Raw genomic sequence first — 57,671 nt, forward strand, 5'->3', positions numbered from 1 at the left:
ACTCGGCGTCGGCGAAGGTCATCTGCTTCATCGGGAAACTCGGTGGGTGGGGGCGCGGTATTTTGCCAAATCAGAAAGTCTTTTTCAGAGTTTCCCTAGTGTGCGCTCTCTTGCTTGGATGGCATTACGTTCTGGCCCAACGTTACTGTAGCGAATCCGCAGCAGTATCAATCAAAGCCTCCTGTATCCCGCGTGAAGAAAGACGCTACGTTGCGCCCGTTCTTCCACGGCTTCGCTTGCCGCCCCGCTACGGCAGATTCGAAGTATTCATCGAAATGTCATCCTTTAGAAACAGTGCGTTAACAAGGAATTTCTATCCTTTGCATCGCGAACCGCAATTGTGCGGCCAGCAATATTGCAAAAGGTGATCAAATGATGCCCCATCCAATACAGGACGCCGTGCTGCGGGTCGACCGGTTGAGCGTCGTCTATCCAGGCGGCGTGACAGCCCTACGCGATACCTCGATTGCATTTCGGCGTGGTGAGTTCACCGTGCTGCTTGGTCTCTCGGGCGCAGGCAAGTCGACCTTGCTCCGTAGTCTCAATCGACTCGTCACGCCCACTGGCGGCAGTGTCACCAGCGAACTCGGTGAGCTCGGCAGCGGCTCGGCCTTGCGTCAGCATCGTCGGCGTACCGCCATGATCTTTCAGCACCACCAGCTAATCGAACGTCAAAGCGCACTGGCTAATGTGCTTACCGGTCGGCTGGCCTTTCACAACACGCTCCGCTCGCTGTTTCCTCTGCCGCGTGCCGATCAGGAGATTGCGCTCAGTTGCCTCGCTCGGGTCGGTCTGGCAGACAAGGCGCTAAGCCGGGTGGACAAACTGTCCGGTGGCCAGCAGCAGCGGGTAGGCATCGCGCGTGCGCTAGCGCAACAGCCGGCGATCATTCTGGCCGATGAGCCGGTAGCCAGTCTCGACCCGGCCACTTCGGTCCGTGTTCTCGGATTGCTGCGCGACATCTGCAAGGAAGACGGCATCACCGCCATCGTTTCGCTGCATCAACTCGAATATGCCCGCCGCTTCGCCGATCGCGTCGTCGGGCTGGCCGATTCTCAGATCGTTTTCGATGCCGCGCCCTCGGAACTCACCGATGCGCAGCTTGAGCGCATCTATGCAGGCCGCTCTACGACTCAGCCAGCGAATGCTCCGGCTGAACCACCTGTCATGCTCGAACCTTCACTGGAGATGTCCCGATGAAACGCTTATCCGCGCTCTTATTGACTTGCTTGCTGTCCGCTGTTTCAAGTTTGTCCGCCCTAGCGGCCGATGCCGATCCGGATGTGCTAAAGGTTGCCCTGCTGCCGGACGAAAACGCCTCCGAGCTGATCAAGCGTAACCAGCCGCTGAAGGATTATCTGGAAGAGCATCTGGACAAGAAGGTGCAGCTGATCGTAACCACCGACTATTCCTCGATGATTGAGGCGATGCGCTTTGGCCGTATCGACCTGGCGTATTTCGGTCCGCTGTCCTACGTCATGGCCAAAAGCAAAAGCGACATCGAGCCCTTCGCTGTCACGGTCATCGACGGCAAGCCGACCTATCGCTCGGTGATTATCGCCAATGTGGCGTCAGGCGTGAATGAGTATGCCGACCTTAAGGGCAAGAAGATGGCCTATGGTGACCGGGCATCGACGTCCAGCCATTTGATTCCCAAAACCGTGCTTCTTGAGACGGCCGGTTTGACGGGTGGGCGGGACTACGAAGAATATTTTGTGGGCACGCATGACGCCGTTGCCGTCAACGTGGCGAACGGCAACGCCGATGCGGGTGGGCTGTCGGAGGTAATTTTCAATCACGTAGTCGAACGTGGCCTAATCGATCCGAGCAAGGTGAAAGTACTTGGTTACAGCGGCGAATACCCCCAGTACCCCTGGGCGATGCGCTCGAACCTGAGCCCCGAGCTGAAAACCAAGGTGCGGGATGTATTCGTCGGTATCGACGATCCCGAAGTGCTGCGCAACTTCAAGGCCGAGGCCTTCGCGCCAATCACCGACGCCGACTACGATGTGATCCGCAAAATGGGATCGCTGCTCGGCCTCGACTTCGCCACGATGTGAGCACCGATATGTCTACTCATTACGACGTGCAGGCGCTGCCTGCAGAGCAACGCGAGCACATCCTTCGAGGCTTCGGCCTCGGTTGGTGGCGCCAGCTGGGGCAGGTGGCGATTGTATTCGGAGTGGTGCTGTTGGCCTGCTGGTACGTGGGGCTGCTCGATGCCACCACGCTGCTGAACGGGCTGCCCTCCATCGCGACCCTGGCAGGCGAGGCCATGCCGCCAGACTTTTCGGGCTATCGAAGCTGGATTCGCCCCTTGATCGACACCTTGGCGATGAGCATCGCCGGTACGGCCATCGCAGTGGTGTTCTCGCTGGTGGTGGCCTTCGTTGCAGCGCGCAATACGGCGCCGCACCCCCTTGTGTTCGGTGTTGCCCGGGTGCTGCTCAATGCCCTGCGGTCGGTGCCGGAGCTGATCATGGGCATCATCTTCGTTGCAGCCGTAGGGTTCGGCGCCTTGCCGGGCGTGCTTGCCCTGGGTCTGCATTCGGTCGGCATGGTCAGCAAGTTCTTCGCCGAGGCCATCGAGCACGTCGACGAAGCGCCGGTGGAAGCCGCTCGGGCGGCGGGGGCTACGCCGATGCAAGTGCTGCTGCACGCGGTTTTGCCACAGGTGACGCCGCAGTTCGCCGACGTGGCGATCTACCGCTGGGAATACAACTTTCGCGCCTCCACCGTGATGGGCATGGTTGGCGCCGGCGGTATCGGCTTCGAACTCATGGGCTCGCTGCGCATCATGCAGTACCAGGAGGTTGCAGCAATCCTGCTGGTCATCCTGGCCATGGTCACGCTAGTAGACGCCTTCAGTGGCGTGCTGCGCAAACGTTTCAAATAGGACAAAACATGCTGCCGAAACTCGTTATAACTCACCGAGTACACGATGAGATCCTGCAACTGCTGGCGCCACATTGCGAGCTGGTGACCAACCAGACCGACAGCACGCTGACGCGCGAGGAAATTCTGCGCCGCTGTCGCGATGCTCAGGCGATGATGGCGTTCATGCCCGATCGGGTCGATGCAGACTTTCTTCAAGCCTGCCCTGAGCTGCGTGTAGTCGGCTGCGCGCTCAAGGGCTTCGACAATTTCGATGTGGACGCCTGTACTGCCCGCGGGGTCTGGCTGACCTTCGTGCCTGATCTGTTGACGGTCCCGACTGCCGAGCTGGCGATCGGACTGGCGGTGGGGCTGGGGCGGCATCTGCGGGCAGCAGATGCGTTCGTCCGCTCTGGCGAGTTCCAGGGCTGGCAACCACAGTTCTACGGCACGGGGCTGGATAACGCTACGGTCGGCATCCTTGGCATGGGCGCCATCGGACTGGCCATGGCTGAGCGCTTGCAGGGATGGGGCGCGACCCTGCAGTACCACGAGGCGAAGGCTCTGGATACACAAACCGAGCAACGGCTCGGCCTGCGCCAGGTGGCGTGCAGCGAACTCTTCGCCAGCTCGGACTTCATCCTGCTGGCGCTTCCCTTGAATGCCGATACCCAGCATCTGGTCAACGCCGAGCTGCTTGCCCTCGTACGGCCGGGCGCTCTGCTTGTAAACCCCTGTCGTGGTTCGGTAGTGGATGAAGCCGCCGTGCTCGCGGCGCTTGAGCGAGGCCAGCTCGGCGGGTATGCGGCGGATGTATTCGAAATGGAAGACTGGGCTCGCGCGGACCGGCCGCGGCTGATCGATCCTGCGCTGCTCGCGCATCCGAATACGCTGTTCACTCCGCACATAGGGTCGGCAGTGCGCGCGGTGCGCCTGGAGATTGAACGTTGTGCAGCGCAGAACATCATCCAGGTATTGGCAGGTGCGCGCCCAATCAACGCTGCGAACCGTCTGCCCAAGGCCGAGCCTGCCGCATGTTGAATCCGGTCTGGCTGAAGAGCCTGGTAGCGATCGTTCAAACAGGCAGTTTTCAGAGCGCGGCGAGGGCGTTGGGGCTGGCCCAGCCGACGGTGTCGCAGCACTTGCAGAAGCTTGAAGAGCAGGTCGGCGTAACGCTGGTGCAGCGCAGTCGTAGCGGCTGCCAGCCTACCACACGGGCGCTGGCCTTCATGCCGCATGCGACCGCCTTGCTCGACATGCACGCCCGGGCGCTAGAAGCCCTGCATGGCAATCGTGAGCGCGTCGGGGCCAGCACCAACATCGGCACCTACCTTCTCCAGCCATTCGTGCGCAACTATCTGACGACCGCAAATGAGAGGGGCGAGGTGGATCTGCGCATCGCCGCCAACCCGGATGTGGCCGACCAGCTACTGGCGGGCCAGCTCGACGCCGCGATCATGGAATGGTGGCTACCTCACCCCGACTTCGAACACCGCCTCTGGCGGGTCGAGCCGCTGGTGCTTATCGTCAGCCCCGACCATGCGCTGGCTGAAGCAGGGTGCATAGAACGTGATCGTCTGGTGGACCTGCCGATGCTGGGAGGTGAACCGGGTAGCGGTACCGGACGGCTTCTGACCGAATACTTTGGCGAACTGGGCGTGCCTCGCAGCGGTATGCAGCTAGGCAGCACCGAGGCAGTCAAACAAGCAGTGAGGGCGGGACTCGGCGTGTCGTTGGTGATGGCTTCCGCAGTACAAGACGAAGTTCGCAGTGGCGCGCTGGTAGCTCTTCCCATCCCGGGGCTTGAAAAGCGTCTCCAACTGATCTGGCGCAAACCTCCCGGAAATCTGCACCCGCCGGGATTTGTGCGGCACTTATTGGAGGAGGCAGATCTAGCTGGATAAGGTGATGGATGGTTGCGATCCAGCGCTTGGCTTGTCAGCCTAGGGAAACTCTGAAAAAGACTTTCTGATTTGGCAAAATACCGCGCCCCCACCCACCGAGTTTCCCGATGAAGCAGATGACCTTCGCCGACGCCGAGTNCTAGGGAAACTCTGAAAAAGACTTTCTGATTTGGCAAAATACCGCGCCCCCACCCACCGAGTTTCCCGATGAAGCAGATGACCTTCGCCGACGCCGAGTACGCTGGCAAGCGCAAGCAAACCCGCAAGGAGTTGTTCCTGATCGAGATGGATCGGGTGGTGCCGTGGAAGGGCTTGATTGCTTTGATCGAGCCACATTATCCGAAGGGTGAAGGTGGCCGTCCGGCCTACCCGTTGATGGCGATGCTGCGTGTGCATCTGCTGCAGAACTGGTTCGGCTACAGCGATCCAGCGATGGAGGAAGCGCTGTACGAAACCACGATCCTGCGCCAGTTTGCCGGGCTGNCTGCGTGTGCATCTGCTGCAGAACTGGTTCGGCTACAGCGATCCAGCGATGGAGGAAGCGCTGTACGAAACCACGATCCTGCGCCAGTTTGCCGGGCTGCACCTGGAGCGCATCCCCGACGAAACCACCATTCTCAACTTCCGCCGCTTGCTGGAGAAACACGAGCTGGCGGCCGGCATCCTCGCTGTCATCAATGGCTCTGGGCGACCGCGGCCTGTCGCTGCGCCAGGGCACCATCGTCGATGCAACGCTGATCAATGCGCCCAGTTCGACCAAGAACAAGGACGGCAAGCGCGACCCGGAAATGCACCAGACCAAGAAGGGAAACCAGTATTATTTCGGCAGTGCGACCTGAAAGTCGCATGGGTTTCTGTTCCGCAGGTTAACGCCCGACGGAACCGACTGTTCCACCACTCGTTCCCTACCCAGACAGGCGTGGCCGGTAACAGCCGGGTCTGAAGCTCTGGGGACAATGTAACCGCCGATATTTCGGTAGGTCGAACCGCGAGGCCAGACTGAATCTGCCAGCATCAAGGCGGAGAGGCGCCAGGGATGAACAGGTACCCGCCAACTGCACGGGGGTGATGGTGCTCGCTTGGCGACTGGCTTCTTGCTGGAGGTTAGAGATTGCTTCGGCAATTGCCTTGGTCTGAGCCACATAGCTGCCGGATAGGTTGGCAATCACAATGCAGCAACGCGGTAACTCCAGAGCGGCGCTCATCAGGCAGCTGAGTGTGTAGGTGCTCACGGTAGCCAGCGTACCGCCGCCGATGACAGGGAAGGTGCGAATAAGCAGGTCATTTCTTCCCAAGCTGACTCGCTGATTAAAATTTCGCGGATCTGGGCCGATTTTTTTCCCGCAAACACATCGAATCAGCCTATTTAGGCTATTTTTTCCACCATTTCTGGCGTTATTTCCGGTTTTTACTGAGATCTCTCCCACTGACGTATCATTTGGTCCACCCGAAACAGGTTGGCCAGGGTGAATAACATCGCCAGTTGGTTATCGTTTTTCAGCAGCCCTTTGTATCTGGCTTTCACGAAGCCGAACTGCCGCTTGATGATGCGAAACGGGTGCTCCACCCTGGCACGGATGCTGGCTTTCATGTATTCGATGTTGATGGCCGTTTTGTTCTTGCGCGGATGCTGCTTCAAGGTTTTTACCTTGCCGGGACGCTCGGCGATCAGCCAGTCCACATCCACCTCGGCCAGCTCCTCGCGCTGTGGCGCTCCTTGGTAGCCGGCATCGGCTGAGACAAATTGCTCCTCTCCATGAAGCAGATTACCCAGCTGATTGAGGTCATGCTCGTTGGCCGCGGTGGTGACTAGGCTGTGGGTCAGGCCACTCTTGGCATCGACACCAATGTGGGCCTTCATGCCAAAGTGCCACTGATTGCCTTTCTTGGTCTGATGCATCTCCGGATCGCGTTGCTGCTCTTTGTTCTTGGTAGAGCTGGGTGCCTCAATGATGGTGGCATCCACCAAAGTGCCTTGGGTCATCATGACGCCTGCTTCGGCCAGCCAGCGATTGATGGTCTTGAACAATTGACGGGCCAGTTGATGCTGCTCGAGCAGGTGGCGGAAATTCATGATGGTGGTGCGATCCGGCAGGGCGCTATCCAGGGATAATCGGGCAAACAGGCGCATGGAGGCGATTTCGTACAGGGCATCTTCCATGGCACCGTCGCTCAGGTTGTACCAATGCTGCATGCAGTGAATACGCAGCATGGTCTCCAGCGGATAGGGCCGTCGGCCATTGCCCGCCTTGGGATAAAACGGCTCGATGACTTCCACCATGTTTTGCCATGGCAGAATCTGCTCCATGCGGGAGAGGAAAATCTCTTTTCGGGTCTGACGGCGCTTAGTGCTGAATTCACTATCGGCGAAGGTGAGTTGATGGCTCATGATGTCCCTCTGGGATGCGCTCCGGATGAATATGATGATCTCATATCAGGAACTTGTTCGCACCTTCCCTTACTCAACACGGCCTTGTTTTTGAAAGATGCCGAATCTTGGCAAGAGGCGTATTACAGCCTATAGTCTGTTAATGAGTATTACAGCTTATCTGCTGTAAATCCATTCGTTGTGCTTGTTAACCCGTCGATACGGAAGATCACTTATGAACACTCAATACGCTTTGAAGACCTTGAATCAGTTGCGTCCTGTTTTAATCGGCTTTCGCAAAGCCAATGGACTGACGCAAAGAGATGTTTCTGAACGTTTGGGTGTAACACAGCAAACTTATGCCCGACTGGAGGCCAACCCTGCAAGTGTGGGTTTTGAGCGTTTGTTTAGAGTGTTCAGCGTCCTTGGAGTGGAGATCGTACTTTCATCCAGGGAACCATTGTCAGATGCAAAGCCCGAATACGGAGCTTTGCACAATGATTCTTCACTTCCAGCCAGGCGGGAGAAATGGTGACGCCATGCGCTTCCCGGTCTAATTGTCTGCAGCAATATTAACCCCTTAGCGGCCTGAAGTATCAGGTTGCTATGAAGCCTTTCGTTTCTTCTGTTATGTTAAATACACCAGTTTGAGCTGTTTCGGACAACCATAAATTATCTCTTCACTCTTAAATGAAAATTTTATGTCGATCACATTATCGATGAATTTAGGAAATAATCCGTAAATGAAAATCTATCTACCTTTAAATTTATCAATGTCCGTACGACATAATTAATATCAAAGAATGTGTATTATTATCATTTAAGTCATAAAAGCCATGAGTCAGTTCCAAAAAATATAATGAGCATTGAAATTATTACCCATCATTCTGGAGTTTTAACTTAGCCATGTATCGAACCACAAGTTGGCTTCCGGTGTTTTGAGGAGCAGTAAAGTTCAGAAAGCGCGACCAGATCATAATCCAGAAATGTCGTTAAGATATTCTCAATAACGGTTATCCCTGCATGCTGGCAGGCATTTGAAAATATATTTTGTATTCAGGTTGCAGCAAAACGCTTTCTTACACACAGGACTTCATATGCGGCTCAAAAAATTAAAACTGAAAAACTTCAGAGGCTACAGAAACTCTACTGAAATCATTATTGATGAAGGCATGACGGGCATTGTTGGTCGTAATGACTTTGGGAAATCAACGCTTCTGGAAGCGCTGGCTATTTTTTTTGAAACAGAAGGAATGAAGGCTGACAAGAATGACATGAACTGTTTCAGCCTGAGAGAAGGGGAGGGCCGTTTTGAAATAGCCTGTGAATTCGATGATCTGCCCGATTTTATCATGATCGACGACAGGGTGCAGACCACGCTCGCCTCAGAACATCTGCTGAATGAAGACGGCAATTTTGAAATCGTCAAAACGTTTAAAGCAACGACCTCAGGAAAACCGGAGCAGACCTGCATCCGCTGCATCCACCCGGATGAGGAGCCCCTGAGAAATTTACTGGGCATGAAAATTTCCGAACTCAAGGCGGTGGGAAAAGAAGTTGAAAAAAATGTGGCGGATAAACGCACCGCATCGTTATGGCGTCAGGCCATCAGGGAAGCCGCCGCTCCCTATACCTGTTCGGAAATGTTGCTGGATGTCGATAAAGAGTTTGGAACCGACACAAAATCATTATGGGGTAAGATCCTCGATTTGCTGCCCACGTATGCGATTTTCAAAGCCGACAGGGAAAGCAGCGACGGGGATTCAGAAGCTAAAAACCCCTTACAGCAGGCCGTAAAAGACGCTCAGGCGGCGCTGCAGGACAAAATTACAGCGCTGGAAAATGAGATCCAGGACAGCGTACTGGATGTCGCACAGAGAACGCTGGATAAATTACGTGAAATGGCCCCCGAACTCGCCAGTGAACTGACTCCACGATTTAAGGAAAAACCCAAGTGGACCTTCAATTTCACCCTGGACGGGGAAAATGGCATCCCCATCAATAAGCGCGGCAGCGGGATAAGGAGGCTTATCCTGTTGAATTTTTTCCGGGCTGAGGCTGAAAAGAATGTCGCGGGGACGCCCAGAAACATGATTTATGCCATCGAAGAGCCTGAAACGTCACAGCATCCAAACTATCAGATGATGCTGATGAAAGCGTTGCTGGCACTGGCAGGCCAGCCGCACCGTCAGATTATCGTCACCACCCATGTCCCGGCGCTGGCCGGATTGATCCCTGTCGAAGGTGTACGTTATGTCACCCGAAATGAGGCGGGTGAACCCGTAGTAAAAATGCCGGATGACGCTGTGCTGAAGGAAGCCACTGAAAGCCTGGGGGTGCTACCAGAGACCGGTATGGAAAGGGCGAAGGGGATTGTTCTGGTAGAGGGAAAGTCGGATGTCACTTTCCTGAGGCATGCGGCCAGTTCATTAAAACAGTCAGGTGTGCTGCCAGCCTCTCTGGAGGACGTGAAAATAGTGCCAGTCCTCATAGGAGGGTGTGGCAGCGTCAAACACTGGGTTACATTGAATCTGGCCAACGATCTGGGGCTTCCCTGGTGCGTTTTTCTGGACTCCGATATTGGGGGAGACCCTGCACAGGTTATGTCCATTCAGAAACGTAAAAGAGAAGTGGAGGATGCCGGTAAGGTATTCTTCGCCACGCGTAAACGTGAAATAGAGAACTATCTCTGCCCGGATCTGATCGAAGAAATGACCGGTGTAGCCGTCACGTTTACGGACACCTGTGATGCTAAAAAAATAATTGGCCGGGCGGTGGGAATGAAGCCCGATAATGTGCTTGATAAATTCTGGCCCCGGATGACAGCGGAAAGAATCATCTCAAGATCAACCTATCATGACGGAATGCAGGAAAGGATTGAGCTGGTTGAGATCCTGAGCGATATTGTTGCCATGACGAGATAATGTGTAAAAATTATCGCTGCTGCATATATTCCGGTCCACAGCAAAGGACCGGAGTATAGTATATAAAAAACCCGAAATTAATCGGGTTTTAATTATTTAACGTTTAACAGGCTCCCGTGCCCGGGAGTGAATTAAAATTACGCTTATTATGGCGTTTTTGCAATCTTTATTTTTGACTGCCAAGCCATTTATTCATCTGCTCGATTTCACCTTTCTGAGCTTTAATGATGTCCTGCGCAAGCTTTCTCATTTCGGGATCTTTTCCGTATTTAAGTTCGGTCTCAGCCATTGCTATTGCTCCTTCATGGTGTGCGATCATACCTTTTGCAAAGGCCTTATCGGGATCGGGCTCATTAACGGCGGCCATCATTTTGTCATGCATGTCTTTCATGCCAGCCATATATTCCTGTGACGATGCCGATGAGTGCATATCTGACATTTTCATTTCCGAATGTTCAGCAGAAATGGCTGGCAGGGATAACATTAATATTACAAAAAGGGTGTTTTTGATTTTCATTTAATAAATCCTTTTCAGGTAGGTACCGGTTAATTGTAGCTGAGTCAGATAAAAAAGCCCCCTGACGGGGGCAAAAATCTCACAACATATCCGGTTAAGGAATAATCTATCAAGGAAAGGGTAAAAGCACGGATACTACAGTCGCATTCAGCCTGCATTGATCATGCGGCGGTGCGCTTCGGCCATGGCCTGATGTGGGCCGGATTGCCCGTTATTCATGAATTCATGGGCAACCGCTGCTCTTTCATGCTCATTCATCGCCGTGTAAGATGTTGACGGGACGGTCGTGGATACTGTGTTATTTCCCATCATCTTCTGATGACTTTCCACCATTTTCTGGTGCGCATCCGCCGAGCCGTTCGTCATGGTTTCATGAGCAATAATGGCCTGTTCATGCTGGTCCATACCGGTCATACGAGGAGCAGTCCCCTGGATCCCGACAGGAGCCGCAGCAGACTGCATCTGGTGAGCAGGAGCCTGTGCATTGTTGACGCGATCATGGATATTCACGGTTTCAGTGGCCCAGGACGATGTAATTAAACCAAAGCCCAGCAAAGATGCTAATACGATATTTTTCATGATAACTCTCCATTTCTGAATTAGTGATGTCCGGGGAAGTACAACCGGTGTTTTCAGTTCCATAACTGAAACAGGTTCGGCAGCGTTTATTTCTCCGGGAGAAGGCTGGATATTCATTTCCTGGCGTACTCTGACGCCGGGTATTGATGAAGCAATCCAGCCTTCCTGATAAGTTGCACTAATTATATCGAATGGCTTCTGTTTGCTGCATGACAGGCTAATGACATCTTTGTCATTTAAATCTTTATTCTCAGCATTGGATTTCCGGGATCATTTTCTCCAGTCTGGGCACGGATAAGATAAAACGCGTGGAGCGTACGTCCGATTCCACCCGCACTCTTCCGTGATGTGCTTCCACGATTGACTTTACAATCGCAAGGCCGATGCCGCTGCCTTCTCCTTTTCGTTGTCTGGACGGATCCACCCGATAAAAACGGTCAAAAAGCCTTAATAAATGTTCTTCAGGGATTGGTTTCCCCGGATTTTCAATCACAAGGTCAAAAAAACTCTCCTGCTCTCTTATTGAGACGGTGATGGCCTGTCCCTCCGGGGTATAACGCAGGGCATTGGATAACAGATTATTGATCGCTCTTCTGAACATTTGTGGATCTCCCTCAACCAGGCAGGGCATTCCGTTAAATTTGAGCGTGATATTGCGTTCTTCGGCCCAGGCTTCGAAAAACTCGAAGACTTTCATGACTTCTGCTCTGAGGTCAAACCGGACCCTGTCAGGTATCAGCTGATTATTGTCCGCCTGCGCCAGAAACAGCATGTCGCTGACCATTTTGGTCATCCGGTTATACTCTTCAAGACTGGAGTAGAGGACATCCTCAAGTTCCTTCTGGGTTCGATCCTGACTCAGTGCGATTTCAGTCTGCGTCACCAGATTGGTGATGGGCGTTCTGATCTCGTGCGCGATATCGGCAGAGAAATTGGCCTGGCGGGTAAAGACATCCTCAATCTTTCCAATCATATGATTGAACGAGATAACCAGCTGCTCCAGCTCAATGGGAACGCGTGTCGGTTCCAGCCGCGCATCAAGATTCTCGGAGGTGATGTTTTTAATGGCATTGCTGACATTACGAAGGGGCAGGTGCCCCTGACGGACAGCGATGCGAATGATCAGAACAATCAGCAGGCTTATCACGACGGCGATCGCAATCAGATTTTTTTTCAGCGCATCGAGGTAATGGAGATGGAAATTAATGGAGAGGCCAGTCAGCATGACATAGTTCTGCTGTTTGCCCTGAAATATCGCCTGGCCAGAGGAGGCGATAATCCGGTATGTTTCCATCTTCATTTCAGACCCGGTATCCATCGGTCTCGCAGGATCCTCCACCGTCCAGAGAAAGACATCCCGTGCGCGGCTGTGCTCGCTAAAATCTGCGGAATTCACGGCCGGGCGTAGTGCCGCCCCCTGCGCTGAACTAAAGAGCACTTCCCCCCTGGGATTGAGGAGCAAAAGGGCAACGTTGCGGTAGCTGGCAATCGACTCCTTTATTTTGCTTACTTTTTTTTCATCCGGATCCACCGGGGACTGCAGTATACGGTTCAGGGTAGTGCTGATTTGTTGAAGATCGCTGACATCCTGCTCGGCAAAATGATTTTCAACAGAATGCAGCATAAACCAGGTGAAGGCGATAAAAGCCAGTATCGTGGACAGGCTGATAAAAAAGGTCAGCCGCAGGGCGAGTGAGAAAGGGCGCCTGGAAGGTTTGCTATGCATCCGGGGCCTCCAGCATATAGCCCACGCCCCGGACAGTCTGGATCAGCTTTGTCCCGTAATCGTTGTCTATTTTAGCGCGGAGTCGCTTTACGGCGACATCAATCGCGTTAGTGTCGCTGTCAAAATTCATGTCCCAGACCTGAGAGGCAATCAGGGAGCGGGGAAGAACCTCGCCCTGATGCCGAATGAAAAATTCCAGCAGGCTGAACTCTTTACTGGTGAGCACAATGCGGTTTCCGGCGCGACTGACTTTTCTGGATACGAGATCCATCGAGAGATCAGCCACCTTCAACTGGCTTTCCGTGATCATCGTGTTTCCCCGCCTCAGAAGGGTTCTCACCCGGGCCAGCAGTTCGGCAAACGCAAAGGGTTTAACCAGATAATCGTCCGCACCCAGTTCCAGTCCTTTGACCCTGTGTTCGATCGTGCCGAGGGCCGTCAGCAGTAAGACCGGCATACCCTTTCCGGCAGTGCGCAGCATGCGGATGATATCCCAGCCGTTCACATCAGGCAGCATGATGTCCAGAATGACTAAATCATACTCGGCTGTCATGGCGAGATGATATCCGGTAAGACCATTATCAGCGTGATCCACTACGAACCCTGCCTCTGTAAGCCCTTTGCTGAGATATTCACCTGTTTTAATTTCGTCTTCGACGATCAATATTTTCATCTTGCTCCCCGGCTGGCTGCTAAGGTCATTCTATTGCGCCCACGATCGTTATCAACGGATTACAGCAAAAATGACAACATTGTCATTATCCTGTCACCCGCCAAACAGAGAGCGTTCGGTAAAGTACCCCTATCAATACTCTGGACTTCATTTGAACCATTTACCAGGTCTGCCTGGACGAGAAGCGTTATGTTCAAATTAAAATTACTCAGCATTAGCACGATATTCATCCTGGCCGGTTGTGTCTCTCTGGCTCCTGAATATCAGCGCCCGGCAGCACCGGTACCCCAGCAGTTTTCACTGTCCCGAAACAGCCTGACGCCAGCAGTGAATGGTTATCAGGATACGGGCTGGCGTAACTTTTTTGTCGATCCCCAGGTTACACGGCTGATTACTGAAGCCCTGAATAATAACCGTGATTTGAGAATGGCTGCCCTGAAGGTTGAAGAGGCCCGGGCCCAGTTCAACGTCACGGATGCAGATCGTTATCCCCAGTTGAATGCCTCATCCGGGATCACATACAGCGGTGGCCTGAAAGGCGACAAGCCGACCACACAGGAGTACGACGCGGGTCTGGAACTCAGCTATGAGCTCGATTTTTTCGGCAAACTTAAGAACATGAGTGACGCTGATCGCCAGAACTACTTTGCCAGCGAAGAAGCCCGTCGGGCCGTACACATCCTGCTGGTATCCAACGTTTCACAAAGCTATTTCAGCCAGCAACTGGCGTACGAACAACTCCGTATTGCGCGGGAAACGCTGAAAAATTATCAACAGTCCTATGCTTTCGTTGAGCAGCAGCTCGTGACCGGGAGTACGAACGTTCTGGCGCTTGAACAGGCGAGAGGACAAATCGAAAGTACCCGCGCCGAAATAGCCAAACGAGAAGGCGATCTGGCTCAGGCAAACAATGCCCTGCAACTGGTGCTGGGAACGTACCGCGCACTTCCGTCAGAAAAAGGGATGAAAGGCGGGGAGATAGCACCAGTAAAATTGCCACCAAATCTGTCTTCACAAATTTTGCTGCAGCGACCGGATATTATGGAAGCGGAATATCAGCTGAAAGCGGCTGATGCCAATATTGGCGCAGCGCGAGCGGCCTTTTTCCCCTCCATTACCCTGACCAGTGGTCTTTCCGCAAGCAGTACGGAGCTGTCCAGCCTGTTTACGTCAGGAAGTGGAATGTGGAATTTTATCCCTAAAATTGAAATTCCTATATTTAATGCTGGCAGGAATAAAGCCAATCTGAAGCTGGCTGAAATTCGCCAGCAACAGTCGGTGGTTAATTACGAACAAAAAATTCAGTCAGCCTTTAAGGATGTTTCCGACACGCTTGCGCTGCGCGACAGCCTTAGCCAGCAACTTGAGTCACAGCAGCGTTATCTTGATTCACTTCAGATAACTCTCCAGCGTGCCAGAGGATTGTATGCAAGTGGTGCTGTCAGTTACATCGAAGTGCTGGATGCAGAACGTTCCCTCTTCGCTACGCAGCAAACCATTCTCGATCTTACCTATTCCCGACAGGTTAACGAAATTAATCTGTTTACCGCGCTGGGTGGCGGTTGGGTAGAGTAAATTTATTTAATTAATCAGGAAATTAAAAATGCGTAATTCACTTAAAGCCGTTTTATTTGGTGCCTTCTCTGTCATGTTCTCTGCCGGTCTTCATGCTGAAACACATCAGCATGGCGATATGAATGCTGCCAGTGATGCTTCGGTACAGCAGGTTATCAAGGGCACCGGTGTCGTTAAAGACATTGATATGAATAGTAAAAAAATCACCATTTCGCACGAAGCAATCCCTGCGGTGGGCTGGCCTGCAATGACCATGCGCTTCACTTTTGTTAATGCAGACGACGCTATCAATGCCCTGAAAACCGGCAACCATGTCGATTTCTCGTTTATTCAGCAGGGCAATATCTCCTTACTCAAAAGCATTAACGTGACGCAATCCTGATTAACAGTCCGGAGCGAATACATCCAGTGCGCCTGAACATTCATTAAGGGATTACTGTGAATGAATGATCGGGCGCATATGCCAGGTGTTTTGATTTTTCAGCGAGAAATTGTATGGCTTCTTTAAAGATAAAATATGCTGCAATAATTATCAGCAGCCTCATAGCAGGAGGGCTGATATCGGTTACTGCCTGGCAGTATGTAAACTCATCACAAAAAACAGTACAAACAGAACAAAAGGCACCGGAGAAAAAGGTACTTTTCTGGTATGACCCGATGAAACCGGATACCAAATTTGATAAACCCGGAAAATCGCCCTTTATGGATATGGACCTGGTGCCAAAATATGCTGATGAAAGTGGCGATAAAAGCAGTGGCGGGATCCGTATCGACCCAACCCAGGTTCAGAATCTGGGATTAAAAACGCAAAAAGTCACGCGAGGAATGCTGAATTATTCTCAGACAATCCCGGCTAATGTCAGTTACAACGAGTATCAGTTTGTCATTGTGCAGGCGCGTTCTGACGGTTTCGTCGAAAAAGTGTATCCCCTGACGATTGGCGATCATGTGAAGAAAGGCACGCCGCTTATCGATATCACCATTCCTGAATGGGTTGAGGCACAAAGTGAGTTCCTGCTGTTATCCGGTACAGGCGGTACGCCAACCCAGATAAAAGGGGTTCTGGAGCGACTTCGTCTGGCTGGTATGCCGGAAGAGGATATTCAAAGGCTGCGTACAACCCGCACCATCCAGACCCGTTTTACCATTAAAGCACCTATTGATGGCGTCATTACTGCATTTGACCTGCGCACCGGCATGAATATTTCGAAAGATAAGGTGGTGGCTCAGATTCAGGGAATGGACCCGGTCTGGATCAGCGCTGCAGTGCCAGAATCTATCGCCTATCTGCTGAAAGATACGTCGCAGTTTGAAATTTCGGTACCGGCTTATCCGGATAAAACATTCCATGTCGAAAAATGGAACATTCTTCCCAGCGTGGATCAGACAACCCGTACGCTTCAGGTCCGTCTCCAGGTTTCTAATAAGGATGAGTTTCTCAAGCCGGGCATGAATGCCTATCTGAAACTGAATACCAGGAGCCAGGAGATGCTGCTGATACCAAGCCAGGCCGTTATCGATACCGGCAAAGAACAGCGCGTGATTACTGTTGATGATGAAGGCAAGTTTGTGCCGAAACAGATCCACGTTCTGCATGAGTCACAGCAACAGTCCGGCATCGGCTCCGGCCTGAATGAAGGCGATACCGTGGTGGTCAGTGGCCTGTTCCTCATTGACTCTGAAGCCAATATTACGGGCGCACTGGAACGTATGCGCCACCCTGAAAAAACAGAAAGCAGTATGCCAGCAATGTCTGACCAGCCTGTAAATATGCATTCAGGGCACTGAGGAGACGACGATGATTGAATGGATTATCCGGCGCTCTGTCGCCAACCGTTTCCTGGTCATGATGGGGGCCCTGTTTCTCAGCATCTGGGGCACATGGACGATTATTAACACGCCTGTCGATGCCTTGCCTGACCTGTCAGATGTGCAGGTCATTATCAAAACCAGCTATCCCGGCCAGGCCCCGCAGATTGTAGAAAACCAGGTCACCTATCCACTTACCACCACCATGCTGTCCGTGCCTGGCGCAAAAACCGTGCGTGGTTTTTCACAGTTCGGTGATTCGTATGTGTATGTCATTTTTGAAGACGGCACCGATCTGTACTGGGCCCGTTCCCGCGTGCTGGAGTACCTGAACCAGGTACAGGGAAAACTGCCCGCCGGTGTGAGTTCTGAAATCGGTCCGGACGCCACGGGGGTGGGCTGGATATTTGAATATGCCCTTGTCGATCGCAGCGGAAAACACGACCTTTCAGAACTGCGTTCTCTGCAGGACTGGTTCCTGAAATTTGAGCTGAAAACCATCCCGAACGTGGCTGAGGTCGCTTCGGTTGGCGGCGTGGTGAAACAGTACCAGATTCAGGTCAATCCGGTAAAACTGTCTCAGTATGGTATCAGCCTGCCCGAAGTGAAACAGGCCCTTGAATCGTCTAACCAGGAGGCCGGTGGCTCATCCGTTGAAATGGCCGAAGCTGAGTATATGGTCCGTGCCAGCGGTTATCTTCAGAGCATTGATGATTTTAATAACATCGTCCTGAAAACAGGCGAGAACGGCGTGCCGGTTTATCTGCGGGATGTTGCCCGCGTGCAGACCGGGCCTGAAATGCGGCGTGGTATTGCCGAGCTGAACGGCCAGGGCGAAGTCGCTGGCGGCGTGGTGATCCTGCGGTCGGGTAAAAATGCACGCGACGTTATCACGGCAGTGAGGGATAAACTTGAGACGCTGAAGGCCAGCCTGCCGGAAGGCGTTGAAATCGTGACCACCTACGATCGCAGCCAGCTCATCGACCGGGCGATTGATAACCTCAGTTCCAAACTTCTGGAAGAGTTTATCGTGGTGGCCATCGTCTGTGCCCTGTTCCTGTGGCACGTACGTTCTGCCCTGGTGGCGATTATCTCTCTGCCGCTTGGTCTGTGTATCGCCTTTATCGTCATGCACTTCCAGGGACTGAACGCCAATATCATGTCGCTGGGAGGGATAGCGATTGCCGTCGGTGCGATGGTGGATGCCGCCATTGTGATGATTGAGAATGCGCATAAGCGGCTTGAGGAGTGGGATCATCAGCATCCGGGTGAGCAGATTGACAACGCCACCCGCTGGAAGGTGATTACCGATGCCTCCGTTGAAGTGGGACCCGCACTGTTTATCAGCCTGCTGATCATCACCCTGTCCTTTATTCCTATCTTTACCCTGGAAGGTCAGGAAGGACGTCTGTTTGGCCCGCTGGCATTCACGAAAACGTACTCCATGGCGGGCGCGGCCGCGCTGGCCATCATCGTCATTCCGATTCTGATGGGATTCTGGATCCGGGGGAAAATTCCTGCAGAGACCAGTAACCCCCTGAACCGGGTACTGATCAAAGCGTATCATCCATTGCTGTTGCGGGTTCTCCACTGGCCAAAAACAACCCTGCTGGTTGCGGCCTTGTCCATTTTCACCGTTATCTGGCCGCTGAGCCAGGTGGGCGGTGAGTTTCTGCCGAAGATTAACGAGGGCGACCTGTTGTATATGCCGTCGACCCTGCCGGGTGTCTCTCCGGCTGAAGCTGCAGCGCTCCTGCAGACGACGGACAAGTTAATCAAAAGCGTTCCTGAAGTGGCCTCTGTATTTGGCAAGACCGGTAAAGCAGAGACCGCCACGGATTCCGCACCGCTCGAAATGGTTGAAACCACGATCCAGCTCAAACCTGAGGATCAGTGGCGTCCAGGCATGACGATTGACAAGATTATTGAAGAACTCGACAGGACCGTCCGTTTACCGGGGCTGGCAAACCTCTGGGTGCCGCCAATCCGTAACCGTATTGATATGCTCTCAACCGGGATCAAAAGCCCGATAGGTATCAAAGTGTCCGGGACTGTTCTGTCGGATATCGACGCGACGGCGCAGAGTATCGAGGCGGTAACCAAAACGGTACCGGGTGTGGTGTCTGTCCTGGCTGAGCGACTGGAAGGTGGACGTTACATTGATGTGGACATTAACCGGGAAAAAGCTTCCCGGTACGGGATGACAGTAGGTGATGTCCAGCTGTTCGTCTCATCAGCCATCGGCGGTGCGACGGTAGGGGAAACGGTGGAAGGCGTGGCCCGGTACCCTATTAACATTCGTTACCCACAGGATTACCGCAACAGTCCGCAGGCGCTGAAACAGATGCCGATCCTGACCCCGATGAAGCAGCAGATCACACTGGGCGATGTTGCCGATATTAAAGTCGTTTCCGGACCAACCATGCTGAAAACCGAAAATGCCCGGCCAGCCAGCTGGATTTATGTTGATGCCCGCGGCAGGGACATGGTGTCAGTGGTTAACGATATTAAGACGGTCATCAGCGAGAAAGTGAAACTGAGACCGGGGACCAGTGTGGCATTCTCAGGACAGTTTGAATTACTCGAGCACGCCAACAAGAAATTAAAACTGATGGTACCGATGACGGTGATGATCATTTTCATCCTGTTATATCTGGCATTTCGCCGTGTTGACGAAGCCCTGCTGATTCTGATGAGTCTGCCGTTTGCGTTGATTGGCGGGATATGGTTCCTGTACTGGCAGGGCTTCCATATGTCTGTGGCGACCGGAACCGGATTTATCGCCCTGGCCGGGGTGGCAGCAGAGTTTGGCGTGGTCATGCTGATGTATCTGCGTCATGCCATTGAAGCGCACCCGGAATTGTCCCGTAAAGAGACGTTCACACCGGAAGGCCTTGATGAAGCCCTCTATCATGGTGCCGTACTGCGTGTCCGGCCGAAAGCCATGACCGTGGCGGTGATCATTGCGGGTCTGCTGCCAATACTCTGGGGAACCGGTGCAGGTTCAGAAGTCATGAGCCGTATCGCGGCACCCATGATTGGTGGGATGATCACGGCTCCGCTGCTGTCCCTGTTCATTATTCCTGCCGCCTACAAATTAATCTGGCTGCGCAGACATAAAAAAAGCGTGTCCTGAACCTGAAAGGGCACCCCCTGTGGGTGTCCTTCTTTACTGATTCACCCTGACGTCAGGGTTTAAATCGATAATATACAGAGGTGAGTATGAAAAAAGTGGTTCTGATGGCGCTGGCTCTCGGCCTTTCACTGCCCGCGATGGCGAGTGAAAAAGTGATTGATATGTACAAATCTGAAAACTGTGGCTGTTGTTCCCTGTGGGGCAAAGCGATGGAAAAAGACGGGTTTGAAGTACGAACTCACGTCATGAATGATCAGGCGCTGTCAGCCCTGAAAGAAAAGCATGCTATTCCTGCAGGACTGCGAAGTTGTCATACCGCGGTTGCCGGTAATTTGATCATTGAAGGCCATGTGCCTGCGACAACGATACATAAGGCAATGCAGTCTGGTTCAGGTATATACGGTCTCGCCACCCCCGGTATGCCAGCAGGAAGTCCTGGAATGGAGATGGGAGCCCGAAAAGAGGCTTACGATGTTATCGCATTCTCACCGGATGGAAGTAAAAAAGTCTTCCAGCGAATCGAATAGTCAGCGGAACGGCTGATAACGGGACGCCGGCAGCAGGCACTCTTATGCCGGCGGCATTCGTGGTAATCGCATCCATGACATACCCTGAAGACAGAAGATGCTTCGGTATGCATAAGGAGAGTTACTGTGAAAAATGACAATGCAGTGCAACACAACAACCAGACTGCTTCTGAGCAGACATTATCCCCGGACGAGAGCCACGTATTGCATAAGGTGAGAGATCCCGTGTGCGGGATGGCCATCCTGCCCGACAGGGCGCACAGCAGCATTCGATACCAGGACCATCAACTTTATTTCTGCTCCGCCAGCTGTGAGAGTAAATTTAAAGCCCATCCCGATCGTTATCTTACCGAAGATGCCAGTGAACATTCCCATCACCATCACCACGATCATCACGAAGTCAGCCCTGATCAGATAAAACAGCCTCACCACCAGGCGGAGAAAGAGAATTCTGAAGGTGTGTGGACATGTCCGATGCACCCGGAGATACGCCGCAGTGGTCCCGGAAGCTGTCCTGTCTGTGGAATGGCACTGGAGCCGCTCGTAGCTACGGCATCCACGGGGCCAAGTGATGAACTTCGCGACATGACAAGACGCTTCTGGCTGGGGTTGTTGCTGGCGTTTCCGGTTCTGGTACTCGAAATGGGATCTCATCTGTTTCCCGCCTTGAGGAATACAGTACCGCCACAGTACAACACATGGCTGCAGCTGCTTCTGGCCTCTCCTGTCGTGTTGTGGTGTGGCTGGCCATTCTTCGCCCGGGCCGGAATGTCGTTACGTAACCGCTCCCTGAATATGTTTACCCTTGTTGCAATGGGCACCGGCGTAGCCTGGGTGTACAGCGTCATTGCAACCGTCTTCCCCTCCTGGTTTCCTGCATCGTTCAGAAACATGGATGGCCTGGTGGCCGTTTATTTTGAAGCCGCAGCAGTTATTACGGTGCTTGTTCTGCTGGGACAGGTTCTTGAGCTGCGGGCACGGGAACAAACCTCAGGTGCCATTACTGCACTACTGAATCTTGCCCCCAAAACCGCCAGGCGGCTGGATCATGACGGTCATGAAACGGATATTAATGCGGAAGATGTTCTGCCTGGCGATAAGCTCCGCATCAGACCTGGAGAGAGTATTCCGGTCGACGGTATTGTGATCGAAGGCAAAACAACCGTTGATGAATCGATGGTGACCGGGGAATCTATGCCGGTTACCAAAACGGAGGGTGACCCTGTCATCGGGGGGACCATTAATCAGACAGGGAGTCTCATCATCCGTGCAGAGAAAGTCGGTGATGAAACAATGCTCTCACGAATTGTTCAGATGGTCGCTGATGCACAGCGTTCGCGTGCCCCCATCCAGAGAATGGCTGACAGCGTTTCAGGCTGGTTTGTTCCTCTGGTGATACTTATCGCGGTTGTTGCTTTCGTGATCTGGTCTGTCTGGGGGCCCGAGCCCAGGATGGCGCACGGTCTCATTGCGGCTGTGTCGGTCCTGATTATTGCCTGTCCCTGCGCGCTGGGGCTGGCCACGCCGATGTCGATAATGGTGGGGGTGGGCAAAGGAGCCCAGGCCGGGGTGTTAATCAGGAATGCCGAAGCCCTTGAGCGTCTTGAAAAAGTGGACACGCTGGTTGTCGACAAAACAGGCACGCTCACGGAAGGTTCGCCTACGGTGACAGGGATTATCAGTCTCAATCCGGGTGGGGAAACATCTCTTTTGCGTGTAACAGCCGCAGTGGAAAAAGGCTCGCAGCATCCGCTGGGTATGGCAGTAGTTAAAGCAGCACAGGAAAAGGGGATCGCAATACCCGCAGTCACTCATTTCGATGCACCGTCGGGTAAAGGTGTCTCAGGCGATGTCGAAGGTCAACGGGTTGTTATTGGTAATGAACTGGCTATGCAGGAAAACAGTATCGTTATTGATAATCAAAAGGCCGTTGCGGATACGTTGCGGATGGAAGGCGCTACCGTTATCTATGTGGCCACAGACGGGGACCTTGCAGGCCTGATAGCTATCTCGGATCCCGTGAAAACAACCACGCCGGATGCGCTTAAAGCTTTGCGTCAGGCGGGGATCCGCATTGTTATGCTCACCGGGGATAACCAGCTTACTGCTGAAGCAGTCGCACGGAAACTGGGAATAGATGAGGTTGAAGCCGGAATTCTGCCGGATGGCAAAAAAGCAGTGATAACCCGACTGAAAGCGTCTGGCCATGTGGTTGCGATGGCCGGAGACGGTGTGAATGATGCCCCGGCGCTGGCAGCGGCTGACGTGGGTATAGCCATGGGAACGGGTACAGATGTGGCAATTGAAAGTGCCGGAGTCACCCTTCTCAAAGGCGACTTGATGATACTGAACAGGGCCCGTCATCTGTCAGAGATCACCATGAAAAATATCCGTCAGAATCTGTTTTTTGCATTTATCTACAACGCACTTGGCGTGCCTGTGGCTGCAGGTCTGCTTTATCCTGTGTATGGAATACTGCTGTCGCCAGTTATTGCGGCGGCGGCCATGGCTCTTTCCTCCGTCAGCGTCATTGTGAATGCGTTGCGTCTGAAAAGTGTCAGGCTCGGGAAATAACACTGAGTGAAGGGTCAGTTACGAACAGAAGGAGTCCAGTATGAAAAGTACCACCTATGCGCTTATTGCTGTCGCCGCGATCGCGGCATTTGCTCTCCTGCGCGAACACTGGTCACATGTGGCAGGTTACTGGCCATATCTGTTATTGCTGGTCTGCCCGCTAATGCATCTTTTCCACGGCCACGGAGGGCATGGAGATCATCAACATCACGGAAGTGAAAACGATAAAAAAAATTAATCCGGCAGACGGGGCCGCGTCGCGGTCCCGTTATCAGTCCAGGTATCGTTCGTAGTCTCTGGCATGCGCAAAGGCATGCTGTTCGAGTTTGTTATCAGCGGGTGCCGCTGCCCGGAACGCCAGAGAGTTAACAGAGTTGTTATTGATGACCAGCTCGTAATGCAGATGAGGACCGGATGAACGTCCGCTGTTACCGGATAACGCAATAGCACCTCCCCGTGTAACCCTGGCCCCTTTAGTAACGAGTATTTTATTGAGGTGGAGATAGCGAGTTTTAACACCGGCTTTTCCCGTTACTTCAACAAAATATCCCATGGTACTGTTGTATTCGGCCCGGGTGATTTTTCCGTCGATGACGCTGACTATTTTCGTGTTCATGGGCATGGAATAATCAATGCCATTATGGGGACTCACTTTTCCCGATACCGGGTTAAGTCTTGCAGGATTGAAAGGCGAACTGAGTCTTGCTGTGGCCGGTAACGGATAATCGAGACTGCCTTTCCCGGAAGTATCGGAAAGGTTATAGAACTTTTTATCTGATATACGATACGCCGTGTAATTAAATGAACCGGACGTAAATTTATAGGCCACGACACGTGATTTTCCCGCTTTCTTTTGCAGTACGAGTTTTAATGATTCATTTTTTTTCAAATGCCGCAGATTAAACCGGGAAGGCAAGGAGCGCTGAAGAGTAGCGATCTCGTTCGATTCCAGCCCCGAGCGGGTGGCTGAAAGGTAGGCATTTTCTTTTACGACATCGGTAGAATACATTTACTGGAATTCGCCGTTAGCATGAACACTGCGGCGTATGCTAGGGGTTTTCAGGAGGCGTGTCATCTGTCAGTTAATCGGGAGCACCGTTGATGGTCGTCATTTTTGTAACATATCTTGTTTCCCGTTTGCTCCTGAAGCTCTGGGAACTGTATGACCAGCCCGACGGTGATGATTAACGGGACTGAAACAGGTTACGGCAGAGCAATATGGGGCTCATGTCCTGCTACGTAACCCGTCAGTAAAGCCCTGCTGCGCACCTGACGCTAAGCACTAACCCGCCTGCAGTTACCTGGTCGAATACAGCCCGCGAAGCTTTCTTGCCTGCGTCTGATGTGCTTCCGCACCGGCATTATTGACCTGCTCATGCACGAGAGTGGCTTTTTCTCCGGCATTCAGTTCGTTAAAAGAAGAAGACGAGGTCTTTGAATTTGCATCACTGCCGGACAGCATTTTTTTATGTTCCTCAATCATTTTCTGATGCGCATAGGACGCGCTGTTGTTCATAAATGAATGAGCAACAATGGCCCTTTCATGTTCATTCATTTCAGAGAATGAGGGCGTGTTGTTTTTATTAACCCTGTCCGGTAAGTTTTCATGCGTCGAGGAATTCACATGACTGACGGCTGAGGCATTATTAACAAATCGATGTGCTTCATGGGCAATATCACTGGACTGAGCAAAAGCTGCCCCACAAAATAAAGCTGTAAACGCAGTGGTCGTGATTAATATATTCATGTGTAATTACCTTCTGAGGTACATAAAAGATGTCCTTATGATCATATATAAAAATAATCAACCTGTGGGGAAGATGACGTAAATGTAATACAGCTATGTACATTACACGATTGTAATGAATTTGTTTCTTAAGGTGTGCTAGCTTCATTTCATTGTAAGTGGATGAACCAGTAATTTAATTTAAATCGGTTCTCGAATTCTGTCAGTAACCATACTTTAAATAAGGGAATGCGCATGCTGTTGAAAACGTCTCGACGAACTTTCCTGAAGGGGTTAACCCTCTCTGGCGTAGCCGGAAGTCTTGGCGTATGGAGTTTCAATGCGCGTTCCAGTCTGAGCCTGCCAGTTGCCGCATCCCTGCAGGGTACTCAGTTTGACCTGACCATTGGTGAAACGGCCGTCAATATCACGGGCAGTGAGCGTCAGGCCAAAACAATCAATGGAGGCCTGCCGGGGCCCGTTCTTCGCTGGAAAGAAGGTGACACCATTACCCTGAAGGTCAAAAACCGTCTTAATGAACAGACGTCCATTCACTGGCACGGCATTATTCTTCCGGCCAATATGGATGGTGTTCCGGGGCTGAGTTTTATGGGCATAGAGCCTGATGATACCTACGTTTACACCTTTAAGGTTAAGCAGAACGGGACTTACTGGTACCACAGCCATTCCGGTCTGCAGGAACAGGAGGGGGTATACGGTGCCATTATCATCGATGCCAGGGAGCCAGAACCGTTTGCTTACGATCGTGAGCATATGGTCATGTTGTCTGACTGGACCGATGAAAATCCTCACAGCCTGCTGAAAAAATTAAAAAAACAGTCGGATTACTACAATTTCAATAAACCAACCGTTGGCTCTTTTTTCCGCGACGTGAATACCAGGGGGCTGTCAGCCACCATTGCCGATCGGAAAATGTGGGCTGAAATGAAAATGAATCCGACTGACCTCGCGGATGTCAGTGGCTACACCTACACCTATCTCATGAACGGGCAGGCCCCGCTGAAAAACTGGACCGGACTGTTCCGTCCCGGTGAAAAGATACGCTTACGGTTTATCAACGGCTCGGCAATGACCTATTTCGATATCCGTATCCCCGGGCTGAAAATGACGGTCGTGGCTGCAGATGGCCAGTATGTAAACCCGGTTACCGTTGACGAATTCAGGATTGCCGTTGCCGAAACCTATGATGTCATTGTGGAGCCTCAGGGTGAGGCCTATACCATCTTCGCACAATCCATGGACAGGACCGGTTACGCTCGAGGGACACTGGCCACGAGAGAGGGGTTAAGTGCTGCCGTTCCCCCCCTCGATCCCCGTCCTCTGTTGACCATGGAAGATATGGGTATGGGGGGAATGGGACATGATATGGCAGGAATGGACCACAGCCAGATGGGAGGCATGGATAACAGCGGAGAGATGATGTCTATGGACGGTGCTGACCTTCCGGATAGCGGGACATCCTCCGCGCCCATGGATCACAGCAGCATGGCCGGTATGGATCATTCCCGGATGGCCGGAATGCCGGGTATGCAAAGTCATCCTGCGTCAGAAACGGATAACCCACTGGTTGATATGCAGGCGATGAGCGTCTCTCCGAAATTAAATGATCCGGGTATTGGTCTTCGAAATAACGGAAGAAAGGTTCTCACGTACGCGGATTTGAAAAGCCGCTTTGAGGATCCTGACGGACGTGAACCTGGCCGTACCATAGAACTGCATTTAACCGGCCACATGGAAAAGTTTGCCTGGTCATTTAACGGAATCAAGTTTTCAGATGCCGCACCGGTGCTGCTGAAATACGGTGAGCGGCTCAGGATCACGCTGATCAACGATACCATGATGACTCACCCGATTCACCTGCATGGTATGTGGAGCGATCTGGAAGATGAAAACGGTAATTTCATGGTTCGTAAACACACAATAGATGTTCCCCCTGGTACAAAACGCAGTTACAGAGTGACAGCAGATGCGCTTGGCCGCTGGGCGTATCACTGCCATTTGCTCTATCACATGGAAATGGGAATGTTTCGTGAAGTCCGGGTGGAGGAATGATGCGAATGAAGAGAAATTTGAAGGCCATACCTGTTCTGGTCGCCGGTTTGTTTACCTCACCGCTTTCTATTGCGGCGGGCTCCGTCTCTGCAGATCCCCACGCCGGGCACGACATGTCTGCCATGCAGATGCCAGCAGATGAGAATTTCACTGAGATGACGTCAATGGAGCCCATTGTAACTGAGAGCAGAACGCCAATTCCGCCTGTTACCGATGCCGACCGGAAGGCTGCATTCGGCAATTTACAGGGGCATGCGATTCACGACAGTGCGATTAATTATCTGGTTCTGCTGGATCAACTGGAATGGCAACGGTCGGATAACACCAACAATTTCAGCTGGAGTGTTAACAGCTGGATTGGAGGCGACACAGATCGGATTTGGCTAAAGAGTGAAGGTGAACGAAGCAATGGGGAAACGGAGGCGGCTGAAGCGCAGTTACTCTGGGGACATGCGGTTGGCCCATGGTGGGATTTGGTTGCGGGTGTCAGGCAGGATTTCAGACCTGCTTCTGCCCGGACCTGGGCTGCTGTCGGTTTTCAGGGGCTGGCACTCTATAATTTTGAGTCTGAAATTACGGGTTTTGTCAGTAATGGCGGAAAAGCAGCCCTTCGTCTGGGAGGAGAATACGACGTTTTACTGACTAACCGGCTCATACTCCAGCCATCCTATGAGGTGAATTTCTACAGTCAGGATGATGAATCGCGGGGTCGCGGCAGGGGACTGACTGACACAGAGCTGGGGCTCCGGCTGCGCTATGAAATACGCCGTGAGTTTGCACCCTATATAGGCGTTTCCTGGAATCAACTTTACGGGAAAACATCCGATATGGCGAAAAGAGAAGGTGAGAAAGACCATCAGGTAGTATTCCTGGCGGGAGCCAGAATCTGGTTTTAACGCACTGATATAAAACACTCAACTAAACAGGTAAATAAAATGTCGATTTTAAATAAAGCCATTCTTACAGGTGGCCTCGTTATGGGCGTTGCTTTCTCTGCTATGGCCCATCCGGAATTAAAAAGCTCTGTGCCACAGGCTGATTCAGCCGTAGCGGCCCCGGAAAAGATTCAGCTTAATTTCTCGGAAAATCTGACCGTGAAATTCTCAGGTGCAAAATTAACGATGACGGGTATGAAAGGCATGTCATCACATTCTCCGATGCCGGTCGCGGCAAAAGTGGCGCCAGGCGCTGACCCTAAATCGATGGTCATTATTCCGCGAGAGCCTTTACCCGCTGGCACTTATCGTGTTGACTGGCGCGCGGTTTCTTCAGATACGCACCCTATTACCGGTAATTACACCTTTACAGTGAAGTAATATTATGAACGACCTGATTATGATTGTTATTCGTTTTCTTCTTTATCTGGATTTGATGGTAATATTTGGATTGCCATTTTTTCAGATATATGGAATAAGCGGTGTCAGACATGAAACCTATAACCTGACTAATTTCAGGTCGTTTATAACCTTTGCTGTTGTTACAGGCATCATTCTTACTGGCATTAATATGCTCCTGGTATCTAATGCCATGAGTGGAGTAACTGACCTCAGAGAATTATCCATCCATGTTATCGAGATGGTGATAGAAGAAACTGATGTGGGTATTAGCTGGATTGTCAGGCTCTGTGCCCTGTTTACCACACTCGGTGCTTTGTTCCTTTACACTAATAAGAGACTATTGTCCTGCCTGCTGATGACGATGAGTGGGGGCGTGGCGCTGGCTACACTTGCCTGGGGAGGACACGCCGTTATGCATGACGGTCTGCATTACTATCTCCATTTACTGAGCGATCTGACCCATCTCGGCGCTGCAGGTGCCTGGACAGGTGCTCTGGTTGCATTTGCTATCCTGCTGATGCGCAGAAACGAGCATAATGCACAGAGCGTCATTGTGATATCTGACTCCCTGGCAAAATTTGCCACGGCAGGAACGGTGATTGTTGTAGCCCTGATCCTGAGTGCGCTGGTCAACTATCTGTATATTGCTGAGGGTAACTTAACTCCCTTATTCAACAGTTCCTGGGGGAGGATATTGCTTGCCAAGACGGCTCTGTTTGTTCTGATGCTTCTTCTGGCTGCAGCAAACCGGTTTCACCTGGGTCCCCGGCTTGAAGTTATGGTCAGGGAAGGGAATTATGATCGCAGCGTTGCCCTGATGCGAAACAGCATCCTGACAGAATTCGTTGTTGCGATTATCATTCTGGGCGCCGTAGCGTGGCTCGGAATGCTTGCTCCGTCTCAGGTCAGCTAGGGGACAGCCAAAGCTCATGCGTGAGATTTTTACTTTCATATCAGCGAGTTGACCATGCAGCGTATTTTAATCGTTGAAGACGAACAAAAAACAGGTCGTTACCTGCAGCAGGGACTGGTTGAGGAAGGCTATCAGGCCGATCTCTTTAATAATGGCCGCGATGGTCTCGGGGCCGCGTCGAAGGGACAGTATGATTTGATAATACTGGACGTGATGCTGCCTTTCCTCGACGGGTGGCAAATCATCAGCGCACTGAGGGAGTCCGGGCACGAAGAACCGGTCCTGTTTTTAACCGCAAAGGACAACGTGCGGGACAAAGTGAAAGGACTGGAGCTTGGCGCAGATGACTACCTGATTAAGCCCTTTGATTTTACGGAGCTGGTTGCACGTGTAAGAACCCTACTGCGCCGGGCACGCTCGCAGGCCGCAACAGTCTGCACCATCGCCGATATGACCGTTGATATGGTGCGCCGGACCGTGATCCGTTCGGGGAAGAAGATCCATCTCACCGGTAAAGAATACGTTCTGCTTGAGTTGCTGCTGCAACGCACCGGAGAAGTGTTACCCAGGAGTCTTATCTCGTCCCTGGTCTGGAACATGAATTTTGACAGTGATACGAATGTGATTGATGTCGCCGTGAGACGTCTGAGAAGTAAAATTGATGATGACTTTGAGCCAAAACTGATCCATACCGTTCGCGGTGCCGGATATGTCCTGGAGATCAGAGAAGAGTGAGGTTCAAAATTTCCCTGACCACACGCCTGAGCCTGATTTTTTCTGCGGTGATGCTTACGGTATGGTGGTTATCAAGTTTTATCCTGATTAGCACCCTTAATGGCTATTTCGATAATCAGGACCGCGATTTTCTGACAGGTAAACTTCAGCTCACCGAAGAGTTTCTTAAAACAGAGACGTTCCGGAACAAAACGGATATTAAGTCATTATCAGAAAAAATAAACGATGCGATGGTAGGGCACAATGGTTTATTCATTTCTATAAAAAACATGGAAAATGAAAAAATTGTTGAACTCTATGCCAAAAATTCTGTTGTTCCAGCGGTCCTGCTTAATAAGTCGGGTGATATTCTCGACTATATGATCCAGACGGAAGAAAATAACACCGTGTACCGCAGTATCTCGCGGCGGGTTGCCGTGACGCCGGAACAGGGTAAAAGCAAACATGTCATCATTACGGTTGCCACGGATACTGGGTATCACACCCTGTTTATGGACAAACTCAGTACCTGGCTGTTCTGGTTCAATATCGGTCTGGTCTTTATTTCTGTTTTTCTGGGCTGGCTGACCACACGTATTGGTCTGAAACCGTTACGGGAAATGACCAGTCTGGCTTCCTCCATGACTGTACACAGCCTGGATCAGCGTCTAAATCCCGATCTGGCTCCGCCGGAAATCTCTGAGACCATGCAGGAGTTCAATAATATGTTTGATCGCCTGGAGGGGGCATTCCGGAAACTGTCAGATTTCTCGTCTGACATCGCGCATGAGCTGCGCACACCAGTCAGTAATCTGATGATGCAGACGCAGTTTGCACTGGCTAAGGAAAGGGATGTTTCGCATTACCGCGAAATTTTATTCGCTAACCTGGAAGAACTGAAAAGGTTGTCACGAATGACCAGTGACATGCTTTTTCTGGCACGTTCAGAGCATGGTCTGCTGCGGCTGGATAAACATGATGTGGATCTGGCAGCCGAACTGAATGAATTACGTGAGTTGTTCGAGCCCCTGGCAGACGAAACAGGAAAGACAATCACGGTTGAAGGAGAGGGCGTTGTTGCCGGAGACAGCGATATGCTCCGACGTGCTTTCAGTAACCTGCTTTCCAATGCAATCAAGTATTCTCCCGATAACACCTGTACAGCGATACACCTTGAGCGTGACAGTGACTGTGTGAACGTGATGATTACGAATACGATGTCCGGCCAGGTTCCCGCTAATCTGGAACGTTTGTTTGACCGGTTCTATCGCGCAGACTCATCAAGGTTCTACAACACGGAAGGCGCGGGGCTGGGATTATCAATTACAAGGTCGATCATTCATGCTCACGGCGGCGAGCTGTCAGCAGAACAGCAGGGGCGGGAAATTGTGTTCAGTGTGCGTCTGTTAATGGATTAATACCGTTATTCAGGAGAAACCCGGAAGGTGACAAAAATGTCATCGTTCAGTCACGCGATAAACAGAGGCGGTTTTTTATAATCAGCCATAAATCAGGACAGCGTGATAATTCAATCGCCCGGTTCCTGGCGTGATGATCAACCAGCCCTGAGATCAAATGCTTTCTCTGTTATAAGCATTGATTGTTCGGGTATGAAAACACCGGAGACCCAACCATGAAAAAGATCCTTGTATCCTTTATTGCCATGATGGCTGTCGCTTCATCTGCCTGGGCTGCAGAGACAATGAACATGCATGACCAGGTAAATAATGCCCAGGCGCCTGCCCATCAGATGCAATCATCCGCTGAAAAAAGTGCAGTTCAGGGGGAGAGCATGAAAATGATGGATATGAGCGGTCACGATCAGGCCGCAATGTCCCATGAAATGATGCAAAACGGCAATTCTGCTGCCCATCAGGACATGGCTGAAATGCATAAAAAAATGATGAAATCCAAGCCAGCAGCTTCTAACGAAACAGCAAAATCATTTTCCGAAATGAACGAGCATGAGAAAGCCGCTGTTGTGCATGAGAAGGCGAATAATGGTCAATCTTCCGTTATTCATCAGCAGCAGGCTGAAAAGCATCGCAGCCAGATCACCCAGAATTAACCCGCAGCTCCACTTGTTAGACCCTCATTTGACGCCGAAGTCACTGGCTTACGCTCCCGTCCGGGAGCGTTTTTTTCCCATATATCAAACTTTAACTCTGAAGAGGTGGAAGTATCTGACCAACACTGTCACGTAACGCCAGATAACTACAAAAACACCTTTTTCCTCCTGTAAATTGCAGTTCCTGCAAGAACATCAAGGCATAATGTTGGAACAGCGTGTGATACACACTTAGTATCATGTTTTGTATGTGTTTTTTTTAAAAGTTTACAACTTTAAAGTCTTTTTCAGGTTAAAGGATACAACTTTAATGTCTCTACACAAAAGGTCGCTATTACACCCTGTGGAAAAAGCAGGCCAGTTAGGGAGACACATATTTTCAAACTTCCCATCGAACTGCTTGCTTTACCTGCCAGTCCGGCACAATGGATAGGCAACGATGTCTCTCAGAAAATACTGAACTGGCGTGTTACTGTTTGAATAATTTTTGCCGCGAGGAGGTAGCCATTACGTTGGCGGATTATGGTTGTCAAACAAAGGCTATTCCCTGCAGGACTAACCATAAATTTGCATCAGCAGCCTGTCTGAAATAAGGCAAACTGACTTATGCGGGCTCTCAGCAGAAAAAGCAGTAAACAGGGCATTAGCAATAGCTAATCACCCCTGAAACGTTACAGGGTAACCCCACCGCATTTGCACCACCCCTAATCCTCTCCTACGCTTTTCCCCTTAAACATGCGTAAACCGTTGCGACTACGATCGCCTTTTTAAGCTGTAAAGGAGGAAAGTAAATGCAATACAGGAAACTGGGCCACTCGGGCCTGCTGGTCTCAAAGTTCGTGTTGGGTACCGTGCCGTTTGGCGGCAAAGCGGGATTTGAAAAAACCGGCAACGTTAACGCCAGCGAAGCGCGTCGTTTTATCGATATCGCGCTGGATCACGGCGTTAATATGATCGATACCGCCGATCTTTACTCCATGGGCGGCGCAGAAGAGGTTGTCGGCGAAGCGCTCGGCGACAAGCGCGACAATGTCATTCTGGCAAGCAAAGCGCGCAGCCCGCTCGGCGATGGCCCGAATGAGAGCGGCGCCAGCCGTTACCACCTTATCAAGGCGTGCGAAGCGAGCCTGCGACGCCTTAAAACCGACCATATTGACCTTTATCAGATCCATAACTGGGATGGCGTCACCTCGGTAGAAGAGACGCTGCGCGCGCTCGAAGATCTGGTGAAAAGCGGCAAAATTCGTTACTTCGGTACTTCTAATTATACCGCCTGGCAGATGATGAAGACCCTGGGCTGCGCCAGCGAGCGACACCTGCTCAAGCCGGTCAGCCAGCAAATCTACTACACGCCGGAGTCGCGTGAAGCAGAGTTCGAGCTGCTGCCGATGGCGCTCGACCAGGAGATCGGCACGCTGATCTGGGGGCCGCTGGGCGAAGGCCTGCTAACCGGCGCGGTCAGCCGTAACGGCAAAGCGCCTGAGTCGACCCGTCAGGGCAGCGGCTGGCCAGAACCCTATGTGCACAATATGGAACACGCCTATAACGTTATCGAGGTGCTGGAGCAGGTCGGCAAAGAAATTAACGCCTCTATTGCCCAGGTCTGCCTGTCCTGGCTGGCGGACCGTCCAGGGGTCAGCGCGCTTATCGTCGGCAACCGCAGCGAAACTCACCTGCGTGAAAATCTGAACGCCTTTGAGCTAACCCTCAGCGATGAGCAGCGTCAGCGCATTGAAAAAGTGACGCGTCCGGCTCCGCGTTATCCCTACTGGCACCGCTTCACCAGCGGCATGGATCGCATCGACCCAGCTGAACAACCCTTCCTGGATGAATATCGCCAGACTCTCGACGAACGCAAAGACCAGGCGCAGAAATAAGCCTCTGGCTGGCCATGCGATGTGGTCAGCCTTATCCAGCAGCACTCACGCTTTAATACATCCGCAACGGTTAAACAGACAGGTCTGCTTCATCAGCGCTTTGCAGGAAAAGACAATTTCCTGGCAATAAGCCTGAAGTGTTCAGTTAAACTTTTCACAAAACCTTGTAGCGAACCTCTCGCGTCCCTGCGCAGTGCCGTACAAACGCGTACGCCTGCCTGGCTGCTGGCATCTCCTCCTTTCGCCTGGCGTAAGCGCCCGTGAGAGAAGTGCAAAATCAACCCTTGCCACCTCTTTTTACGTGACAGCGTAACAGAAGAGGCGAAACAGTTAGCGCCTTGTGCAGCGTTGTCGGCACGCTGTTGCTGACTGTGGCTATGCTCCGTCAGTTCAGCAGGCTTCAGCCTGAAAGCCTCTACGGCCGCACGAAATAGCTGACCGGCGACCAGGCTTAAAAAGATTGCCGGCTGTCATGCGCAATATCAGCAATTTACAGATAACTTTCCGGTATATCTTCGATATCAAGTGGTGACAGGTATTCATCCCAACGGAACTCAGGCCTTTTAATAAGGAGCTAACATGCGTCAGAGAGTAATCGTATGCCCAGTAATACAAAATGAAGGTGAATTTTTACTTTGTAAAATGGCCTCAGATCGTGGGGTTTTCCCGGGGCAATGGGCTCTGCCTGGCGGTGGCATGGAGCCTGGCGAAACGATGGAAATCGCCCTGAGGCGGGAAATCATGGAAGAGTTAGGGAAGGAACTGCTTATCACCGAGGTTAAACCCTGGGCTTTTCGTGATGATATCCGAACTAAAACCTATCCAGACGGCGCCACCGAAGAAATTTACATGATTTACCTTATATTTGACTGCATAAGTTCAAACCGGGCGATTACGTTTAACGAAGAATTTCAGGAGGTTGCCTGGGTTTCCCCTGACGTTCTGAAAAGCATGGATCTTAATGAGGCGACCCGGGTGACTTTTGCACAAAAAGGACTCCTTTAGCCCGCTCTTCCTCAGAACGTACGAAGGCGTATTAAAAGCCTCACGTTCGGCAAATGTACCCGCTCGATCTGAACTGCCAGGCATCAACGCGCTGAACCTGTCAGACACCGAATATGCCGAACGCCGGGTTTAAGCCCAATAAAAACGGCGGCCCGAAGGCCGCCAAAAACCCTCAATTATGGTTAGTATTGAGGAAGCAGTGGCACTGCATTGATGAAGAGATTAACCCTTAACGCCTCCCGCCGTCAGGCCGCTGACCAACCAGCGCTGCGCCAGCAGGAACACCAGCGTAATCGGGATAGCAGAGAGCACAGCGGCGGCAGCGAAGTCCCCCCACAGATAGTTCTGTGGATTCAGATACTGCTGCATACCGACCGCCAGGGTATAGCTGTTAACGTCCCGCAGCAGCAGCGAGGCGACAGGCACCTCTGTTACCGCGGCGATAAACGCCAGAATAAACACCACCGCCAGGATCGGCACCGAGAGCGGCAGCAGCACCAGCCGGAACGCCTGCCACGGCGTCGCGCCGTCCAGCGCGGCCGCCTCTTCCAGCGAACCGTCGATGGTTTCGAAATAACCTTTAATCGTCCAGACATGCAGCGCGATGCCGCCAAGGTAGGCGAAAATTACGCCGCCATGCGTATTCAGCCCGAGGAAAGGCAAATACTGCCCCAGCCGATCGAACAAAGCGTAGAGCGCCACCAGCGAGAGAACGGCAGGGAACATCTGGAAAATGAGCATCCCTTTCAACAGGCTGGCGCGTCCAGCGAAGCGCATGCGAGCAAAAGCATAGGCGCAGGTAGTGGAAAGCGCCACTATGCCAATCGCGCTGATGCCCGCGATCTTAACGGAGTTCCACAGCCACAGCAGCACCGGGAAAGGTGGCGGCGTCACGCGGCCGTCGGCATGGGTGACGCTGAACCCCAGCGCCAGCCGCCAGTGCTCCCAGGATATCTGCTCCGGGATCAGGCTGCCGGTCGCGAAGTTGCCGGCGCGCAGTGAAATTGCCATAACCATCAGCAGCGGGAAAAGAATCGCGGCGATAAACGCGAGCAGCAGCAGATGAGTCAGCAGCAAACGCAGCCTCTGCGATTTAGGTTGTACCATAGCCATAACGCCTCCTTAGTCGAACTTCATCCGCACGGCTTTCAGGTTAATCACCGCCAGCGCGCCTACCAGCAGGAAGATCAGCGTCGCGATCGCCGCCGCCAGACCGAAATCCTGCCCGCCGCCGCCCTCAAAGGCGATGCGCCACGTATAATTCACCAGCAGGTCGGTATAGCCCGCAGGCGTTGTGGTGCCAAGCCGATCGGGGCCGCCGTTGGTCAGCAGCTGCACCAGCACAAAGTTGTTAAAGTTAAAGGCGAAGCTGGCGATCATCAGCGGCATAAGCGGCTTCAACAACAGCGGCAGCGTAATCAAAAAGAAATTCTGCAACGGTCCTGCGCCATCCATCGCCGAAGCTTCGTACAGGTCGTCTGGAATCGCCTTGAGCAGCCCCATGCAGAGGATCATCATGTAGGGATAGCCCAGCCAGGTATTGACGATCACCAGCATGGCGCGCGCCAGCAGAGGGTCGCTGAACCAGGCGGGCTGGAAGCCGAACAGCGCGTTGAGCAGCACGTTGATCTCGCCGAAGCTCTGGTTAAACAGGCCCTTGAATATCAGTATCGAGATAAAGGCCGGGACGGCATAGGGCAGGATCAGCATCACGCGATAGATCGCTTTCCCCTTTAACGCTTCCCACTGCACCAGGCAGGCGAGCACCATGCCGACGGCGACGGTCAGCGCCACGGTCAGTAGCGAGAAGAGCAGCGTCCAGCCGAAAATCGCCAGGAAAGGCTTCTGGATCCCCTCATCGGTAAAGACGCGCACAAAGTTCTTCCAGCCCGCATTCACCGTAAAGCCCGGGCTAAGCTGCTCGCTGCCCCAGTTGCCGTCGGCGTTGACGCGCTGGAAGAAGCCGGTTTTATCATTCGCCTGATACAGCTCGCCGCTTTGCTGATTTTTCAACTGCTGGTCGGCGGTAAGCAGATAGAGCGGGCGCGTGCCGGAGAACTGCCGCAGCGAACTCATTACCAGCTCGCGGCCGTCCGGCAGCCGGGCGCGGATCTGACTGAGCGCCTGGCGATTGCTGGTGATGACCTTCAGCGTTGCGCGCTGGCCCACAGGCGGCGCGGCGCGGATCATACTGAGCTGCTGATCGCCGCCAAAATCGAACGGCGGCGAAACGTAATTTTCACTCTCGCTGGCTAACAGCAGCTGCCAGCGGCTGCCCGCCGGATAGAGCGCGAAGTTCATTCCCGCGCCGTCCTGATACTGACGGCTCAGCAGCACCTGCTGCGCGCGCGCCTGGGTAAGCTGGTTGGTACTGCTGTAGTTGGTAAAAGCGATCGCCACGGTGCAGGCGAGGGGGAAGAGCACAAACAGCGCCATACCGGCGAGGCCGGGATAGACATAGCGCCAGGCATAGGCGCGTCGGTTAGCGTAAATCCAGATGCCCGCCGCGCTGACAATCAGCGTCACCAGCGCAAACAGATATTCGCCCTGCGCATACATCAGCACCAGAAGGTAGCCGACCAGCAGACAGCAGATCCCGACGAGAACGCGCTTCAGCAGCTGGCTGGCGCCTCCTGTTTTCGGTTTTCCTGACATGATTCGGTGTTCCTTAACAGCCAGTGGTAAGCCGGCGCAAGCCGGCTTCGAGGGGGCATTACTTATTCAGGCGCGCCTGCGCATCTTTCAGCGCGGCGTCTACGCTCTGGCGACCGCTCAGGGCGTTAAGCGTGGCGGTGCGCATCGCATACCAGAACGCCGCCATCTGCGGAACATTTGGCATAATGTCGCCGCTGCGCGCGTTGTTCATGGTGGCGGCGATACGCTCATCTTTTTCCAGCGTCTGCTGGAACGACTTCAGCGTCACCGCGCCCAGCGGCTTATCTTTGTTCACCGCGTCCAGACCGGCGTCGGTCAGCAGGTAGTTTTCCAGGAACTCTTTCGCCAGCTCTTTATTCGGGCTGGCCGCGTTGATGCCTGCGCTGAGCACGCCAACAAAGGTTTTCGACGGCTTGCCGTTGAGGGTCGGCAGCAGCGTTACGCCATAGTTGATGCCGCTCTTGTCGATATTGCTCCAGGCCCAGGGGCCGTTGATGGTCATCGCGGTCTGCCCCTTATTGAAGGCGGCTTCAGCGATAGAGTAATCGGTGTCGGCGTTGAGGGTTTTGGCTTTGACCTGATCGACGAGGAACTGCATGCCCGCCTTCGCGCCAGCGTTATCTACGCCGGTGTCTTTAACGTCGTAGCCGCTGTCGGTCTTTTTAAAGGCATAAGCGCCGCCTGCGGCCAGCAGCGGCCAGGTGAAATAGGGTTCCTGCAGGTTGAACATAATGGCGCTTTTGCCTTTCGCGCGCAGCTGCTTGTCAACGGCCGCCATCTCTTCCCAGCTTTTCGGCGGAGTGGGCAGCAGGTCTTTGTTGTAGATCAGCGACAGCGACTCGACCGACACGGGATAGCCGATCAGCTTGCCGTTAAAGCGCACCGCATCCCAGGTGAAGGGAAAGAGCTTCTCCTGGAAGCTTTTATCCGGCGAGATCTCCGCCAGCAGCCCTGACTGGGCGTAGCCGCCAAAGCGGTCATGCGCCCAGAAGATAATATCCGGGCCGTCGCCGGTGGCGGCCACCTGCGGATACTTCTCTTCCATCTTGTCCGGATGCTCTACCGTCACTTTAATGCCGGTATCCTGCTCAAACTTTTTACCCACCTCGGCCAGCCCGTTATAGCCTTTGTCGCCGTTAATCCAGATAACCAGTTTTCCCTCTTCTATCTTCGCGATTGCCGAGGCCGAAAACAGCATGGCCGTAAGGGCGGAAAGGGCAAAAATACGTGCGCCGGTTTTCATTTTCATAACTCCATCCTGTTAGCGGAAACGGAAATCGTTTTCCCGCACATTGTGGCGATCCGCTGCGGCTTCTCATCCTCCCGCGCTCTACGCCTGCTGACGCAAAGCCGTGATCGCCGTTGCAAAACGGCACCGTTATCACGGGCTGGCGCACACTCTCGTCGCCGCGACTCTGCGCGTTCGATCACAAAAAACAGCAGGTTGCCGCCTTCGCACCGTCCTGCGCGGCGATCTCCTCCTCCTCTCTCATCCCCCAGCTAAACCGCCCACGGCGGAGGATGTGCGGCGACTGAACCTTTCCCATAGTGGTCGCCGGAGTCTGCCTGCGGCGATGCGGGCAAGAGTGAGCAAGCGGAGAAGAAAGCAATGGCGAGCGTCGCGTTACGCAATGTCACCAAGGCCTGGGGCGATACCCTGGTCTCAAAGGACATCAATCTGGAAATCGGCGAAGGAGAGTTCGTGGTATTCGTCGGCCCTTCGGGCTGCGGTAAGTCCACGCTGCTGCGCATGATCGCCGGTCTGGAGACCATTACCAGCGGCGAGCTGCTGATCGGCGATCGGCGGATGAACGAGGTGCCGCCGGCTGAGCGCGGCATCGGCATGGTGTTTCAGTCCTATGCGCTCTATCCACACCTTTCCGTGGCGGAAAACATGTCCTTCGGCCTGAAACTGGCGGGTGTTAAGCGCGGCGAGATCCAGCAGCGCGTCAACCAGGTGGCGGAAGTGCTGCAGCTGGCGCATCTGCTGGATCGTCGTCCTAAAGCGCTTTCCGGCGGACAGCGTCAGCGCGTGGCGATCGGCCGCACGCTGGTCGCCGAGCCGCGCGTCTTTTTGCTGGATGAGCCGCTCTCCAACCTCGACGCCGCGCTGCGCGTGCAGATGCGCATTGAGATTTCACGTCTGCACAAGCGCCTGAAGCGCACCATGATTTACGTCACGCACGATCAGATCGAGGCGATGACGCTGGCGGACAAGATCGTGGTGCTGGACGCCGGACGCATCGCGCAAATCGGCCGGCCGCTGGAGCTTTATCACTATCCTGCCAACCGCTTCGTCGCCGGTTTTATCGGCTCGCCGAGGATGAACTTCCTGCCCGTCAAGGTCACCGCCACCGCCATCGATCAGGTGCAGGTTCGTCTGCCCAACGATCAGCGCATCTGGCTGCCGGTTGAGAGCGCAGGCGTACAGGTCGGCAGCAATATGTCGTTAGGCATTCGTCCCGAACACCTGCTTTCCAGCGATATCGCCGACGTCACGCTCGAGGGCGAGGTACAGGTGGTCGAGCAGCTCGGAAACGAAACGCAAATTCATATCCAAATCCCCGCTATCCGTCAGAACCTGGTTTACCGCCAGGAGGACGTCGTGCTGGTAGAAGAGGGCGCCGTGATGGGCATTGGCCTGCCGCCAGAGCGCTGTCACCTGTTCCGCGAGGACGGGAGCGCCTGTCGCAGGCTGCATCAGGAGCCTGGTGTTTAGCCCTGCAAAACAATAAAAGCAATGACCTCAGGAGACAGAAAATGATAACTCTGCGCAAACTTCCCCTCGCTATCGCCATTGCGGCGGGCACGATCTCTGCCCCGTCGATGGCGGTCGATTTTACCGGCTACGCCCGTTCCGGCATCGGCTGGACCGGCAGCGGCGGCGAACAACAGTGCTTTCAGGCCACCGGCGCGCAAAGCAAATACCGTCTGGGCAACGAATGCGAAACCTATGCCGAGCTGAAACTGGGCCAGGAAGTGTGGAAAGAGGGCGACAAGAGCTTCTACTTCGACACCAACGTCGCCTACTCGGTATCGCAACAGAATGACTGGGAAGCAACCTCACCCGCCTTCCGCGAGGCGAACGTCAAAGGCAAAAACCTGATCGACGCGCTACCTGGCTCTACCATCTGGGCGGGTAAACGCTTCTATCAGCGCCACGACGTGCATATGATCGACTTCTACTACTGGGATATCTCTGGTCCCGGCGCCGGTCTGGAAGATGTGGATCTCGGTTTCGGCAAGCTCTCGTTCGCGGCGACGCGCTCCTCCGAAGCGGGCGGCTCCTACACCTTCTCCAGCGATCGCATCCGCGACTACGCCACCAGCACCGCCAATGACGTCTTCGACGTGCGCCTTGCCGGACTGGAAACCAACCCGAACGGCGTGCTGGAGCTGGGCGTCGATTATGGCCGCGCCAACGCGCGTGACGGCTACCGTATCGAAGACGGCGCGTCGAGAGATGGCTGGATGTTTACGGCGGAGCATACCCAGAGCATGCTCAAAGGCTACAACAAGTTCGTGTTGCAGTACGCCACCGATGCGCTGACGTCGCAGGGTAAAGGCGTGCCACAGGGCACCAACATCAACAACAACGGCAGCATGTACCGCGTTCTCGATCACGGCGCGATTTCCCTCGCCGATCGCTGGGACCTGATGTATGTCGCGATGTACCAGAACGTCGATCTGGATAACAACCGCGGCACCGAGTGGTACACCGTCGGCGTGCGACCTATGTACAAATGGACGCCGATCATGAGCACCCTGCTGGAAGTGGGCTACGACAACGTGAAGTCGCAGCAGGTCAGCGAACGCAACGGCCAGTACAAAATCACCCTGGCCCAGCAGTGGCAGGCGGGCGACAGCATCTGGTCGCGTCCGGCGCTGCGTCTGTTCGCCACCTACGCCAAATGGGATGAGAAGTGGGGCTACAGCAAAGACGCTTCGGGCGATTTGACGACGCTGGCTGCCGCGGATAGCACCGGCAACGGCCTGTTCACCAACAGCCGCGGCGACAACGATGAGTGGAGTTTCGGCGCGCAGATGGAAATCTGGTGGTAAGCCGCCTCGTCCTGTAAAGCAAGCAGAAGCCGTACGTTCAGCGTACGGCATTTTCTGGGCGGCAGCGGCCATTGCCAGGCCTGAGCGGCTGCCCGATAGCCTGTTGAGAACCTAAAATGAAAAAGAAAACGCTTACCGCGCTCTGTCTGAGCGCCGCGCTGCTGACGAGCCTCGCCTTGCCAGCGCATGCTGAGATCAATCTGGTGCCGCAGGATCTCTCTGCCGCGCCCACTATTCCGACAGCGAGCCTGCAGCGCCTGAACTGGCAGCCCGTTGATTCTTCGCGTCCACAGATCACCACGCTGGCCACCAGCGGTACCCAGCTTGAGGCCAGCGGCATCACCGGGCCGGTCGCCGCCTACAGCCTGCCCGCCAGCCAGGGCGAAATGACGGTAACGCTGAGCAGCGAAGTGTCGCACAATCAGGTATTCGCCCCTAACGTGCTGGTGCTTGACGAGAATCTGTGTCCCGCCGCCTGGTTTCCGAGCCGCTTTTTTACCTATCAGCAGCCGGGCGTCATGAGCGCCGACCGTCTGGAAGGGGTGATGAAGCTGACGCCCGCGCCTGGTCAGCAGAAAATTTATCTGCTGGTCTTCACCACCGCGCAGGATCTCAACCAGACCACCACGCTGGTCGATCCGGCAAAAGCCTACGCCAGAGGCACCGGCCATGCGGTGCCCGATATTCCCGATCCCGTCGCGCGTCACGGCATAGACGGCAAGATTAAGCTGAAAGTCTCTACCAGCTCCGCCTCCTCGATTCTGGTCGGCCCGCTGTTTGGCTCCGCCAGCCCGGCGCCGGTCACGATCGGCAGCACTCAGCCGGTTACGCAGGCGACGGTCCGTACCGCGCCCGCGACGCCGTCGGCGCCGCTGGTGAGCGACACCGAAAGTTACTTTAATCAGAGCATTCGTCAGGCGGTGGATCAGGGCAATATCGACAAGGCGCTCAGGCTGCTGGACGAGGCGGAACGACTGGGTTCGACGTCGGCGCGTAAAACCTTTATCAGCAGTGTTAAAGGCAAGGGGTGAAGCTGCCCCGACAGTGCTGAGTTGCCCCATCTGGTGCGCTACGGCGCACCTTTTTTATGGGGAAGTGGGTTACTGCACATCGCTATACATCGCTTCCCGACAAGCATATACTTGGCATATGCTTTAACACGAAGGATAACATCATGCGAACAGTATCTGTATTTAAAAATGGTAATAACCGGGCAATTCGTTTGCCTCGCGATCTCGATTTCGATGGCGTAAACGAGCTGGAGATTATTCGTGAAGGCGACACCTTGCTCCTGCGACCAGTCAAGCCCAGCTGGCGCTCATTCCGCGAGCAAGAAAAAGCTGATCCAGACTTTATGACGGAACGTGAAGAGGTTGTCAGCGATGAAGGACGCTTTGAACTGTGAGTAAAACCTATATGCTGGACACTAATATCTGTTCTTTTATTATGCGAGAGCAGCCGGAGGCGGTGCTAATGCGCCTTGAACAGGCGGTGCTACGCCGTGACAGGATCGTAGTGTCAGCGATAACCTATGCCGAAATGCGTTTTGGTGCGATTGGCAAGAAAGCGTCGCCCCGCCATGCGCAGTTGGTTGAAGCTTTCTGTGCGCGACTTGACGCCATTCTGCCCTGGGATCGCAACGCGGTAGACGCGACCACGGAAATCAAAGCTGCCCTGACCGCTGCCGGCAACCCCATAGGTCCAAATGATACCGCCATCGCCGGGCATGCTATTGCGACCAGCGCTATTCTTGTTACCAATAACATAAAAGAATTTGAGCGCGTACCCGGACTTACTTTTGAAGACTGGTGCAAATGATCGCCCGACTGCGCCACGAATATCGCTGGCGCAAGAAAGTCAGCCCGCACGCGGCGGGCTAACCTTTAACCGCTACTTAACCTCTTTTCTGCCTCTGTTAACCTGTGCCAGCAGCGCATCGACCGCAGCGTCGCTGAACATCTCCTCCAGCGTTGCGCTGAGCTTGCGTCGCCAGTTGGGATAGGCATCGGTGGTGCCCGGCACGTTTACCGGTGTTGCCATATCCAGCCACTCTTCCGGCTGCAGGCCAAGCAGCGCGCTCTGCGTCCCCGCCAGATAACCCAGTATCGCCCGGCTGAGCGTCCCGGTCATACGCGCGCGGCCGCGCTGAAACCGCTGACGAGACGGCAGCGCGCCGCTACGCAGCAGGGTTCGCAACAGCGCTTGTCTCGCCACCTGTCTGTCGCGGTAAAGCCCGGCCAGAATGGTTTTATCGGGATAGAGGCCAAGCTTGCTTCCCAGATGAAGATCGTCGCTTCGCCACCAGCCGCGCAAAGTCGGCATATCGTGGGTGGTAGCGACCGCCATCGCCTGACGCGGCCACTGCGCTGGCGGGCGGAAAGCCTGCTTCGACGTCTGCTCGAAATAGAGCACCTTGTAGGAGTAAACGCCGGCGTCGCGCAGCTTATCGACAATCGCCGCGGGCACAGTGCCTAAATCTTCGCCTATCACCATACAGCGGTGGCGCTGACTCTCCAGCGCTAGGATCGCCAGCAGCGCGTCCACCGGGTAGTGAACATAGGCACCTTCAGCCGCGCTTTCGCCCTGCGGGATCCACCAGAGACGCAGCAGCGCCATCACATGGTCGATACGCAACGCGCCGCAGTCCTGCATACTGGCACGCAGCAGCGTAATCCAGGGCTCGAAGGCGAGCGCCGCCATCGCCTGCGGATCCATCGGCGGCAGCCCCCAGTTTTGCCCCAGCGGGCCAAGAATATCGGGCGGCGCGCCGACGCTCGCCTCAAGGCAGTAAAGCTCCCGCTCACGCCATGTCTCAGCGCCGTCGCGCGCCACCCCTACCGCCAGATCGCGATAGAGCCCAATCGGCATCTGCTGCTGCTGACAAAGCTGCCAGCAGCCTGCGAACTGCTGCGCCGCCAGCCACTGTAGCCAGAGCCAGAAGCGCACCTCGTCGCTCTGTTCGATGCGAAACGCCAGCACGGCGGCGCTGTCAGGATGCTGAAAGGCTTCCGGCCAGCTTTGCCAGCCGTGGCAGTCGCTATCCTGCTCGCGCCGCTCGGCGTGCAGCGCATCGAACAGTCCCTGGCTGAGCAGGCTGTCGCCGCCCGCCTCGACGAAGGCATCAAACGCCGCCGTCTCCGCATCCTCTGGGCCGCGACGCCGAAACTGCTGCCAGGCCAGCCGCAACCCTTCCAGCTTCAGGCGCGTCACGGCGCGGTAATCGACATATTCAGCGCTGCGCGCCGCCTGCAGCGTCTGCTGCGTCGCCTCAAGCCGCCACCATGTTTGCGCCGCGTCGCTCTGCTGAAAATCAGCTACCTGGTTGACGTCAATGTAGAGAATATTGAGCCAGCGGCGGGAAGAGGGGCTGTAAGGACTGGCGCTCTCCGGCTCGGCAGGAAAGAGGGCGTGCAGCGGGTTCAGCCCGACGAAGGCGCCGCCGCGTTTCGCCGTCTCGCCGATCATCTGCCGCAGATCGCCAAAGTCGCCGATGCCCCAGTTATTCGCCGAACGCAGCGTATAAAGCTGTATGCAGCTGCCCCACAGCGATTCGCCCGCCAGCAGAGCGGCCGGCTCATAGCAGCGCGGCGGCGCGACGATAATGCAGCAGCGGTAGCGCTGCGCCTCATGCTCCAGCATCAGCTGGTGGTAGCCATCCGGCAAAAGCGGCAGCGAAAGCGTCTCGCCGACCGCACAGCGGCCAGACCAGCATTCGCCCGCTTCGCTGGTCAGCTGCCAGTCGGCCGCAGCAAAAAGAACCGGCGTGAGCGCCAGCGGCTCCCCCTGGCGAAAGATGGCTGCAGGCGGCAGCGGCGACGCGCTGCCGCTCAACGGTTGCATCAGCCCCAGCAGCCGCTCGCGGGTAAAGGAAGATACCTGCTGCGGCCGCCCGTGGGCGTCAATATAATCAGGCGCAATCAGGCCATCCGCCGCAAGATCAAGGTGGTTTTTTGGTTTCATGGCGATCCTCAGCGCGCGGCCTGCCAGATGCGTTGCTGATAGTCGCGGATGGCGCGGTCGGCGCTGAACATGCCGCAGCGCGCGGTGTTCAGGATAGCGGCGCGCGTCCAGGCGTCCCGATCGGCCCACAGCGCTTCAACCTGCTGCTGGGCGTTGAGATAGTGACGGAAATCGGCCAGCACCAGATAAGGATCGCCGCCCTCCGGCCCCAGGCTGTGCGTCAGCGCGGCGAAGGCGGTCCGGTCGCCGTCGCTGAACGTGCCGTCCTCCAGCGCGGTCAGCGCCCGATCAAGCTGCGCATCCTTTTTACGCCATGTTGTCGGTGCGTAACCCGCCTGCTTCAGCGCGCTGACCTGCTCGACGGTATGACCGAAAATAAAGATATTCTCCTCGCCGACCTGCTGGGCAATCTCCACATTTGCGCCGTCCAGCGTGCCAATTGTCAGCGCGCCGTTGAGCGCCAGCTTCATATTGCCGGTGCCGGAAGCCTCTTTGCCCGCCGTAGAGATCTGTTCGGAGAGATCGGCGGCCGGGATAAGCCGCTCCGCTACAGAGACGTTGTAGTCGGGAATAAATACGATTTTAAGGCGATCGCCGACGCGCGGATCGGCGTTGACCACCGCGGCCACCTTATTGATGGCATAGATGATATTTTTCGCCAGCGCATAGCCCGGCGCAGCTTTGGCCCCGAACAGCATCACGCGCGGCGTCAGGTTCGCCTGCGGATCGCTGACCAGGGTTTGCCACAGGGCGATGATATGCAGCAGCATCAGATGCTGGCGCTTATATTCATGCAGACGCTTAATTTGTACGTCGAACAGCGCGTCGGGCTGAACGCGAATACCGGTTTGTTCGGCGATCCAGCGCGTCAGAGCGGCCTTATTCTCCTGTTTGATGGCACGATACTCCGCGCGAAACGCCGCATCCTCCGCCAGCGGTGCCAGATCGCTGAGCGCATCCAGATCGTTAAGCCAGGGGCGACGTAGGGTTTTGCCGATCAGCGCGGCCAGCGCCGGGTTGCACTGCTGGATCCAGCGACGCGGCGTGATGCCGTTAGTGACGTTATGGAACTTCTCCGGCCACAGAGCGTGATACGCCGGGAAGAGGTCCTGCACCACCAGCTTCGAGTGCAGCGCCGCTACGCCATTGACCGCGAAGCCGCTGACCACGCAAAGGTTCGCCATGCGCAGCTGCTGATTATGCACCACCGCCAGCTTCGCCCAGATCGCTTCGTTGCCCGGCCAGCGCGCCTCCACCTCTTTTTTCAGCTGTGCGTTGATGGTGTTGATAATCATCATATGGCGCGGCAGCAGCGTGCGTACCAGACGCAGGTTCCAGCACTCCAGCGCCTCCGGCATCAGCGTATGGTTGGTGTAGGCGAAGGTGCGCTGCGTAATGCGCCACGCCTGCTCCCACGACAGCTGATGCTCGTCGAGCAGCAGGCGCAGCAGCTCAGGGATCGCCAGCGTCGGGTGGGTATCGTTAAGCTGGATCACCTCATAGTCGGGCAGCGACTCAATCGCGCGGCCCGCCTGATGATGGCGTCGCAGGATATCGGCCAGGGTACAGGCGCACTGGAAATATTGCTGCATCAGGCGCAGCTTTTTCCCCGCCAGATGGTTGTCGTTGGGGTAGAGCACCTTCGTCAGCTTCTCCGCATCGATACCCTGCTGTTCGGCACGCAGAAAATCGCCGTCGTTAAAGCGTTGCAGATTGAAAGGATGCGCATGTTTTGCCTGCCAGAGGCGCAGCGGCTGGATCACGCCGTTCTGGTAGCCGACAACGGGCAGATCCCAGGCTTCGCCCTGCAACAGAAAAGCGGGTTCCCAGCGCGGAAGGCCGTTCTCCGTCGTGACCTTGCCACCCAGGCCGACCTGCACCGTCAGCGCGGCGTTGTGACGAAACCAGGGGTAGCGGTCACGCCCCCAGTCGTCCGGCTGCTCATGCTGCGCGCCCTCGACAAAATGCTGACGAAACAGGCCGTACTGGTAGTTCAGGCCGTAGCCGATAGCAGGCTGCCCGGTGGTCGCCATGGCGTCGAGAAAACAGGCCGCCAGTCGACCCAGGCCGCCGTTGCCGAGCGCCGGATCGGTCTCGCGCTCCAGCACCTCGCTCAAGTCAACGCCGCAACCGGCGAGCGCGTCGCTGACCGGCTGATACCAGCCCAGGTTGAGCAGGTTATTTCCCGTCAGCCGCCCGGTCAGAAACTCCATGGAGAGATAGTTAACGTGGCGCTGCGGCCCGTTTGCCGCCTGCGCAGGCAGGTCAGCCATCAGCTCGGCCAGCGCGCCGCTGAGTGCGTGCCACCACTGTTGAGGAGTCATCTCCTGCGCGTCGTGCAGACCAAAGCGTTGCCACTGGCGCGTAAGCGCGGCGGTAAAACGGTCGGTGTCGAAGGATTGCGGGTTCATGTGTTGTGCTTCCTGTCAGAACGAAAAGGGTATGCGTGCCAGTGTGCCTGCCGTAGTTCTGGCGCTCCTCCTCCCGCATCAAATTCAGCAGGGAGGATAACGAGGGCGGAGAAGCCAGGGTAAATCTGAAAGCGGCGCAGTAGTGTGATTACACTCGCTTTTGTTAAGGCTGCCTTACAGGTTTGCTTGCATTCACTCATCGAATCGCTGAACGTGTATGAAGATTAATTACGAAGCGTAAAAAAATGATGCGCTAAACGTTAATGGAGAAGCGTGCGCCCATGTTAATACCCTCGAAACTCAGTCGACCCGTTCGCCTTGAAAGCACCGTCACCCGCGATCGCCTGCTGCAAAAGCTCACCGCAGCGGCCAACTATCGGCTGGTTTTGATCACCAGCCCGGCGGGTTACGGCAAAACCACGCTGGTATCCCAGTGGGCGGCGGATAAAAAGGAGCTGGGCTGGTATTCATTAGACGAGGGCGACAATCAGCCGGAGCGTTTTGCTGATTATCTTATCGCGGCGCTGCAACAGGCGACGCAGGGGGGCTGCCGTCGCAGCGAAACGCTGGCGCAAAAGCGGCAGTACGTTAACCTCAACGCGCTGTTCGCCCAGCTGTTTATTGAGCTGACCGAATGGCGGCAGCCGCTCTGGCTGATTATTGATGACTATCATCACATCACTAATCCCGCGATCCATGAGGCGATGCGTTTTTTTCTGCGCCATCAGCCCGACAACCTTACGCTGGTGGTGCTGTCGCGCAATCTGCCGCAGCTCGGCATCGCCAATCTGCGCGTGCGCGAGCAGCTGCTTGAACTGGGCAGTCAGCAGCTGGCGTTTACCCATCACGAAGCGAAGCAGTTTTTTGACCGTCGGCTGAGCGCGCCGCTCGCCACCGAGGAGAGCGGACGCCTGTGCGACGATGTCGCGGGCTGGGCGACCGCGCTGCAGCTGATCGCGCTCTCTGCGCGTCAGGGCGGCGGCTCGGCGCAGGATTCCGCCCGACGGCTCTCCGGCATCAACGCCAGCCACCTTGCCGACTATCTGGTGGAAGAGGTGCTGGATAATGTCGACGACGCGACGCGTCATTTTCTGCTGAAGACCGCACTGCTGCGCTCCATGAATGATGCGCTCGTCGCCAGCGTGACGGGTGAAGCCAACGGGCGCATGCGGCTGGAGGAGATTGAGCGGCAGGGACTCTTCCTGCAGCGTATGGATGATTCAGGACAGTGGTTCAGCTATCACCCGCTGTTTGGCTCTTTTTTGCGCCAGCGCTGTCAGTGGGAGCTGGCAGCCGAGCTGCCTGCGGTGCATCGCGCGGCAGCCGAAAGCTGGGTGGCGCAGGGATTTCCCGGCGAGGCGATTGGTCATGCGCTCGCCTCCGGCGATGTCGATATGCTGCGCGACGTGCTGCTGGAGCACGCCTGGACGCTGTTTAATCAGAGCGAACTGGCGCTGCTGGAGACCTCCCTTAAGGCGCTGCCCTGGACGATGCTGCTGGAAAATCCCAGGCTGGTGCTGCTGCAGGCCTGGCTGATGCAGAGCCAGCATCGCTTTTCTGAAGTCAACCTGCTGCTGGCGAAGTTCGAGCAGGCGTGCAACTGCGAGATCGATGCGGCGCTGCAGGGCGAATTCAACGCCGTGCGCGCACAGGTGGCGATCAACGACGGCAACACCGAAGAGGCGGAGCGGCTTGCCCAGCTGGCGCTGGAGACGCTGCCTGAAACCCGTCGCTACAGCCGCATCGTCGCTACATCGGTGCATGGCGAAGTGATGCACTGCAAAGGCGAGCTGAGTCGTTCGCTGGCGCTGATGCGTCAGACCGAACATATGGCGCGGCGAGATGAAGCCTGGCACTACGTGCTCTGGAGTCTGATCCAGCAAAGCGAAATCCTTTTCGCGCAGGGATTCCTGCAGGCCGCCTGGGAGATTCAGGAGAAAGGGTTCGTGCTGGTGGGCGAGCAGCATCTGGCGCAGTTCCCGCTACACGAGTTTTTGCTGCGCATTCGCGCCCAGCTGATGTGGGCGTGGGGCCGGCTGGACGAGGCGGAGCAGGCGGCGCGTGAAGGAATGAAAGTATTGAAAGGCTACCCGCCGCAGCAGCAGATCCAGTGTCTGGGGCTGCTGGTGCAGTGCTCGCTGGCGCGCGGCAATCTGGATAACGCGCGCAGCTATCTTAACCGTCTGGAAAATCTGCTGAACAACGGCAGCCTGCACAGCGACTGGATCGCTAACGCCGACAAAGTCAGAGTGATCTACTGGCAGATGACGGGCGATGCGCAGAGCGCCAGCCACTGGATGCGGCATACCGCCAAGCCCGCCTTTGCCAATAATCACTTCTTACAGGGACAGTGGCGCAACGTGGCGCGGGCGCAGATCCTGCAGGGAAATCTCACTCAGGCGGAAGTGGTGCTTGAAGAGCTCAACGAGAACGCACGCGCGCTGCGCCTGATGAGCGATATGAACCGCAACCTGCTGCTGCTCAATCAGATTTACTGGCAGACCGGGCGTAAAGCCGAAGCGCAGCGCACGTTAATCGAAGCCCTGAAGCTGGCGCGCAGCACCGGCTTTATCAGCCACTTTGTTATTGAAGGCGAGATCATGGCGCAGCAGCTGCGTCAGCTTATTCAGCTCAACACGCTGGAGGAGCTGGATAACCATCGCGCGCGCCGCATCCTCAATGAGATCAACAAATACCATCGCCATAAGTTTGCCCATTTCGATGAGGGCTTCGTCAGCCGCTTACTGAATCATCCTGACGTGCCGGAGCTGATCCGCACCAGTCCCCTTACGCAGCGCGAATGGCAGGTACTGGGCCTGATCTACTCCGGCTACAGCAACGATCAAATCGCCAGCGAGCTTGATGTCGCCGCTACCACCATTAAAACCCATATCCGTAACCTCTATCAGAAGCTGGGCGTGACCCAGCGCGCCGACGCGATGCATCAGGCGCAATCGATGTTGAAAATGATGGGTTACGTATAGCTGCGTCCCTGGCTTTAACTGTCGTCGCCTGAAACAAAGCTGCCGTTGAGTTGCCAGCTCTCCTGCTCATTCACGTTGGTCGCGTCGGCGGACATCCAGGCGGCGATCGTCACTTTAGCGCGCATAACCCTGCCTGTGGCGGGACGGCCATCCTGCCAGAAGGTCAGCACGGCTCCCGGCGTAAAGGCCATTTCGTTCTCCTCTTTGCCCGCGTTGCCGATTTTCGCCTGACGATCGTCGATAAAGAGATCGTGCAGCAGCAGCGTCGCCCGGCCCGAGGCGCCAAAGCGGTAACTGCCGCTCTCTTTTGCTGGTCCGATAAACTGCAGCGTCAGCCGGGCAGGGCGATCGCAGGTCATGAGAATATCCAGATCGCGCGGTTCTCCGACGCGTAGCTCGCTGTCGGAGAGCCGGTTGCCCGACCTTGTCAGCAGTTCGCCGCGGGTAACCGGAGCATAAATAATCTGCGCGTCGCTGAGCTGGAGCTGGCACGCTGCGCTGGCGTCTGCAGCGGCAAGCAACCCAGCCGCCAGCGTCAGGGAAAGAAGTAGAAGTTGTTTCACGTTACACATCTCGCAGAAAGGGAGGCATAAAGGGCGCCTGGGCCCGCAACCCATGGCGAAGTCAGCGTGATAACGCAACGCTTTCCGTCTGACCGCTGCGCGTAAAGCCTGTCGTCAGGCAGATCGTCGAAAAAGATCGTGCCGTCTTCGTTAACAAATGCCAGCAGCAGCCCTTTTTCATCTTTTACGGCGCTGCCCGGCGCGGGCTTTTCATTGGCAGGAAAGCTCAGCAGCGTGCGACGCACGGTGAAAGCGGGAAGCGTCACAGGAACAACAGCGCCGCGGTAGGGCAAGACGTCAATAATGCCGCCAGGAACCTGAACATTTTTCGGCAGGCTTGTCGGGTTGATGTGCACCGTATTCTTCTGCCAGGGCATCCATGATGAAATGGCATAGCCGCCGCGGTCGCTCCACACGGCGCCGGCGGGCGTCCGCATCTCGACGTCCGGCAGGGCATTGTTGAGTGAAATAACGCTAAACGTATCGCCCACGCTACGCGGCGTGAAGGTCAGCCCTTCGCTATGCAGCACCGCGCCGCCGCGCGCGCCAGCATTGAAGCTGGTGCTGGTATCGCTGCGGGACGCGCCGCCGCTTAGCTGGGTATATTTACTTGTCCAGCTGGCCGATCCAGCCAGAGAGGGATCGTCGCGCTGATTTTTCTCGCTCGACAGGCTCCATGCGAATTTATCGTTCAGGCTTTGATCGTAGCCGATGCCGCCCTGGGATCTCCCGTCATTGCTGTTAATCCAGCCGCGCAGGCTGCGGTTTTCTCCCAGCGGCAGCGAAAAACTGAGATAAGCGTAACGATTATCATAATGACGCCGATCGCTTGTCAGCCGGTTTTTCTGTACGCCCAGGTTGACGTTGACCTTGCCAAAGGCGCGTCCCCATGCCTGCGTATACCCCAGCATATCGCCGCCTTGCCAGCTGCGGGCCTGACTGCCGGTAAACGAGAAAACGCCCAGCCAGTCATGGCTGTAACTCACGCCTGCCGCATATTGCGATTTGATTTGCCCGGTTTCTGCGGCGGTTTTATGAGAGGACCAGGAGCTGCTGGTATCAACATAGTTACGGCTGCGGGTATTCATTGAGGCGGTCAGCGAGAGTCGCTGAGTCACGGGATAAATCAGCCCGGCCTGATGATTAAGTCCCTGCTTTCTTCCTTCGCTGTCTGCGCCTTTATGCGCAAGGGACCAGGTCTGCGACAGGGTCGCCAGCAGGTATTCGGAAAGCCGTACAGAGGCGCGCCAGCCTCCTGCCTGATAGGCTTCGCTTACCAGCCCGCCAACGCCAACCGCCATCCTCGGATGCTGAAAAATGCCCGTTGACCCCAACAGCAACGGATATTTCTCTTGCGTCAAACGCAGCTGTCCCAGCGCCAGAGAGGTCCCCATATCAAGCAGGAGCGTTTCCGGCATCGCCTGGATAACGGGAAAGGTTTGCTGTTGTTGATTACCGCTCTCATCGCGAATGATGATAACAAAATCATCCTGATGATTAAGCGCAGGTATCCTGCTCAGTCTGTTCATACCGGCAGTGACGGTAAAGGTTTTTAGCAAAACGTTGCCCTGCCAGACTTCAGCGCTGCCTGCCTGGGGAATAAGCACGTTGAGACTGACAAGATTCATGCCGCCATTTTGGGTGGCGCGTTCCGGCACGATTTGTGCGCCGGTCAGCGTAATGCCTGAGAAGAGAGCGTCGCTGGAGATAATTTCACCGACCTGTATAACCGACGCCCAGGCCGGAACCGATCGCTGCCCGTAGCTGTAAAGGCGGGTGAAGGTGTTTTGATTATCAAGCGCCGAATAGCTCTGCCCGCTGCGAAGGATCCAGTGGCTGATATTCGCGCCGACTTCTGACGTCAGCGATTGAGAATGATGGTTTTCGCCGCTACGGCTCTGAAACTGATAGTGTCTGGCATCGTAATTAACGATAGCCGCCTTGCCGCCGGTCGCATACTGTACCTCCCGCAGCAGGCTGCTAACGGGGACCTGTAGCTGCAAACGGCTACGCCTGACCTCTTCTTTGATGTTTATTTTACTGCTCGCCAGTGGCTTCAGGCAGGCAGGTCTGTATCCATCAAAGCTGAGCGAATCGATGCCCAGCTTGCGCAGCAGCGCCTCGTTCCAGCAGGGCGAGCCAGCGCTGTCAAAAATAAGCCGATACACGCCTTTATTTTTCCCGTTGACGCTAATATTCACGGCGTTCTCGCCGGGAAAGAAATGTGCTCCAGCCTCAAACAACGCCGCTGCGCTGGGATCATAACCAAGCGATGCGAGCATCTCTCTGTCATATTTTACCGTCGCCGCCGCGCTGGCTGAGGTCATAACCGCAGCGACAGCTGTTAAGATAACTGTTCTCATCATCTTGGTTTCAGCCTTAGTTCATAAGGCGCGGTCAGAATGCCAAACCGGGTGACGGGATGGAGCCGGATGGTTTGCGGGTAACTGGCGCCTTGAGGCAGCGCAAGCGTGAGGGTTTCGTTTGGCAAAATATACGTTTTTGGCAATTCCACCTTTGTTTTGCCTGGCAACAGATCGACCTGCGTCGTCAGTCTGACAACATAGCGCGTTGGGTTTTTAATAGTGAGCGACGTGCCGGCACGCTGGGATATTAACCCTTGCCATGGCGAGGTATTCAGCGGCAGGCTCGCCGGAGAGAGAATGACGGGAATATTCTGACCAATAGTCACGCGCGCGCGGTTATTTTTGCCGTCGTCAATGGGAACGGTGGTGAAATTAATACGCTGCATGGTTTGGCTGGCTAATTTAACGCCATCCTTCAACACTACTCGCACCTGCTGCTTATTTCCGCCGTCGACCCGCACAAGTTGCGGCGTGATTATTAATTTATTTACAGGATCTTCAGGAATAGTCTGCAAACTGCTGTGCAGTAAGGCTGTACAGCAGTCTGTATTTTCAACATCGATAGTCGCCTCACGATTTTCATCATCAATAAACACCACCGGAACCTGAGGTTTCATACCCGCCGCAATAGCGCTGGAAGAGAATAAAAAGAGAAGGGCAATAATAAATCGGTTTTTAAGTAGCATAGGATTAGCATCATTTAAAAAAAATAAGCGAAGGCAATAAGCCTTCGCAAAAAGAAACTAATAATCAGATATAGACAACAGAGAACGTCACGTTGCCGTCAATGTTGATCGCTTCGCCTCCCGGATACTGAGAGCTTTTCTTCAGAACAATCGCCGGGGTGATCGTATAGCTGGCATTGGTCACCGCCGCAGGCGTACTGGCGCTGGCGCTAGTCGCAAGGGAGAAATAACCGTTTTTCTCTAAAGAAAACCTTTTACTTGGTGAAACAGTAAGAACATTCCAGGTTATTTTATCGCTGCTTGTGAGCACATTGCTACTGGCTGCGCCGTTCAGTTTCGCCTCGCTCAGACTCAATTGCAGAAAGCCGACTTTTTTATCTGTGCTGTGCGTACCAATTCCAAAGAGAGAGGCATTAGTTGTAGCGGTCCCCATGTTCACGCCCATATCGCTTTGCACTTCCGCCGTGGTCATTGCGCTGGCGGCGCGGTTGTCAGTTACCTGAACCGCGACGGCAGTAGCCCCACTGCAGGCCAGATCCAGGGTAAGCGGGTCGCCCATTTTTGAGTTAATCGGCTGCGTCAGGCTTGCAGCGGAAATAGTTGAAAAGTCAAAAGATGCAGCGCTCAGCGAAATATCACAGGCCGTCGGTTGAATGGAACCTTTTACAGCCAGCGTGGCAGTGGTCGCAGCAAAACCTGCAAAACTCGCCGTTCCCAACGCTACAGAAATAACAGAGGATAAAATAATCTTGCGCATAGTATTCCTTTCTTTATTAAAGACTCCCGTACGAAAGGGTCATAAAAATAATATCGATTTAAAAACTTAATATTATGACCTCGCGTTAAACCTGAATATGCTGCGAAACATAAAAGGCTAAAAACATGTTTCGCAACGTTTTTATAACGATATGACGTTAATCGTTAAGGTAATTCAGGTTTCAAGGCATGATAACATTTGAAAACGGTCGGGATACCCAGTGCAGGCCATAATCCACTCCCGCATTAGAAAGGAAGTAATGATGAAGTTAATTAATTGTACCTTTCCTTATTAAAGGGACGTATAAAGGGAAAACAACGCCGCCAGGGCAACAGATGATTAACAAGCAGAGCCAGATGAGGATATATTTAGAGAGCGGAACAGGCAGATTCAGAAATTTGCTGGTTTACACTTTATGCTAACCTGCCATCTTATTCGCCCCGTTTGGCGCCTGCGCCGAATAATTAAAACCAGGCCCGATGGGGCCTGGTTCTTTCACTAAAGCAGAAAAGAATAAAACGATCGCTGGTCGCTAGAGGCTTGTCCGCGTCGGATAAACCGTTTCTGTTAATACGCCGCGACGGTCGAAACGCCTCATGCCCAGCCACAGCAGCGCCGTAGCGAACCAGCCTATGATCCAGGAGACATCATTCCCGGCGAAGATCCAGGTCAGCGAGCCATGGTGCAGCGGGTTGTCGATAAACGGCAGCTGGATCAGGACGCCAATAAAGTAGGTCGCAATACCCGGCCAGTTCCAGCGGCCATACCGTCCGTCAGGCTGCGACAGCGCGGGGATATCAATATGGCCTTTGGTGATCAGGTAAAAATCGGTCAGGCTGATGGCGCTCCAGGGTACGAAAAACGCCAGCAGGAACAGCAGGAAATGGGTAAAGGACTTGAGGAAAGCGGGCTCGCTGACCAGCGCGATAACGCAGGCGATCGCCACCATCAGCACCACAAAGCTAATCCGTCCGCGCTGGCTCAGAGAGGTCTGGCGACTGAAGCCGGAAACAATCGTGGTCAGCGACATAAAGCTGCCGTAGGCATTCAGCGTGGTAAAGGTAATCTTGCCGAAGCAGATAGCGAAATAGATCACCATCGCCATAGTGGCGCTGCTGCCTAATCCAACGATATAGCCGACCTCATTGCCGGAAAACGCGCTGCCCGCGATGGCCGCGACGATAACGCCGAGCGTCATTGAGGCCTGCGTGCCCAGCACGGTGCCGAAAAACACGGAGCCGAACAAGCGCCTGGCGGACACATCTTCCGGCAGGTAGCGCGAATAGTCAGAGACGTAGGGACAAAATGCGATCTGCCATGAGGACGAGAGGGAGACGGCGAGTAAAAAGGTGGAGAAGGCGAAGTGGCGGTTCTGCCAGACCTGCGTCAGGTCGTGCGTCGACAGCAGCGTGATAAACAGATAGAGGAAAGCGAGCACGCCAATAACGCTCGCGACTTTACCCAGCTTATGGATCACCCGGTAGCCCAGTACCGCAATCACCACAATAATCAGGCTGAACAGGATCATACCGGCGGCATTATTGATGTGCAGCAGCTTCGCCATCGCCTGGCCGGCGAGCACCGTGCCGCTGGCGGAGAAGCCGATATACATAATGCACACCAGCACCAGCGGGATCACCGCGCCGAACACGCCAAACTGGATGCGGCTGGTGATCATCTGCGGCAGGCCCAGACGCGGCCCCTGTACGGCGTGCAGCGCCATTACCGCCGCGCCGATAATCTGGCCGACAAGCAGGCCGATCAGCGACCAGATCACATCGCCGCCCAGTACCACGGCGAGCGCGCCGGTCACAATAGCCGTAATTTGCAGGTTGCCGCCAAACCATAGCGTGAACTGACTGAACGGATGTCCGTGGCGTTCGCGGTGGGGAATAAAATCAATCGATCGGGTTTCAGAAAGCCGCTTGCTCTCGCTGTCCGAACGCTCTGTTGCAGGAAGTTCCGCTGACATAGTTTCCTCGCTAAGCTGGGTTGTTAGTTATTATCTGCCCTTTGTTAACCGTTGTGATGCAAGATGTATATACATGTACGGATGTTGTCATGCGGCTGTAAAACTTACAAGGCGGCGGGTCATTGGAAATTGTGATGGCGCTGGCAAGCCTGACATCAGGAACAGGAGAAAAGAAAGCGGGAATATGCTACATAAGCGCACTCCGCCGTCGTGATAAACGGGGCAGGTTGAGAAGAACGGGCTAACCTGCATGAAGCGCAGGATTTACCCGCAAGATTATTGTATAGTCCGCGCTTTTTGGAGGTTTCCCTTGCTTAACTCATCCACACGCCTGAACAAATACATCAGCGAAAGCG

48 protein-coding genes and 1 pseudogene (1 of these 49 running past the window's edge) are annotated in these 57,671 nt (G+C 54.5%); 32 read left to right on the top strand and 17 right to left on the bottom strand.

The features are described 5' to 3' along the window. The 7 genes and pseudogenes from D7S44_RS23780 to D7S44_RS16155 form a co-directional block, all read left to right on the top strand. Positions 1 to 368: hypothetical protein (locus D7S44_RS23780; RefSeq protein ID WP_205685238.1), on the top strand; the 368-nt coding region annotated here is incomplete at its 5' end. Positions 369 to 372: 4 nt separating this feature from the next. Then, the gene (gene phnC, locus D7S44_RS16130; RefSeq protein WP_012637488.1) at positions 373 to 1,200 is read left to right on the top strand and encodes a phosphonate ABC transporter ATP-binding protein; all 828 of its coding nucleotides are present in this window, start codon (positions 373 to 375) and stop codon (positions 1,198 to 1,200) included. After that, on the top strand, positions 1,197 to 2,060 hold the full coding sequence (gene phnD / locus D7S44_RS16135; RefSeq protein ID WP_004152695.1) for a phosphate/phosphite/phosphonate ABC transporter substrate-binding protein: 864 nt from the start codon (positions 1,197 to 1,199) through the stop codon (positions 2,058 to 2,060). Before phnC ends, phnD begins: the two co-directional genes overlap by 4 nt. An 8-nt stretch (positions 2,061 to 2,068) precedes the next feature. Continuing rightward, positions 2,069 to 2,896, top strand: coding sequence for a phosphonate ABC transporter, permease protein PhnE (gene phnE, locus D7S44_RS16140; protein ID WP_004152694.1), 828 nt, complete (start codon positions 2,069 to 2,071; stop codon positions 2,894 to 2,896). 8 nt (positions 2,897 to 2,904) lie between these two features. Next, positions 2,905 to 3,915, top strand: a complete 1,011-nt coding sequence (ptxD, locus tag D7S44_RS16145) for a phosphonate dehydrogenase PtxD (RefSeq protein WP_004152693.1) — start codon at positions 2,905 to 2,907, stop codon at positions 3,913 to 3,915. After that, complete coding sequence (locus D7S44_RS16150) at positions 3,909 to 4,778, top strand: LysR family transcriptional regulator (RefSeq protein WP_004152692.1); 870 nt, start codon at positions 3,909 to 3,911, stop codon at positions 4,776 to 4,778. The genes ptxD and D7S44_RS16150 overlap by 7 nt, the downstream gene beginning before the upstream one ends. A 207-nt stretch (positions 4,779 to 4,985) precedes the next feature. After that, positions 4,986 to 5,605 (top strand): annotated as a pseudogene (locus tag D7S44_RS16155) (transposase); the annotation flags it as partial. Positions 5,606 to 6,186: 581 nt separating this feature from the next. On the opposite strand, the gene D7S44_RS16165 reads toward D7S44_RS16155, so the two are convergent. Further along, the gene (locus tag D7S44_RS16165) at positions 6,187 to 7,167 is read right to left on the bottom strand and encodes an IS5-like element ISKpn26 family transposase (protein WP_000019473.1); all 981 of its coding nucleotides are present in this window, start codon (positions 7,165 to 7,167) and stop codon (positions 6,187 to 6,189) included. Positions 7,168 to 7,381: 214 nt separating this feature from the next. Between D7S44_RS16165 and D7S44_RS16170 the strand changes: the two genes are divergently transcribed. Continuing rightward, the gene (locus D7S44_RS16170) at positions 7,382 to 7,681 is read left to right on the top strand and encodes a helix-turn-helix domain-containing protein (protein ID WP_001097217.1); all 300 of its coding nucleotides are present in this window, start codon (positions 7,382 to 7,384) and stop codon (positions 7,679 to 7,681) included. Positions 7,682 to 8,243: 562 nt separating this feature from the next. After that, on the top strand, positions 8,244 to 10,070 hold the full coding sequence (locus tag D7S44_RS16175) for an AAA family ATPase (RefSeq protein WP_045268714.1): 1,827 nt from the start codon (positions 8,244 to 8,246) through the stop codon (positions 10,068 to 10,070). Positions 10,071 to 10,236: 166 nt separating this feature from the next. On the opposite strand, the gene copM is transcribed toward D7S44_RS16175, so the two are convergent. The 4 genes from copM to silR form a co-directional block, all read right to left on the bottom strand. Further along, positions 10,237 to 10,587, bottom strand: a complete 351-nt coding sequence (copM, locus tag D7S44_RS16180) for a CopM family metallochaperone (protein ID WP_008786877.1) — start codon at positions 10,585 to 10,587, stop codon at positions 10,237 to 10,239. A 147-nt stretch (positions 10,588 to 10,734) separates the two neighbouring features. After that, positions 10,735 to 11,166 (bottom strand): silver-binding protein SilE, encoded by a 432-nt coding sequence (gene silE / locus D7S44_RS16185; protein WP_023165800.1) that lies wholly within the window; start codon positions 11,164 to 11,166, stop codon positions 10,735 to 10,737. Between the two features lie 250 nt (positions 11,167 to 11,416). Then, on the bottom strand, positions 11,417 to 12,892 hold the full coding sequence (silS, locus tag D7S44_RS16190) for a copper/silver sensor histidine kinase SilS (RefSeq protein ID WP_023331519.1): 1,476 nt from the start codon (positions 12,890 to 12,892) through the stop codon (positions 11,417 to 11,419). After that, positions 12,885 to 13,565 carry a copper/silver response regulator transcription factor SilR gene (gene silR / locus D7S44_RS16195; protein ID WP_023331518.1) on the bottom strand — a complete coding sequence of 227 codons (681 nt, stop codon included), beginning with the start codon at positions 13,563 to 13,565 and terminating at the stop codon, positions 12,885 to 12,887. Before silR ends, silS begins: the two co-directional genes overlap by 8 nt. 189 nt (positions 13,566 to 13,754) lie before the next feature. Between silR and silC the strand changes: the two genes are divergently transcribed. The 7 genes from silC to D7S44_RS16230 all read left to right on the top strand — a co-directional run bounded on the left by silC (position 13,755) and on the right by D7S44_RS16230 (position 23,424). Next, positions 13,755 to 15,140, top strand: coding sequence for a Cu(+)/Ag(+) efflux RND transporter outer membrane channel SilC (gene silC / locus D7S44_RS16200; RefSeq protein WP_023331517.1), 1,386 nt, complete (start codon positions 13,755 to 13,757; stop codon positions 15,138 to 15,140). Positions 15,141 to 15,168: 28 nt separating this feature from the next. Beyond that, positions 15,169 to 15,522: a cation efflux system protein CusF gene (gene cusF / locus D7S44_RS16205; RefSeq protein ID WP_001246153.1), complete on the top strand. Its 354-nt coding sequence runs from the start codon at positions 15,169 to 15,171 to the stop codon at positions 15,520 to 15,522. 113 nt (positions 15,523 to 15,635) lie between these two features. Beyond that, entirely contained in the window at positions 15,636 to 16,928 is a 1,293-nt protein-coding gene (gene silB / locus D7S44_RS16210; protein WP_013087116.1) for a Cu(+)/Ag(+) efflux RND transporter periplasmic adaptor subunit SilB, read from the top strand. Positions 16,929 to 16,938: 10 nt separating this feature from the next. After that, the gene (gene silA, locus D7S44_RS16215) at positions 16,939 to 20,085 is read left to right on the top strand and encodes a Cu(+)/Ag(+) efflux RND transporter permease subunit SilA (protein WP_044865875.1); all 3,147 of its coding nucleotides are present in this window, start codon (positions 16,939 to 16,941) and stop codon (positions 20,083 to 20,085) included. A gap of 86 nt (positions 20,086 to 20,171) precedes the next feature. After that, positions 20,172 to 20,612: a DUF411 domain-containing protein gene (locus D7S44_RS16220; protein ID WP_000758228.1), complete on the top strand. Its 441-nt coding sequence runs from the start codon at positions 20,172 to 20,174 to the stop codon at positions 20,610 to 20,612. A gap of 126 nt (positions 20,613 to 20,738) precedes the next feature. Next, positions 20,739 to 23,186 (top strand): Ag(+)-translocating P-type ATPase SilP, encoded by a 2,448-nt coding sequence (gene silP / locus D7S44_RS16225; protein ID WP_044865872.1) that lies wholly within the window; start codon positions 20,739 to 20,741, stop codon positions 23,184 to 23,186. 40 nt (positions 23,187 to 23,226) lie between these two features. Further along, positions 23,227 to 23,424 (top strand): DUF2933 domain-containing protein, encoded by a 198-nt coding sequence (locus D7S44_RS16230; protein WP_000843494.1) that lies wholly within the window; start codon positions 23,227 to 23,229, stop codon positions 23,422 to 23,424. Between the two features lie 33 nt (positions 23,425 to 23,457). Here D7S44_RS16230 and D7S44_RS16235 read toward each other — a convergent pair whose 3' ends face one another. Both D7S44_RS16235 and D7S44_RS16240 read right to left on the bottom strand, forming a co-directional pair. Further along, the gene (locus D7S44_RS16235; protein ID WP_044865871.1) at positions 23,458 to 24,195 is read right to left on the bottom strand and encodes a peptidoglycan DD-metalloendopeptidase family protein; all 738 of its coding nucleotides are present in this window, start codon (positions 24,193 to 24,195) and stop codon (positions 23,458 to 23,460) included. A gap of 288 nt (positions 24,196 to 24,483) precedes the next feature. Further along, positions 24,484 to 24,933, bottom strand: a complete 450-nt coding sequence (locus tag D7S44_RS16240; RefSeq protein ID WP_045268715.1) for a copper resistance protein — start codon at positions 24,931 to 24,933, stop codon at positions 24,484 to 24,486. A 234-nt stretch (positions 24,934 to 25,167) separates the two neighbouring features. Between D7S44_RS16240 and pcoA the strand changes: the two genes are divergently transcribed. From pcoA to nudI, 9 genes are all read left to right on the top strand, one after another. Continuing rightward, on the top strand, positions 25,168 to 26,985 hold the full coding sequence (gene pcoA / locus D7S44_RS16245) for a multicopper oxidase PcoA (RefSeq protein ID WP_045268716.1): 1,818 nt from the start codon (positions 25,168 to 25,170) through the stop codon (positions 26,983 to 26,985). Between the two features lie 5 nt (positions 26,986 to 26,990). Further along, the gene (pcoB, locus tag D7S44_RS16250) at positions 26,991 to 27,881 is read left to right on the top strand and encodes a copper resistance outer membrane transporter PcoB (RefSeq protein WP_074133539.1); all 891 of its coding nucleotides are present in this window, start codon (positions 26,991 to 26,993) and stop codon (positions 27,879 to 27,881) included. Between the two features lie 39 nt (positions 27,882 to 27,920). Then, on the top strand, positions 27,921 to 28,301 hold the full coding sequence (gene pcoC, locus D7S44_RS16255; protein WP_000025662.1) for a copper resistance system metallochaperone PcoC: 381 nt from the start codon (positions 27,921 to 27,923) through the stop codon (positions 28,299 to 28,301). Between the two features lie 55 nt (positions 28,302 to 28,356). After that, positions 28,357 to 29,235 (top strand): copper resistance inner membrane protein PcoD, encoded by an 879-nt coding sequence (gene pcoD, locus D7S44_RS16260; RefSeq protein ID WP_233445827.1) that lies wholly within the window; start codon positions 28,357 to 28,359, stop codon positions 29,233 to 29,235. A gap of 54 nt (positions 29,236 to 29,289) precedes the next feature. Then, the gene (pcoR, locus tag D7S44_RS16265; protein ID WP_001188930.1) at positions 29,290 to 29,970 is read left to right on the top strand and encodes a copper response regulator transcription factor PcoR; all 681 of its coding nucleotides are present in this window, start codon (positions 29,290 to 29,292) and stop codon (positions 29,968 to 29,970) included. Further along, the gene (gene pcoS / locus D7S44_RS16270) at positions 29,967 to 31,367 is read left to right on the top strand and encodes a copper resistance membrane spanning protein PcoS (RefSeq protein WP_002436614.1); all 1,401 of its coding nucleotides are present in this window, start codon (positions 29,967 to 29,969) and stop codon (positions 31,365 to 31,367) included. The genes pcoR and pcoS overlap by 4 nt, the downstream gene beginning before the upstream one ends. Positions 31,368 to 31,582: 215 nt before the next feature. Continuing rightward, positions 31,583 to 32,017 (top strand): copper resistance system metallochaperone PcoE, encoded by a 435-nt coding sequence (gene pcoE / locus D7S44_RS16275; protein ID WP_004388336.1) that lies wholly within the window; start codon positions 31,583 to 31,585, stop codon positions 32,015 to 32,017. A 791-nt stretch (positions 32,018 to 32,808) separates the two neighbouring features. Then, positions 32,809 to 33,894, top strand: a complete 1,086-nt coding sequence (locus D7S44_RS16280) for an aldo/keto reductase (RefSeq protein ID WP_120456604.1) — start codon at positions 32,809 to 32,811, stop codon at positions 33,892 to 33,894. 579 nt (positions 33,895 to 34,473) lie between these two features. Next, on the top strand, positions 34,474 to 34,899 hold the full coding sequence (gene nudI / locus D7S44_RS16285; protein ID WP_120456605.1) for a nucleoside triphosphatase NudI: 426 nt from the start codon (positions 34,474 to 34,476) through the stop codon (positions 34,897 to 34,899). 222 nt (positions 34,900 to 35,121) lie between these two features. On the opposite strand, the gene malG is transcribed toward nudI, so the two are convergent. Genes malG through malE form a run of 3 tightly spaced genes read right to left on the bottom strand, consistent with a single transcriptional unit; the run spans position 35,122 to position 38,803 of the window. Continuing rightward, positions 35,122 to 36,012 carry a maltose ABC transporter permease MalG gene (gene malG, locus D7S44_RS16290; RefSeq protein WP_120456607.1) on the bottom strand — a complete coding sequence of 297 codons (891 nt, stop codon included), beginning with the start codon at positions 36,010 to 36,012 and terminating at the stop codon, positions 35,122 to 35,124. A gap of 9 nt (positions 36,013 to 36,021) precedes the next feature. Further along, positions 36,022 to 37,554: a maltose ABC transporter permease MalF gene (malF, locus tag D7S44_RS16295; protein ID WP_120456608.1), complete on the bottom strand. Its 1,533-nt coding sequence runs from the start codon at positions 37,552 to 37,554 to the stop codon at positions 36,022 to 36,024. Between the two features lie 58 nt (positions 37,555 to 37,612). Further along, the gene (gene malE, locus D7S44_RS16300; protein ID WP_147402116.1) at positions 37,613 to 38,803 is read right to left on the bottom strand and encodes a maltose/maltodextrin ABC transporter substrate-binding protein MalE; all 1,191 of its coding nucleotides are present in this window, start codon (positions 38,801 to 38,803) and stop codon (positions 37,613 to 37,615) included. Positions 38,804 to 39,163: 360 nt separating this feature from the next. Here malE and malK point away from each other — a divergent pair, with 360 nt between their 5' ends. The 5 genes from malK (at position 39,164) to D7S44_RS16325 (ending at position 43,434) form a co-directional block, all read left to right on the top strand. Next, positions 39,164 to 40,273: a maltose/maltodextrin ABC transporter ATP-binding protein MalK gene (malK, locus tag D7S44_RS16305; protein WP_120456610.1), complete on the top strand. Its 1,110-nt coding sequence runs from the start codon at positions 39,164 to 39,166 to the stop codon at positions 40,271 to 40,273. Positions 40,274 to 40,314: 41 nt separating this feature from the next. Next, the gene (locus tag D7S44_RS16310; protein WP_120456612.1) at positions 40,315 to 41,616 is read left to right on the top strand and encodes a maltoporin; all 1,302 of its coding nucleotides are present in this window, start codon (positions 40,315 to 40,317) and stop codon (positions 41,614 to 41,616) included. Positions 41,617 to 41,732: 116 nt separating this feature from the next. After that, positions 41,733 to 42,647, top strand: a complete 915-nt coding sequence (gene malM, locus D7S44_RS16315; RefSeq protein ID WP_120456614.1) for a maltose operon protein MalM — start codon at positions 41,733 to 41,735, stop codon at positions 42,645 to 42,647. A gap of 143 nt (positions 42,648 to 42,790) precedes the next feature. Beyond that, entirely contained in the window at positions 42,791 to 43,021 is a 231-nt protein-coding gene (gene vapB / locus D7S44_RS16320; protein ID WP_120456616.1) for a type II toxin-antitoxin system VapB family antitoxin, read from the top strand. After that, entirely contained in the window at positions 43,018 to 43,434 is a 417-nt protein-coding gene (locus D7S44_RS16325; protein ID WP_120456617.1) for a type II toxin-antitoxin system VapC family toxin, read from the top strand. Before vapB ends, D7S44_RS16325 begins: the two co-directional genes overlap by 4 nt. 72 nt (positions 43,435 to 43,506) lie before the next feature. Here the strand turns inward: D7S44_RS16325 and malQ are convergent, their stop codons facing one another. Together malQ and malP are read right to left on the bottom strand one after the other, a co-directional pair. Next, a complete protein-coding gene (gene malQ, locus D7S44_RS16330) occupies positions 43,507 to 45,576 on the bottom strand; it encodes a 4-alpha-glucanotransferase (RefSeq protein WP_120456619.1) in 2,070 nt (689 codons plus the stop codon). A gap of 8 nt (positions 45,577 to 45,584) precedes the next feature. Continuing rightward, entirely contained in the window at positions 45,585 to 47,987 is a 2,403-nt protein-coding gene (gene malP / locus D7S44_RS16335) for a maltodextrin phosphorylase (RefSeq protein ID WP_120456621.1), read from the bottom strand. A 281-nt stretch (positions 47,988 to 48,268) separates the two neighbouring features. Between malP and malT the strand changes: the two genes are divergently transcribed. Continuing rightward, a complete protein-coding gene (malT, locus tag D7S44_RS16340; protein ID WP_120456623.1) occupies positions 48,269 to 50,971 on the top strand; it encodes an HTH-type transcriptional regulator MalT in 2,703 nt (900 codons plus the stop codon). Between the two features lie 14 nt (positions 50,972 to 50,985). On the opposite strand, the gene D7S44_RS16345 is transcribed toward malT, so the two are convergent. The 5 genes from D7S44_RS16345 to D7S44_RS16365 all read right to left on the bottom strand — a co-directional run bounded on the left by D7S44_RS16345 (position 50,986) and on the right by D7S44_RS16365 (position 57,315). Then, entirely contained in the window at positions 50,986 to 51,534 is a 549-nt protein-coding gene (locus D7S44_RS16345) for a DUF1120 domain-containing protein (RefSeq protein ID WP_147402117.1), read from the bottom strand. Next, entirely contained in the window at positions 51,531 to 53,861 is a 2,331-nt protein-coding gene (locus tag D7S44_RS16350) for a fimbria/pilus outer membrane usher protein (RefSeq protein WP_158591267.1), read from the bottom strand. Before D7S44_RS16350 ends, D7S44_RS16345 begins: the two co-directional genes overlap by 4 nt. A 35-nt stretch (positions 53,862 to 53,896) precedes the next feature. Then, the gene (locus tag D7S44_RS16355; RefSeq protein WP_120456627.1) at positions 53,897 to 54,586 is read right to left on the bottom strand and encodes a fimbria/pilus chaperone family protein; all 690 of its coding nucleotides are present in this window, start codon (positions 54,584 to 54,586) and stop codon (positions 53,897 to 53,899) included. A 64-nt stretch (positions 54,587 to 54,650) separates the two neighbouring features. Continuing rightward, complete coding sequence (locus D7S44_RS16360; RefSeq protein WP_120456629.1) at positions 54,651 to 55,343, bottom strand: DUF1120 domain-containing protein; 693 nt, start codon at positions 55,341 to 55,343, stop codon at positions 54,651 to 54,653. A gap of 532 nt (positions 55,344 to 55,875) precedes the next feature. Next, on the bottom strand, positions 55,876 to 57,315 hold the full coding sequence (locus D7S44_RS16365; protein WP_120456631.1) for a purine-cytosine permease family protein: 1,440 nt from the start codon (positions 57,313 to 57,315) through the stop codon (positions 55,876 to 55,878). Between the two features lie 250 nt (positions 57,316 to 57,565). Here D7S44_RS16365 and rluF point away from each other — a divergent pair, with 250 nt between their 5' ends. Next, positions 57,566 to 57,671: the start of a 23S rRNA pseudouridine(2604) synthase RluF gene (gene rluF, locus D7S44_RS16370; protein WP_120456633.1), read on the top strand. Its footprint extends 830 nt past the window's final position; 106 of the gene's 936 nt are visible here — the first part of the coding sequence; its start codon is at positions 57,566 to 57,568; its stop codon lies beyond the right edge, outside the window.

Source organism: Pantoea piersonii (genome assembly GCF_003612015.1).
In the GTDB taxonomy this organism is placed as follows: domain Bacteria; phylum Pseudomonadota; class Gammaproteobacteria; order Enterobacterales; family Enterobacteriaceae; genus Pantoea; species Pantoea piersonii.

Bases quoted from the DNA above. Each gene is read 5' to 3' on its own strand.
- phnC (WP_012637488.1), top strand. From the start codon at position 373: ATGATGCCCCATCCAATACAGGACGCCGTGCTGCGGGTCGACCGGTTG.
- phnD (WP_004152695.1), top strand. From the start codon at position 1,197: ATGAAACGCTTATCCGCGCTCTTATTGACTTGCTTGCTGTCCGCTGTT.
- phnE (WP_004152694.1), top strand. From the start codon at position 2,069: ATGTCTACTCATTACGACGTGCAGGCGCTGCCTGCAGAGCAACGCGAG.
- ptxD (WP_004152693.1), top strand. From the start codon at position 2,905: ATGCTGCCGAAACTCGTTATAACTCACCGAGTACACGATGAGATCCTG.
- D7S44_RS16150 (WP_004152692.1), top strand. From the start codon at position 3,909: ATGTTGAATCCGGTCTGGCTGAAGAGCCTGGTAGCGATCGTTCAAACA.
- D7S44_RS16165 (WP_000019473.1), bottom strand. From the start codon at position 7,167: ATGAGCCATCAACTCACCTTCGCCGATAGTGAATTCAGCACTAAGCGC.
- D7S44_RS16170 (WP_001097217.1), top strand. From the start codon at position 7,382: ATGAACACTCAATACGCTTTGAAGACCTTGAATCAGTTGCGTCCTGTT.
- D7S44_RS16175 (WP_045268714.1), top strand. From the start codon at position 8,244: ATGCGGCTCAAAAAATTAAAACTGAAAAACTTCAGAGGCTACAGAAAC.
- copM (WP_008786877.1), bottom strand. From the start codon at position 10,587: ATGAAAATCAAAAACACCCTTTTTGTAATATTAATGTTATCCCTGCCA.
- silE (WP_023165800.1), bottom strand. From the start codon at position 11,166: ATGAAAAATATCGTATTAGCATCTTTGCTGGGCTTTGGTTTAATTACA.
- silS (WP_023331519.1), bottom strand. From the start codon at position 12,892: ATGCATAGCAAACCTTCCAGGCGCCCTTTCTCACTCGCCCTGCGGCTG.
- silR (WP_023331518.1), bottom strand. From the start codon at position 13,565: ATGAAAATATTGATCGTCGAAGACGAAATTAAAACAGGTGAATATCTC.
- silC (WP_023331517.1), top strand. From the start codon at position 13,755: ATGTTCAAATTAAAATTACTCAGCATTAGCACGATATTCATCCTGGCC.
- cusF (WP_001246153.1), top strand. From the start codon at position 15,169: ATGCGTAATTCACTTAAAGCCGTTTTATTTGGTGCCTTCTCTGTCATG.
- silB (WP_013087116.1), top strand. From the start codon at position 15,636: ATGGCTTCTTTAAAGATAAAATATGCTGCAATAATTATCAGCAGCCTC.
- silA (WP_044865875.1), top strand. From the start codon at position 16,939: ATGATTGAATGGATTATCCGGCGCTCTGTCGCCAACCGTTTCCTGGTC.
- D7S44_RS16220 (WP_000758228.1), top strand. From the start codon at position 20,172: ATGAAAAAAGTGGTTCTGATGGCGCTGGCTCTCGGCCTTTCACTGCCC.
- D7S44_RS16230 (WP_000843494.1), top strand. From the start codon at position 23,227: ATGAAAAGTACCACCTATGCGCTTATTGCTGTCGCCGCGATCGCGGCA.
- D7S44_RS16235 (WP_044865871.1), bottom strand. From the start codon at position 24,195: ATGTATTCTACCGATGTCGTAAAAGAAAATGCCTACCTTTCAGCCACC.
- D7S44_RS16240 (WP_045268715.1), bottom strand. From the start codon at position 24,933: ATGAATATATTAATCACGACCACTGCGTTTACAGCTTTATTTTGTGGG.
- pcoA (WP_045268716.1), top strand. From the start codon at position 25,168: ATGCTGTTGAAAACGTCTCGACGAACTTTCCTGAAGGGGTTAACCCTC.
- pcoB (WP_074133539.1), top strand. From the start codon at position 26,991: ATGAAGAGAAATTTGAAGGCCATACCTGTTCTGGTCGCCGGTTTGTTT.
- pcoC (WP_000025662.1), top strand. From the start codon at position 27,921: ATGTCGATTTTAAATAAAGCCATTCTTACAGGTGGCCTCGTTATGGGC.
- pcoD (WP_233445827.1), top strand. From the start codon at position 28,357: ATGGTAATATTTGGATTGCCATTTTTTCAGATATATGGAATAAGCGGT.
- pcoR (WP_001188930.1), top strand. From the start codon at position 29,290: ATGCAGCGTATTTTAATCGTTGAAGACGAACAAAAAACAGGTCGTTAC.
- pcoE (WP_004388336.1), top strand. From the start codon at position 31,583: ATGAAAAAGATCCTTGTATCCTTTATTGCCATGATGGCTGTCGCTTCA.
- D7S44_RS16280 (WP_120456604.1), top strand. From the start codon at position 32,809: ATGCAATACAGGAAACTGGGCCACTCGGGCCTGCTGGTCTCAAAGTTC.
- nudI (WP_120456605.1), top strand. From the start codon at position 34,474: ATGCGTCAGAGAGTAATCGTATGCCCAGTAATACAAAATGAAGGTGAA.
- malG (WP_120456607.1), bottom strand. From the start codon at position 36,012: ATGGCTATGGTACAACCTAAATCGCAGAGGCTGCGTTTGCTGCTGACT.
- malF (WP_120456608.1), bottom strand. From the start codon at position 37,554: ATGTCAGGAAAACCGAAAACAGGAGGCGCCAGCCAGCTGCTGAAGCGC.
- malE (WP_147402116.1), bottom strand. From the start codon at position 38,803: ATGAAAATGAAAACCGGCGCACGTATTTTTGCCCTTTCCGCCCTTACG.
- malK (WP_120456610.1), top strand. From the start codon at position 39,164: ATGGCGAGCGTCGCGTTACGCAATGTCACCAAGGCCTGGGGCGATACC.
- D7S44_RS16310 (WP_120456612.1), top strand. From the start codon at position 40,315: ATGATAACTCTGCGCAAACTTCCCCTCGCTATCGCCATTGCGGCGGGC.
- malM (WP_120456614.1), top strand. From the start codon at position 41,733: ATGAAAAAGAAAACGCTTACCGCGCTCTGTCTGAGCGCCGCGCTGCTG.
- vapB (WP_120456616.1), top strand. From the start codon at position 42,791: ATGCGAACAGTATCTGTATTTAAAAATGGTAATAACCGGGCAATTCGT.
- malQ (WP_120456619.1), bottom strand. From the start codon at position 45,576: ATGAAACCAAAAAACCACCTTGATCTTGCGGCGGATGGCCTGATTGCG.
- malP (WP_120456621.1), bottom strand. From the start codon at position 47,987: ATGAACCCGCAATCCTTCGACACCGACCGTTTTACCGCCGCGCTTACG.
- malT (WP_120456623.1), top strand. From the start codon at position 48,269: ATGTTAATACCCTCGAAACTCAGTCGACCCGTTCGCCTTGAAAGCACC.
- D7S44_RS16350 (WP_158591267.1), bottom strand. From the start codon at position 53,861: ATGACCTCAGCCAGCGCGGCGGCGACGGTAAAATATGACAGAGAGATG.
- D7S44_RS16355 (WP_120456627.1), bottom strand. From the start codon at position 54,586: ATGCTACTTAAAAACCGATTTATTATTGCCCTTCTCTTTTTATTCTCT.
- D7S44_RS16360 (WP_120456629.1), bottom strand. From the start codon at position 55,343: ATGCGCAAGATTATTTTATCCTCTGTTATTTCTGTAGCGTTGGGAACG.
- D7S44_RS16365 (WP_120456631.1), bottom strand. From the start codon at position 57,315: ATGTCAGCGGAACTTCCTGCAACAGAGCGTTCGGACAGCGAGAGCAAG.